The 56,486-nt window shown below is 29.3% G+C and carries 68 protein-coding genes and 1 tRNA gene (2 of these 69 cut by a window edge); 64 read left to right on the forward strand and 5 right to left on the reverse strand.

Annotation, left to right across the window (positions count from 1 at the left end):
- The 21 genes from ACKTTQ_RS18515 to ACKTTQ_RS18615 all read left to right on the forward strand — a co-directional run.
- On the forward strand, positions 1-172 hold the final stretch of the coding sequence (locus ACKTTQ_RS18515; protein WP_113785459.1) for a hypothetical protein. 227 nt of this gene lie to the left of the window's left edge; only the last 172 of its 399 coding nucleotides appear in the window; its start codon lies beyond the left edge, outside the window; it ends in the stop codon at positions 170-172.
- A 143-nt stretch (positions 173-315) separates the two neighbouring features.
- The gene (locus ACKTTQ_RS18520) at positions 316-846 is read left to right on the forward strand and encodes a hypothetical protein (protein ID WP_408050054.1); all 531 of its coding nucleotides are present in this window, start codon (positions 316-318) and stop codon (positions 844-846) included.
- Between the two features lie 159 nt (positions 847-1,005).
- Entirely contained in the window at positions 1,006-1,449 is a 444-nt protein-coding gene (locus ACKTTQ_RS18525; protein WP_158530808.1) for a lipocalin family protein, read from the forward strand.
- A 32-nt stretch (positions 1,450-1,481) separates the two neighbouring features.
- On the forward strand, positions 1,482-1,874 hold the full coding sequence (locus ACKTTQ_RS18530; RefSeq protein WP_408050055.1) for a hypothetical protein: 393 nt from the start codon (positions 1,482-1,484) through the stop codon (positions 1,872-1,874).
- A 361-nt stretch (positions 1,875-2,235) separates the two neighbouring features.
- The gene (locus ACKTTQ_RS18535; RefSeq protein ID WP_408050056.1) at positions 2,236-2,913 is read left to right on the forward strand and encodes a helix-turn-helix domain-containing protein; all 678 of its coding nucleotides are present in this window, start codon (positions 2,236-2,238) and stop codon (positions 2,911-2,913) included.
- A gap of 21 nt (positions 2,914-2,934) precedes the next feature.
- The gene (locus tag ACKTTQ_RS18540) at positions 2,935-4,419 is read left to right on the forward strand and encodes an alpha/beta hydrolase family protein (RefSeq protein ID WP_408050057.1); all 1,485 of its coding nucleotides are present in this window, start codon (positions 2,935-2,937) and stop codon (positions 4,417-4,419) included.
- Between the two features lie 261 nt (positions 4,420-4,680).
- A complete protein-coding gene (locus ACKTTQ_RS18545) occupies positions 4,681-5,259 on the forward strand; it encodes a hypothetical protein (protein WP_408050058.1) in 579 nt (192 codons plus the stop codon).
- Between the two features lie 46 nt (positions 5,260-5,305).
- The gene (locus tag ACKTTQ_RS18550; RefSeq protein ID WP_408050059.1) at positions 5,306-6,160 is read left to right on the forward strand and encodes a helix-turn-helix domain-containing protein; all 855 of its coding nucleotides are present in this window, start codon (positions 5,306-5,308) and stop codon (positions 6,158-6,160) included.
- Positions 6,161-6,250: 90 nt separating this feature from the next.
- The gene (locus tag ACKTTQ_RS18555; RefSeq protein ID WP_408050060.1) at positions 6,251-6,643 is read left to right on the forward strand and encodes a DUF5367 family protein; all 393 of its coding nucleotides are present in this window, start codon (positions 6,251-6,253) and stop codon (positions 6,641-6,643) included.
- A complete protein-coding gene (locus tag ACKTTQ_RS18560; RefSeq protein ID WP_408050061.1) occupies positions 6,640-7,125 on the forward strand; it encodes an anthrone oxygenase family protein in 486 nt (161 codons plus the stop codon). The genes ACKTTQ_RS18555 and ACKTTQ_RS18560 overlap by 4 nt, the downstream gene beginning before the upstream one ends.
- 11 nt (positions 7,126-7,136) lie before the next feature.
- The gene (locus ACKTTQ_RS18565) at positions 7,137-7,973 is read left to right on the forward strand and encodes an NmrA family NAD(P)-binding protein (protein WP_408050062.1); all 837 of its coding nucleotides are present in this window, start codon (positions 7,137-7,139) and stop codon (positions 7,971-7,973) included.
- A gap of 463 nt (positions 7,974-8,436) precedes the next feature.
- The gene (locus tag ACKTTQ_RS18570) at positions 8,437-9,645 is read left to right on the forward strand and encodes a hypothetical protein (RefSeq protein ID WP_408050063.1); all 1,209 of its coding nucleotides are present in this window, start codon (positions 8,437-8,439) and stop codon (positions 9,643-9,645) included.
- Positions 9,646-10,317: 672 nt separating this feature from the next.
- The gene (locus tag ACKTTQ_RS18575) at positions 10,318-10,965 is read left to right on the forward strand and encodes a response regulator (protein ID WP_408050064.1); all 648 of its coding nucleotides are present in this window, start codon (positions 10,318-10,320) and stop codon (positions 10,963-10,965) included.
- A 51-nt stretch (positions 10,966-11,016) separates the two neighbouring features.
- Positions 11,017-11,199 carry a hypothetical protein gene (locus ACKTTQ_RS18580; RefSeq protein WP_408050065.1) on the forward strand — a complete coding sequence of 61 codons (183 nt, stop codon included), beginning with the start codon at positions 11,017-11,019 and terminating at the stop codon, positions 11,197-11,199.
- 218 nt (positions 11,200-11,417) lie between these two features.
- Positions 11,418-11,600 carry a hypothetical protein gene (locus ACKTTQ_RS18585; RefSeq protein WP_408050066.1) on the forward strand — a complete coding sequence of 61 codons (183 nt, stop codon included), beginning with the start codon at positions 11,418-11,420 and terminating at the stop codon, positions 11,598-11,600.
- Positions 11,563-12,258, forward strand: a complete 696-nt coding sequence (locus ACKTTQ_RS18590; RefSeq protein ID WP_408050067.1) for a hypothetical protein — start codon at positions 11,563-11,565, stop codon at positions 12,256-12,258. Before ACKTTQ_RS18585 ends, ACKTTQ_RS18590 begins: the two co-directional genes overlap by 38 nt.
- A gap of 88 nt (positions 12,259-12,346) precedes the next feature.
- Positions 12,347-12,550, forward strand: coding sequence for a hypothetical protein (locus ACKTTQ_RS18595; RefSeq protein WP_408050068.1), 204 nt, complete (start codon positions 12,347-12,349; stop codon positions 12,548-12,550).
- 65 nt (positions 12,551-12,615) lie between these two features.
- Complete coding sequence (locus ACKTTQ_RS18600; protein WP_408050069.1) at positions 12,616-12,939, forward strand: hypothetical protein; 324 nt, start codon at positions 12,616-12,618, stop codon at positions 12,937-12,939.
- A 61-nt stretch (positions 12,940-13,000) separates the two neighbouring features.
- On the forward strand, positions 13,001-13,903 hold the full coding sequence (locus ACKTTQ_RS18605) for a hypothetical protein (protein ID WP_408050070.1): 903 nt from the start codon (positions 13,001-13,003) through the stop codon (positions 13,901-13,903).
- 159 nt (positions 13,904-14,062) lie between these two features.
- The gene (locus tag ACKTTQ_RS18610; RefSeq protein ID WP_408050071.1) at positions 14,063-14,800 is read left to right on the forward strand and encodes a hypothetical protein; all 738 of its coding nucleotides are present in this window, start codon (positions 14,063-14,065) and stop codon (positions 14,798-14,800) included.
- Between the two features lie 186 nt (positions 14,801-14,986).
- The gene (locus ACKTTQ_RS18615; RefSeq protein ID WP_408050072.1) at positions 14,987-15,946 is read left to right on the forward strand and encodes a CpXC domain-containing protein; all 960 of its coding nucleotides are present in this window, start codon (positions 14,987-14,989) and stop codon (positions 15,944-15,946) included.
- Positions 15,947-16,058: 112 nt separating this feature from the next.
- On the opposite strand, the gene ACKTTQ_RS18620 is transcribed toward ACKTTQ_RS18615, so the two are convergent.
- On the reverse strand, positions 16,059-16,487 hold the full coding sequence (locus ACKTTQ_RS18620; RefSeq protein WP_408050073.1) for a hypothetical protein: 429 nt from the start codon (positions 16,485-16,487) through the stop codon (positions 16,059-16,061).
- A gap of 106 nt (positions 16,488-16,593) precedes the next feature.
- On the opposite strand from ACKTTQ_RS18620, the gene ACKTTQ_RS18625 reads away from it, so the two are divergent.
- The 11 genes from ACKTTQ_RS18625 to ACKTTQ_RS18675 all read left to right on the forward strand — a co-directional run bounded on the left by ACKTTQ_RS18625 (position 16,594) and on the right by ACKTTQ_RS18675 (position 24,593).
- Positions 16,594-16,848 (forward strand): hypothetical protein, encoded by a 255-nt coding sequence (locus tag ACKTTQ_RS18625; RefSeq protein ID WP_408050074.1) that lies wholly within the window; start codon positions 16,594-16,596, stop codon positions 16,846-16,848.
- A 118-nt stretch (positions 16,849-16,966) separates the two neighbouring features.
- Positions 16,967-17,329: a hypothetical protein gene (locus ACKTTQ_RS18630; RefSeq protein WP_408050075.1), complete on the forward strand. Its 363-nt coding sequence runs from the start codon at positions 16,967-16,969 to the stop codon at positions 17,327-17,329.
- The gene (locus tag ACKTTQ_RS18635) at positions 17,307-17,483 is read left to right on the forward strand and encodes a hypothetical protein (protein ID WP_408050076.1); all 177 of its coding nucleotides are present in this window, start codon (positions 17,307-17,309) and stop codon (positions 17,481-17,483) included. Before ACKTTQ_RS18630 ends, ACKTTQ_RS18635 begins: the two co-directional genes overlap by 23 nt.
- Positions 17,484-17,512: 29 nt before the next feature.
- Positions 17,513-18,103 (forward strand): helix-turn-helix transcriptional regulator, encoded by a 591-nt coding sequence (locus tag ACKTTQ_RS18640; RefSeq protein ID WP_408050077.1) that lies wholly within the window; start codon positions 17,513-17,515, stop codon positions 18,101-18,103.
- Positions 18,103-18,354: a hypothetical protein gene (locus ACKTTQ_RS18645; protein WP_408050078.1), complete on the forward strand. Its 252-nt coding sequence runs from the start codon at positions 18,103-18,105 to the stop codon at positions 18,352-18,354. Before ACKTTQ_RS18640 ends, ACKTTQ_RS18645 begins: the two co-directional genes overlap by 1 nt.
- A 361-nt stretch (positions 18,355-18,715) precedes the next feature.
- Positions 18,716-21,739, forward strand: a complete 3,024-nt coding sequence (locus ACKTTQ_RS18650) for a CHC2 zinc finger domain-containing protein (protein WP_408050079.1) — start codon at positions 18,716-18,718, stop codon at positions 21,737-21,739.
- A gap of 79 nt (positions 21,740-21,818) precedes the next feature.
- On the forward strand, positions 21,819-21,986 hold the full coding sequence (locus tag ACKTTQ_RS18655) for a hypothetical protein (RefSeq protein WP_408050080.1): 168 nt from the start codon (positions 21,819-21,821) through the stop codon (positions 21,984-21,986).
- Between the two features lie 416 nt (positions 21,987-22,402).
- Positions 22,403-23,488: a hypothetical protein gene (locus ACKTTQ_RS18660; protein ID WP_408050081.1), complete on the forward strand. Its 1,086-nt coding sequence runs from the start codon at positions 22,403-22,405 to the stop codon at positions 23,486-23,488.
- 104 nt (positions 23,489-23,592) lie between these two features.
- Positions 23,593-23,820, forward strand: a complete 228-nt coding sequence (locus ACKTTQ_RS18665; RefSeq protein WP_408050082.1) for a hypothetical protein — start codon at positions 23,593-23,595, stop codon at positions 23,818-23,820.
- Between the two features lie 3 nt (positions 23,821-23,823).
- Complete coding sequence (locus ACKTTQ_RS18670) at positions 23,824-24,048, forward strand: hypothetical protein (protein WP_299135236.1); 225 nt, start codon at positions 23,824-23,826, stop codon at positions 24,046-24,048.
- Between the two features lie 164 nt (positions 24,049-24,212).
- A complete protein-coding gene (locus ACKTTQ_RS18675) occupies positions 24,213-24,593 on the forward strand; it encodes a hypothetical protein (RefSeq protein ID WP_408050083.1) in 381 nt (126 codons plus the stop codon).
- A 60-nt stretch (positions 24,594-24,653) separates the two neighbouring features.
- On the opposite strand, the gene ACKTTQ_RS18680 is transcribed toward ACKTTQ_RS18675, so the two are convergent.
- Positions 24,654-24,788 carry a hypothetical protein gene (locus tag ACKTTQ_RS18680; protein ID WP_408050084.1) on the reverse strand — a complete coding sequence of 45 codons (135 nt, stop codon included), beginning with the start codon at positions 24,786-24,788 and terminating at the stop codon, positions 24,654-24,656.
- A gap of 665 nt (positions 24,789-25,453) precedes the next feature.
- Between ACKTTQ_RS18680 and ACKTTQ_RS18685 the strand changes: the two genes are divergently transcribed.
- The 30 genes from ACKTTQ_RS18685 to ACKTTQ_RS18830 all read left to right on the forward strand — a co-directional run bounded on the left by ACKTTQ_RS18685 (position 25,454) and on the right by ACKTTQ_RS18830 (position 53,659).
- A complete protein-coding gene (locus tag ACKTTQ_RS18685) occupies positions 25,454-26,296 on the forward strand; it encodes an Ig-like domain-containing protein (protein ID WP_408050085.1) in 843 nt (280 codons plus the stop codon).
- A 199-nt stretch (positions 26,297-26,495) separates the two neighbouring features.
- On the forward strand, positions 26,496-26,864 hold the full coding sequence (locus ACKTTQ_RS18690; RefSeq protein WP_408050086.1) for a hypothetical protein: 369 nt from the start codon (positions 26,496-26,498) through the stop codon (positions 26,862-26,864).
- Between the two features lie 4 nt (positions 26,865-26,868).
- Positions 26,869-27,435 (forward strand): hypothetical protein, encoded by a 567-nt coding sequence (locus ACKTTQ_RS18695; protein ID WP_408050087.1) that lies wholly within the window; start codon positions 26,869-26,871, stop codon positions 27,433-27,435.
- Positions 27,436-27,848: 413 nt separating this feature from the next.
- Positions 27,849-28,301 (forward strand): hypothetical protein, encoded by a 453-nt coding sequence (locus ACKTTQ_RS18700; RefSeq protein ID WP_408050088.1) that lies wholly within the window; start codon positions 27,849-27,851, stop codon positions 28,299-28,301.
- A complete protein-coding gene (locus ACKTTQ_RS18705) occupies positions 28,301-28,693 on the forward strand; it encodes a hypothetical protein (RefSeq protein WP_408050089.1) in 393 nt (130 codons plus the stop codon). Before ACKTTQ_RS18700 ends, ACKTTQ_RS18705 begins: the two co-directional genes overlap by 1 nt.
- Complete coding sequence (locus ACKTTQ_RS18710; RefSeq protein ID WP_408050090.1) at positions 28,693-28,956, forward strand: hypothetical protein; 264 nt, start codon at positions 28,693-28,695, stop codon at positions 28,954-28,956. Before ACKTTQ_RS18705 ends, ACKTTQ_RS18710 begins: the two co-directional genes overlap by 1 nt.
- Before the next feature lie 24 nt (positions 28,957-28,980).
- Positions 28,981-30,057, forward strand: a complete 1,077-nt coding sequence (locus tag ACKTTQ_RS18715; protein ID WP_408050091.1) for a hypothetical protein — start codon at positions 28,981-28,983, stop codon at positions 30,055-30,057.
- 18 nt (positions 30,058-30,075) lie between these two features.
- Positions 30,076-30,462, forward strand: coding sequence for a hypothetical protein (locus ACKTTQ_RS18720; protein ID WP_408050092.1), 387 nt, complete (start codon positions 30,076-30,078; stop codon positions 30,460-30,462).
- 17 nt (positions 30,463-30,479) lie between these two features.
- Positions 30,480-30,764: a hypothetical protein gene (locus ACKTTQ_RS18725; RefSeq protein WP_408050093.1), complete on the forward strand. Its 285-nt coding sequence runs from the start codon at positions 30,480-30,482 to the stop codon at positions 30,762-30,764.
- Complete coding sequence (locus ACKTTQ_RS18730; RefSeq protein ID WP_408050094.1) at positions 30,764-31,189, forward strand: M23 family metallopeptidase; 426 nt, start codon at positions 30,764-30,766, stop codon at positions 31,187-31,189. The genes ACKTTQ_RS18725 and ACKTTQ_RS18730 overlap by 1 nt, the downstream gene beginning before the upstream one ends.
- Before the next feature lies 1 nt (position 31,190).
- A complete protein-coding gene (locus ACKTTQ_RS18735; protein ID WP_408050095.1) occupies positions 31,191-31,811 on the forward strand; it encodes a hypothetical protein in 621 nt (206 codons plus the stop codon).
- A gap of 94 nt (positions 31,812-31,905) precedes the next feature.
- Positions 31,906-32,454, forward strand: coding sequence for a hypothetical protein (locus ACKTTQ_RS18740; RefSeq protein WP_408050096.1), 549 nt, complete (start codon positions 31,906-31,908; stop codon positions 32,452-32,454).
- A 174-nt stretch (positions 32,455-32,628) separates the two neighbouring features.
- Positions 32,629-33,507, forward strand: coding sequence for a S49 family peptidase (locus tag ACKTTQ_RS18745; RefSeq protein ID WP_408050097.1), 879 nt, complete (start codon positions 32,629-32,631; stop codon positions 33,505-33,507).
- Between the two features lie 12 nt (positions 33,508-33,519).
- Entirely contained in the window at positions 33,520-35,655 is a 2,136-nt protein-coding gene (locus ACKTTQ_RS18750; protein WP_408050098.1) for a hypothetical protein, read from the forward strand.
- A 59-nt stretch (positions 35,656-35,714) separates the two neighbouring features.
- Complete coding sequence (locus ACKTTQ_RS18755) at positions 35,715-36,527, forward strand: hypothetical protein (RefSeq protein ID WP_408050099.1); 813 nt, start codon at positions 35,715-35,717, stop codon at positions 36,525-36,527.
- 226 nt (positions 36,528-36,753) lie between these two features.
- Positions 36,754-37,782, forward strand: coding sequence for a hypothetical protein (locus ACKTTQ_RS18760; RefSeq protein WP_408050100.1), 1,029 nt, complete (start codon positions 36,754-36,756; stop codon positions 37,780-37,782).
- Between the two features lie 60 nt (positions 37,783-37,842).
- On the forward strand, positions 37,843-38,295 hold the full coding sequence (locus tag ACKTTQ_RS18765; protein ID WP_408050101.1) for an RDD family protein: 453 nt from the start codon (positions 37,843-37,845) through the stop codon (positions 38,293-38,295).
- A gap of 113 nt (positions 38,296-38,408) precedes the next feature.
- The gene (locus ACKTTQ_RS18770) at positions 38,409-39,446 is read left to right on the forward strand and encodes a hypothetical protein (RefSeq protein WP_408050102.1); all 1,038 of its coding nucleotides are present in this window, start codon (positions 38,409-38,411) and stop codon (positions 39,444-39,446) included.
- Positions 39,447-39,451: 5 nt separating this feature from the next.
- Complete coding sequence (locus tag ACKTTQ_RS18775) at positions 39,452-39,760, forward strand: hypothetical protein (RefSeq protein WP_408050103.1); 309 nt, start codon at positions 39,452-39,454, stop codon at positions 39,758-39,760.
- Positions 39,753-40,379, forward strand: coding sequence for a hypothetical protein (locus ACKTTQ_RS18780; RefSeq protein WP_408050104.1), 627 nt, complete (start codon positions 39,753-39,755; stop codon positions 40,377-40,379). The genes ACKTTQ_RS18775 and ACKTTQ_RS18780 overlap by 8 nt, the downstream gene beginning before the upstream one ends.
- Positions 40,357-42,066: a hypothetical protein gene (locus tag ACKTTQ_RS18785; RefSeq protein ID WP_408050105.1), complete on the forward strand. Its 1,710-nt coding sequence runs from the start codon at positions 40,357-40,359 to the stop codon at positions 42,064-42,066. Before ACKTTQ_RS18780 ends, ACKTTQ_RS18785 begins: the two co-directional genes overlap by 23 nt.
- Positions 42,067-42,605: 539 nt before the next feature.
- On the forward strand, positions 42,606-42,878 hold the full coding sequence (locus ACKTTQ_RS18790; protein ID WP_408050106.1) for a hypothetical protein: 273 nt from the start codon (positions 42,606-42,608) through the stop codon (positions 42,876-42,878).
- Positions 42,875-44,242 (forward strand): hypothetical protein, encoded by a 1,368-nt coding sequence (locus ACKTTQ_RS18795; protein WP_408050107.1) that lies wholly within the window; start codon positions 42,875-42,877, stop codon positions 44,240-44,242. Before ACKTTQ_RS18790 ends, ACKTTQ_RS18795 begins: the two co-directional genes overlap by 4 nt.
- A gap of 1 nt (position 44,243) precedes the next feature.
- Entirely contained in the window at positions 44,244-45,212 is a 969-nt protein-coding gene (locus ACKTTQ_RS18800) for a DUF6712 family protein (RefSeq protein WP_408050108.1), read from the forward strand.
- 10 nt (positions 45,213-45,222) lie between these two features.
- A complete protein-coding gene (locus ACKTTQ_RS18805) occupies positions 45,223-46,104 on the forward strand; it encodes a hypothetical protein (RefSeq protein WP_408050109.1) in 882 nt (293 codons plus the stop codon).
- A complete protein-coding gene (locus tag ACKTTQ_RS18810) occupies positions 46,091-46,549 on the forward strand; it encodes a hypothetical protein (RefSeq protein ID WP_408050110.1) in 459 nt (152 codons plus the stop codon). Before ACKTTQ_RS18805 ends, ACKTTQ_RS18810 begins: the two co-directional genes overlap by 14 nt.
- Before the next feature lie 97 nt (positions 46,550-46,646).
- Positions 46,647-47,021 (forward strand): hypothetical protein, encoded by a 375-nt coding sequence (locus tag ACKTTQ_RS18815; protein WP_408050111.1) that lies wholly within the window; start codon positions 46,647-46,649, stop codon positions 47,019-47,021.
- Positions 47,021-50,791 carry a phage tail tape measure protein gene (locus ACKTTQ_RS18820; RefSeq protein ID WP_408050112.1) on the forward strand — a complete coding sequence of 1,257 codons (3,771 nt, stop codon included), beginning with the start codon at positions 47,021-47,023 and terminating at the stop codon, positions 50,789-50,791. The genes ACKTTQ_RS18815 and ACKTTQ_RS18820 overlap by 1 nt, the downstream gene beginning before the upstream one ends.
- Positions 50,788-51,840: a hypothetical protein gene (locus ACKTTQ_RS18825; protein WP_408050113.1), complete on the forward strand. Its 1,053-nt coding sequence runs from the start codon at positions 50,788-50,790 to the stop codon at positions 51,838-51,840. The genes ACKTTQ_RS18820 and ACKTTQ_RS18825 overlap by 4 nt, the downstream gene beginning before the upstream one ends.
- Positions 51,833-53,659: a hypothetical protein gene (locus ACKTTQ_RS18830; protein WP_408050114.1), complete on the forward strand. Its 1,827-nt coding sequence runs from the start codon at positions 51,833-51,835 to the stop codon at positions 53,657-53,659. The genes ACKTTQ_RS18825 and ACKTTQ_RS18830 overlap by 8 nt, the downstream gene beginning before the upstream one ends.
- Here ACKTTQ_RS18830 and ACKTTQ_RS18835 read toward each other — a convergent pair.
- Positions 53,656-54,834 carry a tyrosine-type recombinase/integrase gene (locus tag ACKTTQ_RS18835; protein WP_408050115.1) on the reverse strand — a complete coding sequence of 393 codons (1,179 nt, stop codon included), beginning with the start codon at positions 54,832-54,834 and terminating at the stop codon, positions 53,656-53,658. The genes ACKTTQ_RS18830 and ACKTTQ_RS18835 overlap by 4 nt on opposite strands.
- 120 nt (positions 54,835-54,954) lie before the next feature.
- Positions 54,955-55,028, reverse strand: a tRNA-Met gene (locus ACKTTQ_RS18840).
- 106 nt (positions 55,029-55,134) lie between these two features.
- Between ACKTTQ_RS18840 and ACKTTQ_RS18845 the strand changes: the two genes are divergently transcribed.
- Together ACKTTQ_RS18845 and ACKTTQ_RS18850 are read left to right on the forward strand one after the other, a co-directional pair.
- On the forward strand, positions 55,135-55,518 hold the full coding sequence (locus tag ACKTTQ_RS18845) for an START-like domain-containing protein (protein WP_093871886.1): 384 nt from the start codon (positions 55,135-55,137) through the stop codon (positions 55,516-55,518).
- Between the two features lie 98 nt (positions 55,519-55,616).
- Complete coding sequence (locus ACKTTQ_RS18850; RefSeq protein WP_093871885.1) at positions 55,617-56,453, forward strand: aminotransferase class IV; 837 nt, start codon at positions 55,617-55,619, stop codon at positions 56,451-56,453.
- Here the strand turns inward: ACKTTQ_RS18850 and ACKTTQ_RS18855 are convergent.
- Positions 56,450-56,486, reverse strand: the end of a protein-coding gene (locus ACKTTQ_RS18855; RefSeq protein WP_093871884.1) for a YqgE/AlgH family protein. Its footprint extends 521 nt past the window's final position; only the last 37 of its 558 coding nucleotides appear in the window; its start codon lies beyond the right edge, outside the window; the stop codon is at positions 56,450-56,452. The two genes, ACKTTQ_RS18850 and ACKTTQ_RS18855, sit on opposite strands and share 4 nt — an antisense overlap.

The raw sequence follows: 56,486 nt of genomic DNA on the forward strand, positions 1-56,486 counted from the left end.
TAATTATGGAGCTTTTTTAGTAGTATCTGGAGTTTTAGTATTATTCTTATTGTCTATTTTATTTGGTGGAATTATATTAACTACTGGAATTTCATTTTTAATTAGAGGATATTCGCAAAATAAAATTTTAAAAGAAAATAAGTCTTTTAATGAAAAATTAAGAAAACAATAAGTATTGTTCGAACTTATGAAGTTACTTTTAAATAAACTTAAGTTGTAAGAAGTATTTTTTTAATTAAAAAGAAATAGAATTGTGTTTTTAAAAAATATAAAGCGATCACTTTTAAACTTTATTAAATTGTTAATGGTAATAGAATGAAGATATTTAGAAATATAGTAGCATTTTTACAAGCATTACTTCTTTTTCTTGGATTTATTTTTTTAAGCGCTGTAATATATTCAGAGTTGAATTCCCCTTACAATATAATTATTGCAAAAGCAGTTTTTAGTGTAGGTGTTTTTTTAAGTAGATCACTTTTTAATTTGATAATAAAAAGAGGAGTTCTTTCTGTAATATCTGGTGATAACGCAACCTATGATTTAGATGAATTAGAGCCAACACTAGGTAGTGACGTATTGAAATTAACTCCTGAAGAATTAACAAATCTATTTTCTAAAAATAAACCGAGTTTTAATAAAGGTGTAACAGTATCAATTTGGGGAGATTGGCAAGGTAGGCAGTTAGATACAAGACATCAATTAGATTCTTTGAATTTTAATTCGGATAATGATATCCTGACTATTAATTTTAGTGATAAATGCATTTTGAAAGTTAAAAGTCCAAGGATAATATTTTATACAAGTAGCTATTTAAAAGTAGTGAAAGCTAAAGAAATACTTTGGTAAGTTCCTGTTGATACTAACTCAAAGAATCAATATAGTTATTTGAATACAGCAGAAAAAATTTACATAAAATCTAATACCAAATGGAAGCCTCATGCTTATGATATTGGTATAGGAATGAATGCTCTTTATTTACAAGGATAACAATTAAGAATGAAAAAAATGAAATTATTTTATAGGCTATTAATCATCTTTATAATTTTCTCATCATGTACAAGTGATGAGAATTCTAATTCAGGTTCAGTGTCAATTATTGGAGATTGGAAAATTACAAAAAAGGCATATTCTTGTTCTTCTAAGACAATACAAGATTTAGGATTAAATCAGTGTGAGAAAAAAATAACAATATCTATTTTAGAGAACGGTAATATTATTTTAAATGATTTCAGATTTTACAATAATGACTGTGTTTTAAAGTCAACAAAAGGGAATTGGAAATTAAATAATAATGAATTAGTGATAACTCTTGAAAATGCAGATGATTTTACATTTACTGAGTTTAAAAATAATATATTAAAAATAGGCTATTACAGTACCGACCCTACAAAAATATGTGATGATACTAGTCAAGTATCTTATTCTTACGTTGAGTTTGTGAAATTATAAATTTTTATAATGGGTTGTAAGTAATTTTAAAAATGAAAAGAGTAGAGTTTGGGTATGTATCTGACTGGAAAAGTAGCTCTATGGCTTATTGGGTTCATATAGAGGAAGGAAAAAGTATTTGGTCTAAATCAGAGAAATTTAATCCTCCTGCACCAATTAAAGATGGAGTTCAAGGTTATCGAAAATTGACTATTGAATTTGATGGTTTTATATTTGAGTTTACTAGCGAAGCTCAATTTGAAGAGTTTATAACTGTTATGAGTAAGAAACTTCTTCCTACTTCTTTTGAACTAGCAAATAAACGTCCAGGTAGTAAAGGTCGAAATAGTCATTGGTTAAGTCGTTTACCAGGGAAAACAAAACCTTGGCGTTATAGAGAAAAGCTAATTCAGTATTGTAAAAAGATAAGTTTTACATCAAAATAGAATTGGACACACCATTTCTTAAGCTATATTAAATAGATTTCTTCGATTTACTACATAAACGATTTAGTCAATTACACTTAGGTTGAGTTTTAGTAATATTTAATAAACTTATGTAGTTTAGGGTATTTTCTCTGTAAAAGTAAATGTTATCAAATCAATGTGCTTATATATCAAAAACAGAATAAGAATTTGTCTTTTTTTCATAGTTTTATTAAACATTGAGGTAATGTGTTCCTAGCCCTAAAAGTCACATGAAAACTAAGCTTACTACGTAAATGTCATATTAATGACGTATTAAATACATTGTTTAAATTTGATAGGAATTAAAGATTGATTTAATCTTGCATTGAATTTAGACATAATGGAGCAACCACAATTAGGAAAAAAAATAATAGAGTTAAGATTAGCAAAAGGTTTAACTCAAACAAAACTAGCAGAAAAGTGTAATTTAAGTTTAAGAACTATTCAAAGAATAGAATCTACAGAAGTTACACCTAGAAGCTATACTCTTAAAATGATATTTAAGATTCTAGATTTTGATGGTTTTATTCCGTTGAATAAAAAGTCTTCGGTAAAAGAAAACTTAAATAAGCCTCAAAAAAATGTAATAATAACTATCCTTTTAATTTTAACAACCTCTATTGTATCTATTATTGGTTTTCAAGTTATCTCAAACTTTAAGAAACAGTCAGCTGAAGAAGTTTCTGAATTTATACAAAAAAATCAATCTAATATAAAAAAATGGATGAACAACAAGCAAGTTGATTCAGTACTTACTTTATACGATGATAATGCATGTATTTTAAACTCAATATGTGGAAAGATTCAAATTAGTGAAATGATGGATAATATTGTAAAAAATGATTATGAATTAATTGAATATAAATCTTTGTCTATTAGTGTAAGTAATATGATTGCTGTAGAAAAATATAAAAATACGTATAGTTATAAAGGAAAAACTAGTAATCAAATTGGGATTACAGAATGGCATTTTAAAAATGGAAAATGGTTAATCATAAATGATGTTTTTCGTAATTAACCAGCCACTAAAATTAAACTTATGAAAGTTAAATTAATCGTTATATTATTTATAATTCTTTTGCAAAGCTGTAAGAATGTAGATTTTGAAAAAAATAAAAAACACTATTTAGAAAAACAAACAGAATTTGCAATTCCTATGTGGAATTATATTAAAGGAAATAGTTATCAGCTAAATATTCTCAATCAGAATATTTTCACACAAAAGATAGATTCATTACAACTTATATTCACAAGCTATCTCAATAAGAATAAAGGTAAATTAGACCAAAAAACGTTTAATGAGGAAACGGTGTTAATTAAATTAGCTTTCGATAAATTAATCTTAGAATATCCTGAACTACATAAAAGATATACAGGAAAAAATATAGTTCTATCTAAAAAAAATCAATCAAAACTTAATAAAAATATTAAAGTATTTAATGATACAACGTTTTTTTTAACAAAAGATTTAAAAGATTATGTAGCATCTTATATAAGAATTGAAGCAAATAAAAAATTAGAAAATAGTGTTTTTGGAAAATCAGATAATCAACAGTTACAAGCAGATTTGAGCGTGATAGATGAGGTGTTTACTACTACTAAAATTAGTGATTTTTGGAAGCATAAGTATATAAAGCATCATATTAATAATTTAGGAATAAAAAATATAAATAAGATATATTCAAGCTTTATGATGACTTGTAAAACAGCAGAATATAAAGAAAACATAAGTAAACTGTATACCTCTCATAAAAAGGAGAGAGAAAATCATAGTATAGAAACGTATAAAGAAGTTGATGGCTTTAAATTAGAGCTACATCTTTTTTTACCTAATAAAGAAAAATTTAAAGGAAACCGACCAACTATAGTTCAATTTCATGGAGGTAGTTGGTCTGAAGGTAAACCAGATTGGTTTTTTAGTACAGCAGAGGAGTATGCGAAACAGGGTTGGGTAGTTGCTGTAGTTGAGTATAGAATTAAAGGGAAACAGAATACTTATCCTTTTGAAGCTGTTAAAGATGCAAAATCTTCAATACGTTGGATAAGAGAGAACTCTGAAGTATACAATATTGATGTAAATAAAATTATAGCTACTGGTAATTCAGCAGGTGGGCATTTGTCTTTAGCAATTTCATTGGCTAATAATTGGAATGAAAAATCCGATAACCTTAAAACAAGTGCAATGCCAAACGTTATTGTTGTAAATTCTGGAGTTTATGATTTAACAACAAACTCTAATAGATGGATAGTTGAAAAAAAACTAAATAAAGATGTAGTAAAAGAAATTTCACCAAATCATTTGTTAAAAAAGAGCAAGGTAAAAATGCTTTTAATTCATGGAGATAAAGATAAAAACTGTCATTATGAAACTGCTCAATATTTTTACAAACAAATGAGCGTATTAGGTAATGATATCCAGTTTTATACAGTTAAAGATGCAGATCATTGGATATGGTTTGGAAAACATTCAAAAGAAGTATCGAAAGTAACAAGAGAGTATTTAAGAAAATTAAACTTTAACTAAAACTAGTTGCGATCGTCTGTAATCTTATTTTTTATATAACATATTGTTATACTGATGTAAGAATATAAATGTTCATTATGAAAAAAGGATGAATAACCAATAAAATTATAAATAGCTTCAACAATTAATTTCAAGTATTTTTACGTTAAAATTATAGCAATATTTATATTTGATGGAATTAATACTAAATAAATGATTAAAAAATCATTGAAATATTTAATAATCATCCTTTTAAATTTACTATTTCTAACAATCTTACTTTTGTTTTGGACAGATAAATTTGAGTTAGAATTTAATAAGTTAGTTCGTCCAATTGAGTTTTTGAAATTAATTGGAATATCACTAGTAGGGCTAGTTCTTATAGGAGTTTTGACTATAGTTTTCCGAAAATTAAATGTTGAATCATTAAAAACAAGAATAGGAATAGTTGTAGTTTTTATTTTAATAATCAACTCATATTTTTATATTGATTATGGAATGAGAATATATAGCAACAAAATAACAAATAGTGAATTTCGTGAGGGAGCATTAAAAAAAATCAGTAATGTAGGAATAGAGCTTGCTTACGGAACCCAAGCTGAGAATTTGACAGGAAAAGAATATTTAGAAATAACAAAAATTAAATGGTTTCCCAAGTTACCGATAAAAGCCAAGAACATAAGTTTTAGGTATGATTATGATGGTTTTTTACCAGATTATTCATTTTCGTTAAGCTATGATTTACCAAAGGAGATGAAAGTTGATACTATGAATTATAAAGATGGAACTTTTTCAAAAAGTCAGAACTTTAAAGTTATTGGTGATAGAAAAAGAGTTATTTATCATGAAGGACAATGGTAAAATTGAAAACTGCAATAACTAAAATCCAATAAAGGCAAATAAAGGAATGAATCGTGAAATTATAGACATAAATGATTGTACAATATTATTAGAAGAAGCTTCTACTGATAAAAATAGTTTGATCGATTCTTGTTTCTTTGACGAGCCAGTTATTGCTATTGCTTTTTATGGAGCAGGAGATGTTAGTCTGAAAGTTAAATACGATGGAAAAACCAAAGAGTTTCATCATACTAAGGGAATGATTTTGTCATTTTATGCTGATAAAAAAGTAGAGTTTGAGCATCATGTATCTGCTCAAAAACCTTTGCAATGTTTGGTAATTACAACAACAATTAAAAATTTAGATAAATTACCCAATGGAGAAGGTCAGTTTTTAGAACAGTTTTTGTACCAGCTTGTTCATCCCAAAGATCATTATGTTGAAGGCCCCGTGTTTAATATGACTCCAGAAATGTTTTTGTTAGTTGAACAATTCTTTAATAATAAATATGAAGGAAATCTTAAAATGATGTTCTATAAAAGTCATATGAGCGCTCTACTTTCTCATTATTTTGGAGAGTTGGCTTTTCAAAAGGCTACTGAAATAAATACTTCACTGCTTAAAAAAATAAACCATGCTCAAGAAATATTGTTGTCTGATTTAGAAAATCCACCATCTTTAACCGAATTAGCACATAAAATAGGAACCAATATTAATAAGCTTAAAATAGAGTTCAAAGCTCAGTTTGGTGTTCCAGTTTTTAAATACTTACAAAACGAACGATTAAAGAAAGCTTACAGCTTAATTAAAAATGAACAAAAAACTATTCAAGAAGCTGCTTGGGCAGTTGGCTATGATAGTTTAGGTTCTTTTTCGAATGCTTTTGAAAAAAAGTTTGGATACAGGCCAAGTCAAGTATAAGATTCTTTTCGAATAAATCATAATTCTTTCTGAATAAGTCGCTGTTTTGCAATGGCTATAGATTTGCATCATAATTAAATATCAAAAATTATGAGCAGCAATAAAATACTTAGCATTGTATGTGCCAGTATCGTTTGGGTTTTTGGCGTTAGCTTTTACCTTCTTTCATTTTATATTCCCATTCTAGAAAATCCTGAACAACAAGCTACTATTGTATTAGTATTTGCCATTATTCCTAGTGCCTGTTTTGGAACTTATTTATTCTATAAAAAAGGGAGTATGAAACCATCTACATTGGCACTAACATTTGTATTTGTAGCAACAATATTAGATGCATTAATAACAGTGCCAATATTTGTAATTCCCAACGGTGGCAGTTACTCAGAATTCTTTGGAGACCCTATGTTTTTTACCATTTTGGTTGAGTTTTACTTCATTGTATTGTATTTCGGAACTTATTTAATCAAACAAGAAAAAGCATGAAAACCGTAACTCTTTTTATGACAGTTTTATTAAATGCACTTTCTGCAGGTCTTTTCTTTGCTTGGTCGGTCTCGGTAATATTAGGAACAAAAAAAGTAGGAGATTTTACTTACTTGGAAACCATGCAGAATATTAATAGAGAAATCTTAAATCCAGCGTTTTTTATACTGTTTTTTGGAAGCTTAATAGCATTGATTATAACAAGCTACTTACAGTTTAATACTAAAACAGTGTTTTGGTTGGTGTTGGCATCAACAATCATTTATTCTATTGGCACATTTGGCATTACTGCTCTTGGAAATGTTCCTTTAAATAAGGAGTTAGACGCATTGAATATTAACAATTTAAACCTATTAGAATTAAAAAGCTTTAGAAGCTATTACGAAAGTACTTGGAATCATTACCATAGCATTAGAACAATTTCAGGAATGATTTCATTCGTCCTAGTATTAATAGCAACATTTATTCACAAAACAAATTAAAACAATTCATTATGAAATCAAATATTTTAGTTATTGGAGGAACCGGAAAAACGGGTCGCCGTGTAGTACAACATTTAAAAAACAAAGGAATAGAACCTAGAGTAGGGGCAAGAAAAGCATCACCAAGTTTTGATTGGGATAATAAAGATACTTGGGTAGCGGCTTTAACAGGTGTCGAAAAAATGTATGTTAGTTATTATCCTGATTTAGCTGTTCCTGGAGCTAAAGAAGCTATACAAAGTGTAACCTATTTAGCTAAAGAATTAGGAGTTAAAAAAATGGTATTGCTTTCTGGAAAAGGAGAAACTGAAGCAGAAGCTTGCGAAAAAATTGTAATTAATTCTGGGATAGATTATACCATAGTTAGAGCCTCTTGGTTTAATCAAAATTGGAGTGAAAGTTTCTTTTTAGAGCCTATTTTGTCTGGAGAGGTGGCATTACCAATGTCAGATGTTTTAATACCATTTGTAGATGTAAATGATATTGCTGAGGTTGCTGCTACAGTTTTACTTAACGATTCTTATAATGGTGAAATTATTGAGGTAACAGGACCTGAATTAATTACATTTAAGAATGTTGTTGACATCATATCAAAGGTTAGCGATAGAAGCTTACATTTTTACGACATCACATTAGAACAGTATGTTGAAGGTATGAAACAACAAGAAGTACCAGATGATGTTGTTTGGTTAATAGAGTATTTATTTAAGCATGTTTTAACTAACCCACAAAATCAGTTAGTGGTTCATGACATTGAACGAGTTTTAGGCAGAAAAGCAACAACATTTAATGAGTATGCCCAAGAAACCGCTAAAACTGGAATTTGGAATCAAGTTATAACGAAATAACTGTTACTAGTAGATAAAATACCTTTAGGTTCGTTGCGGGAATACATGAGGGGATGTACAACTACCCAATTATTAGTTGTTCGCATTGGTGTAATCATGATCTTATATTAGTTTAATAGCAGTTGCTAAAATTGAACTAGTCCATAGATTATCAGAAGGTTTGAAAGTATATGATCCTGTGTTTGAAATACAGGTATTAAGAGTTGACCTGATTTTTTGGTTGAAATCATCTATCACTCGAAAGATTGAAGAAACACCAAGAAAACTAACTAAAAATAATCACTTGAATGTAAAATGATTAGGGTAGCTAAATACTCTTTTGATTAAAATAAAAAATAAATCAGGGTTATTTTAATGTGTTAATAGTTAGGTTTTTTGTTGCTGAAAAATACCTATTATTAGGTACTTTATTCAAAAGTTAAATGAATTATTTTCGAAAATAATCAAATTTAAAACTATTATTATGAGAAAATTAAATATTTATATTCTATTAATTTTATTTGGAACATTAAACATTTTTGGGCAAAACAAAGAGTGTGATTGCTCTGTGGCTTTAGATAAATCTTTAAAAAATAAATATACAGAGAAAAAACTTTTAGATTTAAGAATTGAACTTTATGAGTATTATAAGTTTTTACAAAACAATTCAGAAGCTAGTGTAAAGACATATAGGAAATCGACTTCTCTTGAAGCTTTTACTTCCTATGGTCTTTTTGGTGGTTCATCTGGTAAAAGTGGCGGTAATCAGAGTAGAAAAATAAGAAACCTGAAAAAAATTATAGATAGAGATCAAAGTATTTCAGAAAAAGTATTTAAACAAATAGCTGTTGATGTCTTTTCCAATAATCAATTAGAAGCATATAAGGCTTGTTTAAGATCATGTCCAAAAAAAAATGGTGTTTTTTATGAAGTAACTGGAGATATTGAAGATGTATTTGCTATTAACTTAAGCTTTACAAATACTGTAGGAAAATATAAAGTAACTCTAAAGAATAATGCAACGTTGGTTAACTGTGAACCTATTGGCGGGTTTGTATTAAAAAAGGGTTTTGAATTAAAAAATAATCATAGCATTATTCAATATTTAAAAATAATTAATAGAAAGAAAGCAGCTCATATCGGAGTTAACTTTAATGAAGTTTCTTTTGGAGATATTCATTTAGGAAATGAATATTTTGGTAGTAGTAATTCTTTACCAATTGGAACTATAATTAGTTCTTTATTTAGGTACCAAACTTACCTTGAGGTAAATAAATTTAAAGCTACTGATAATATGTCTAAAGCTATTTGGGTGCCTTGTGATGGTAGAAATGTATCTTCTTCTAGATATGGAGAATTCTCAGGTAGTGTACCCGATTTAAGAGGTCTCTTTTTAAGAAATGTAAACGATTATAACGTCCCTTTTGATGGTGTTAGAGAAGTTAAGCCTTTACAAGCTAATCCTGATAATACTCCAGCAGGTGTTTTTCAAAATGAGAGCATACAATCTCATACTCATGGTTTGCAATGGTATGCCAGTGGGGGTATGGAACTACCAAATATATATCCAGGTATTAATAATTCATATAACCCTAAACCAAATCAAGCATCTTCTAAAGGAGTATCTCCAACTGGAGGAAACGAAACAAGACCTAAAAATATGAGTGTTTATTATTATATTAAAATAAATTAGATCTTAATATTTTATGAGATTTCTATTTTTTTAAAGAGTCCTTTGAATAGTTGGTTTATGTTTTTTTCTTTGAAACTTATTAAACAAAATTATAAGTATGTATTTAATATGTCAATTGCGTAGTAAATTATCTCCCATCTTCTGCTTTTACACAGTTATGTAGGCATATAATCGACGAATAGAATGGTTTTGGGTGATTTTTGTGTAGTGGTTTTTTTATAGTCGATTTAATCGATTGTAAGTTACAAGATCTAATGGTGTACTTTTGACTCGCTATCTTTATAAAAAACGAAAAACCCCTTATAAAATAAGGGGTTTTTAACTGTAGCGAAGAGCAGATTCTCTGTGGCTATATTTTATTTTTGACGTTTCTGATAATCAGTAACTTACAATCCTTATTTTAGTTAAAATTGATATGAAATGACGCGTTTATGACGCGCTCCAATCATTGATTTCTGTAGTGATAACAAGGCATTTAGCAAATTCAGAACATAACGAATGGCTAGATTTTACTTAAAAAAACAGTAAAAAACACTAAGTTATCTGATTTTCAAAAAGTTACTATCACTTAACTATCACAAAGGTATCACTTTTTTAAGGTTTGCGACAAACGTCCACAAATAAATAAGAAACAATCATTTACATTTGTCTAACAATTTTGAAAAGAAAAAAATGAAAGTATTTTTAGTAGACGACCACCCTGTTGTTTTAGAAGGCTATAAAGCACTTCTAAAATGTGAAGGTATAAATGTAGTTGGTTCTTCAACTGATGGTTACGGATTAATTGATTGGTTAGATAATAACTATTGTGATGTTTTAATATTAGACATTTCTATGCCATTTTATAACGGACTCGATGTTTTAAAATACTTAAAAGAAAAAAACAGCCGTGTAAAAACCATTATGGTAACCAGTTACTGTGAAGCAATGATTGTAAAAAACGTAATTGATTTAGGAGCCATGGGCTATGTACTTAAAGAAGAATCTGCCGAGTATATAGTAGATGCTATAAAATCAGTATATAACGGAAAACCTTTCTTCTCTGAAATAGTAAGAGATACTGTAATTGATAAACATTTAGAATCTGATGGAGAAATTTTAATTACCGATGTTTTAAGTAAAAAAGAAACTGAGGTAATGAAGTTTTTGGTAGAAGATTTTACGCAAGAAGAAATTTGTGAGCAAATGGAAATAACAGGAAGTTCATTACGCTCATATACCGAGCGTATGCGTAAAAAACTAGGTGTAAAAAGTAACATACAATTAGCCCTATTGGCAGTAAAACATAAAACTCAATTGTTTATAAAAAACAGAAATTAAATCCTTTTTTAAAAGTTGTACTTTTAATGTTTAATTTTTTAAACTAAAAAAATGAAAACAACTTTTAAAATACTAGCAATAGTAATGGTTTTAGGATTTATTTCTTGTACTGATAACGATGAGATATTAGAACAGCAACAGCATGAAGAACAAGAAGTACTTGCAATCGACAAAGACGATGTTGAAAACCCTGGAGGGGGAGGAGAAACAGATCCCGACGATACAGAAGGTTAACAGTTATTTTCCATACATAATTGCTATAATTTGTATTACATCATTGCATTCATTAGAGTTTTTCAGTAAGTATAGAAATGAATTTGTTATGTCTAAAAAGTAACATACAATTAGCCCTATTGGTAGTAAAACATAAAACTCAATTGTTTATAAAAAACAGAAATTAAATCCTTTTTTAAAAGTTGTACTTTTAATGTTTAATTTTTTAAACAAAAAAAATGAAAACAACTTTTAAAATACTAGCAATAGTAATGGTTTTAGGATTTATTTCTTGTACTGATAACGATGAAATATTAGAACAACAACAACATGAAGAACAAGAAATACTTGCAATCGACAAAGACGACGCCACCAATCCAAACAATGGAGGAGGAGAAGAGCCAGACGATACAGAAGGTTAAAAGTTTTTTTCCTTACATATTAGCCATAGTTTGTGTTGCATCATTGTATTCTTTTGAATTTTTTCAAAATTTCAGTGATGAATTTGTTGCGTCTGAAAATAAGTATAAAGCAAGTATAAAAAATGTTACCACAGCTTTAAATAAAGTTAAAAATGAAGCAACGGAAACTGAGGCTTATGCTGAATATTTAAAAGCAAGAGAGATAAAAGATAAATTTAAATCTGAGTACTATAAAATTAGGAAAGAAGAAAAAGTTTTTGGTTTTAAATCATTACAACTTTTTATGGCTGAATTTGGGCCCATGCTTTGCTTTTTCATGTATTCATTATACATGCTGTTTAGATCTTTCTATTTTGAAAAGAAAAATAATGGTATGAAGTTTTTACACGGACTCATTTTAACAGGACCTATCTTTTATTTTTATTGGATGTTTCAACCATTTCAAGATGTTAGTAAAATGTTTTATTATTTTATGACGGTATTTTCTGTAATAATGATGGTATTTACCATTTACTTAATAACCAAGTACCGAAACCACCGAATAAATAAATTAAAAGAAAACCAGTTAGAATTAGCCAAATTTGCTTTTAAAAACACCAAACCAGAAAAACGTGAAGAAATGTTAAGCACCATTAAAAAAGTAGCTAGAAACGTTTAAATAAAAGAATTCCCACACCCTTAAATATCCATACATATTAATTAGGTGCTTTTTTGGCACCCTGAACAAGAACTCCCCAAAAACAACTATGGATTTAGATAAATTACTACAAATTAGAAAAGAAATTAAAACTATTGAAAATAACCCTGAACTTGATAGTTTTGAAAAATACTACGAGCTTGTTAAACTAGAAGCTGAGTTAAATGAACTTATTGCAAAACAACAACAACAACAACAACAAACACCTGAATTAGATAGCCTTTATAAAAAAATACTTTTATTATTTAGTTAGTAGATTAAAATTTATATTTGAGAGTGAAATAGGCAGAATTGTTCTAGACAATAAATTGATAAGAAATGCTAAGTGATAATTATTATATTGAATTGGCTGAAGTTGTACATAAAGCAGTACTTAATTGGGATCCAATTAACTTAATTAAAAACGGGGCTCCCAAAGATGAATATTATTTACTTGAGAAGAGATTTTTAAGAGGAATAATCAATTCAGATTCTGAAATTGAGATATTAAAAAAGGTAAAAGGAAATTTAAAACAATTTGACTTAGAAGAGGATGAATTAGGTACTGAACAAATAGATCAATTAGATTCTGAAATTAGAAACATTATTGAAGAATTAAGGGAGAAAGAATTAGAGTTAAGAAGAGAGTTTAAAAATAATTAAGGAAACCCGTAAATAAAATTTAATATTTATCTAGAATTTAGTCGCTTAAAATTTAAGTGAAATGAAATTAAAATTATTTGTGTTAATTTTTGGGGTAGTAGCTATCCTAGGATGCTCAGACGGAGAAACAAAAAAGCAATTAGTTGAATTAAAAATAGAACTTGAGGAAACTAAAACGGAATTGAATGTATGTTCTGCTGAATTGGCTGAAATTAAGAATACAGCACAGAATAGATTTATTAGAGCAAAAAAGTATTTATTTGATAATAATCTGACTGACGCAAAATCTGAATTTGTAGGAATAATTGAAAACTTCAAAGGAACAAATGACGCAAAAACGGCATCAAAGGAAATTACCAAGATTAACAATACTATAAAGCGAAGAAAACTTGTAGCTGAAAGAAAAAAAGCGCTTGGGTATAAAATATTAAAACCAACAACAAGAGTTAAATATGGCGATTTATCATTAAGATTTGATAAAATTTGGAAAGGAAAACGTTGGTCTTTTGATTTTTATGGCGACCGATATTTTTTAAGAGATGCACAAAGAGGATATAAACATATTTTAGCAAGAGTTTCAATTACTTCAAAAAGCAACGATCCTTCTCTTCCGTCAATATCTGTTTATCAAATGAGCAATGGAGAATTAATATTATTAGGTACGCTAGATTATAAATTTAGAAGGTGGAAAGATTATGGTTCATACCTTGGGAACTACGCAGATTATGGAAATGATTTTGCACATTCTAAAACGGTTCCTTTTAATTGCGGGCTTGAATTATCTGAAGATAATTTGAAAAACGGAACTGTATATGTAGTTTTAAAAAAACAAGGTTGTTTCAATCGAGTAAAAAATGATTATGGAAACCCAGAAGTAGCTTATAAAAAAAGTTTATGTAGCCCCAAACATATTTTAAAAGTTGAAGATTTTGATACTGATTATTTACTTTTAAAGAAATTATAAAGCAAAACACTTTTATTATTTAATTAGGTTATAAAAATTATATTTGAAAGTGAAATAGATACAAATGTATCTATAAGAAATATAAAATTACCTAGGTAATTTTATACAGCTGTTGTGGCACATTGGAAAAATCCTGCTCATTAAAAAAAATTAAGTAAAATGGAATATATTATTGGTTTTATAATTCTTGTTGTTGTAATAGCTGCTTTTCAGATAAACAACACTAAAAAAATGGCTGAAGTAAGAAAAGCCAAACGCAAAAAATTAAATTCTGAACTGAATGAAATTAAGGGATTTACTTTTTCAAAACGTTTAGTAAGTAAATGGGGCCTAATGGCTCTTGATAAAGAGAATAAACAAATTGCAGTTAAATCTCAATTTGGCAAAATAAAGGTTCATCCTTTTTCTTCAATTCATTCTTGCGAAATTTTAATAAATGGTCAAACTACATATAAAAAATCTTCTGTTATTGAAAGAAGTATTGCTGGCGGAATTTTAGCTGGAAATGCTGGTGCAGTTATTGGTGGATTATCAGGTAAAGAAAAAAAGGTGCAAGAAGTTAGTAGTATTGATTTTAAAATCTTATTCAGAGAGACAGAAGAAACATCTTTTAAATATAGATTATTTGATGCTATTGAAACAACTGGAAATACGAAGAAATCTATAAAAGAAAGTGATAGTGTTTATGGTCCAGAATTGAAAAAAGTTAAATCAAGATTGCAATATTGGAAAGACCAACTTGAAGTGATTATTAGCTCACAGGAAAAAATAGATTCGTTAGAAAGTCCAAGTGTTTCAATGTCAGATGAATTGCTCAAAATAACCGAATTAAAAGAAAAAGGAACTTTGTCACAAACCGAATTTGAACTGATGAAATCAAAAATAATGGAAAAATAACGTGCCACAACACCGTGTAAAATTAATTGCAAGTAAAAGCTCACTTGGGAAATTCCTTCGGAATTTCGCCGTTAGTGATTAATCTAGGAAATTAGTTGTTTGAAACACGCAACTAATCTTACACAATTACTTTACCAACTATTATCATGAAATTCAAACTGAATAGATTCATAATTTTTATAGAAAATGAGTAAAACCATTACGATTGACTTTTCATGTCCCAAATGTAATAATGCTGAAAACATTACTTTATTAACATCTATTACTGCTTCTAAACATCAAAAATTAAAGGAAAAACTTTTAGACAATGAACTTAATTTTTTTAATTGTAAAACCTGTAAATCAAGCTTTAAAATTGAAGTACCAATATTATATCACGACATAAATAAACAGTTTGCAATTTGGTATTCTAAAGATAAAAAATTCATTCCTGAGCCACCAGTAATCAACAACTATTTATTTAACGCAAAAGTCGTAAATGATTTAGAATCATTAAAAACCGAAATCCTTCTTTTTGAAAATCAAATTATATCAACAAAATTTGAACAACAAAAATTACATGTGAAAATGGACTATAGCAAATATAAAAATATAGATGAGTGCTTAATTGATTTTAAACACATCTATGAATTAAATGACTCTAAATGTAAGTATTGTAATAAATCAGATATTACTTATGGTTTTTCTATCATTTGTGAACATTGTGGAAAAAACATTAATATAATAAGTAATAAAAAATTATATATCGCAATAAGTTTGTTGGGAATATTTAATCATTACTTAAATCATTTAACTTTTGAACACAAAAAAGAAATAGAAGAAAGAATAAATAATTTTTTGTCAAAAATAAAGTTCGAAAATAAAATAAACAATTTTGCATACCTAAATAAATACCTAAAAAAAATTAAAGTAATAGGTAACCAAAATTCTTTATTTATATATTTTAACAATAAGTGGGAATTACAAATAAATGAAGAAAAAATAGATGAACTATTTAAATCATCAAATAATCCTGCTGAAATAATAATTATTACGACAGCATTGACAGGTTATATAAATCAAAATGTACTAAACAGTGAAAACGGAAACGGATTTATTTCTTTTATGAAGAGAATATTTAATATAACTAAATGGTTTCCTAATTAATTACTTGGTTCAGGTTAGCGAGGAAAATCCTTCGGATTTTCCTCTGATTCGTGGATGTTTACTTAACTAGGAGCTTAAACAAGTCACTAATCATACACAAAACCGCTCCCCTCTACTCAACCTCTTTCTTATGCTTATCAATCACATTCCTTTTAGAAGTTTGTAGTTGATGTTGCACTTCGGCAGTAATTAATGAGCCAAGCGTTTGTTTAAGCGTATCAAACTCGGCAAGCTTTTCATTAATAACATTTATTTGATACTGTAAAGACTCAGTTGAATATTCACTACCTGGTTTACTAACTAAGTTAGGCTTCTTATCAGACGAAAGTATCATTTCTCCTTCATCAAAAAGTAACCAATCAAGATTTAGATCAGGGCATTTTTGTCTTATTTTGGGTAAAAAATCAACATTAAATCCTCCATTACTCTTTAAAAAGCTATCTGAAGCATCAATTAATATATTGAATTTACGTTGAGAAAACCCTTTAAAATTAGTGTATTCACGTAGACGAGACTTTATTTCTGAAACTTTATTAGACATTTTTGCCTTTAATTAGATAATTTTATCTTATGTTTGTGTCACTAAGTTATCACTTAGCTATCACTAAGGTATCACAAAAAAACAAATAATAAAATAAGGAGTTTCTATGATTTCTAAAACCCAAAAAAGAAAAATCAAAAAAATATTAGGTAGCTGTTATGTAGCTGCGGTTAAAGATGAATTAAAAGAAAAAGGGGCTTTAAATAGAAATGGAGTAGCGTATTCATCAACACAAATAACCAATGTTATGAATGGGAGTTCTCATAAAATTATTGAAGCAGCAATATTTTCTGCTACTCAAAAACAAGTTGCTATTACTCAGCAATTAGAAGCACAACGTAAAGTATTACTTAAAGTATAGTTTGATTAGTGTCCACTGGCGGGTGGTTAAAAGCGCCTTCTTTTCATAGTTAGTTTTCTACTCCGTTGCGAGGCGGAGTAGTTTTTTAAACAGTAAAAAATTTAAAATACATAATAATATGGGTACAAAAGACAAAGAATTTAATAGTGTTTGGAGTGAGCTTGTTAAGGCAGATGCCTCTAAACAAGAAGTTATGGTAACAAAATTCCAAGCAGGTATTTTGTTTGAAAGAGGTTTTAAGGCATCACAAGAATTAAAACAAAATGCCTTAGAAAATTTACCACTGGCAGAGCTTAAAATTTTAATTGATGATTGCCATAAATCTATGGAAGGTTGTAAAGATAAAGCTGGTGAGTTAGATGCAGTAGGAGAGGAGTTCAATAATAAACTTGGTAAACTTTGGGACATCTATGATGCTAAAGTAGAAGGATATTTAAATTCAATAAAACTAATAAATAATGAAAATACAAGCACTAATTAATAGCCATAACGAGCTACTTGCTATAGTAGAATCTTACAGTGTAGTAAGCAAAAGTGATTTAGAAAGATCTTCTTTTTTAAAAACCAACATCACCAAAGCAATTGCCAAAGGTGTACGCATAAAAAAAGCCGTAGCGGTAACTACAGGCTCTTAAAATTTTATTAATCAAACAATTTTACAACGATGATTAACAAGAACGAAACTACAAATTTTAATTTCACTCCGCAAATAGCAGGAGTAATGCCAAACGATAATAACATTGAGTTTGTTGGTGTTAGAAAAACAAAACAAGTACTCTGGATTCAAAACGGAAGTACTCGATATTTTAATGATTTACCTATAAAAGTATTTACACTTTTAAAAACTGCTTTTTTTAATGATATCATAGCTGTTAATTTTTTAAAAAGTATCACAGCCAATTTAAAAAGGCAGGTAGAACTATATACCTATTACATGTATGGTGAGTTAGATAGCACACCTGATGTTAAAGATGGGGTACTTGCACCTTCAGAAAATTTTAGAGACTCTAAAAACTGCCCTAGTTTATTATGGAACTCTAAAAACATAAACATTGGCAATCATGTATTAACGCCTCGTCAACTAATAATTATCGATTTAATTGGCGAAAACCTACCCGATAAAGCCATTGCAGCTGCTTTAAGTATATCACAAAAAACCTTCGATTTTCATAAAAAGAATCTCTTTACAGCTCTTGGGGTTGATAGTAAAATGGCACTGTTAAAACTGTCTATCAAATATAAAATTGTTGCCTAATGAATACTTTACAACTACTAGCGTATTTACAAAAGGTGTACGATCAAAAAACAGCCTTGCTAGCCAAAGAGAATACTCCTGAATATAACAAAGAACAATACACACACTTAATGAATTTTTACAATGGAAAAATTAAAGAACTCCGTGCAAGATTGCAAAAACAAGACGCCGATGCCTTGCTTCACTTTGATACAGATAGAGCAAATGAAATTACAGTTACAGAAGGAATTGAGTTGGTCACTAAAGGGTAAGGTATACGATATTGTTCCGCTTGAAATTAAAAGGCGAGCTAATAAATTTTTAGTTCAAATACTGGATAGCGAGCCCATTGCACAACCCACAAATAAAATAACTACAGTACAAGATTATTATGAGCAACATATTAAAACACCTATCAGTTATTCAAAAGTGTCCTAACTGTAAAAAGCCCATTTATTTTGGTAAGCAAATTGTAACCGTTCCGCTTGAGTTTTCAATTACCGAAATATCTGCCCAGGTAAAACAACAACTACCAAAAGTTAGGTGTAAAAAGCACCCTTCAATTACACCAATTACTAGCTATACATTTTATCACGAAGTACTATTCAATTAAACTAATTTATTAAACTACCAATGGCTTTTATACCCAATACAACTAAACAAGAAATTGAAGAAAAGGCAACGCTTTATAACGTGTTAAAAGAGTATCATAATTTTTCAAAGAAGAAAGGTGCTCAGCATGTTATGGAGTGCCCAAAATGTGGTACTAAAGATAAATTAGAGTTTAGTGAAGCTAAAAATATTGCTTCGTGTTTTAAGTGTGATATAAAAGTAAGTACGCCAGTATCATATTTAATGAAGTTTCATGATAAAACCTACCCAGAAGCATTAGAAGAATTGGCAAAAATTGAAGCTATTGATATTCCTAAAGCCATAGTAAAGGGTAAAAAGAAAGTAGTACGAAACAAAAAAACAGCAAAGCAATCTTTTAGAGATAAAATGCTTGAAGAAAGTGGCCTTACTGTTGAAGATATTACGGATGAAGTTTTTGTAGATCCGCAAACTAAAAAAGAAGTTGAGTTATTTACGCCTGGTACTTTTGATGCTAAGTATGAAGTAACCCATGGTGATGATGTAATTATTCATTATTACGATTTAGAGGGCAAACCAATGACCTATTATCGTAGAACAAAATCAGGAAACCCAACAGGATCACCAAAAGAGTTTAAGCGAGTACGGTATCAAAATCCAGAGCTTCATAAAGATAAAAATGGTAATGCAGCTAAGTATAAAAGTCCGTATGGTTCTGGTACCAAGGTGTATATTAATAAATTCATTCGTAGAAAATATAAAGCGAGCTCTAAAATAAAAACGCTTTACATTCAAGAGGGTGAAAAAAAAGCAGATAAAGCAACTAAACACGGGCTAATTTCAGTAGGTGTTATGGGTATTCATAACATTGCTTATAACCAAACCTTGCCTAAAGAGTTTGAATTAATTATTAAGCGTTGCCAGGTTGAAAATGTAGTGTTTGTATTAGATGAAGATTGGCAAAATTTATCATCTAAAATAGATAGTAACCATCCTGCCGATAACAGGCCAAAATCATTTTTTAGAGCTGTATTAAATTACCGAAATCATTTTTACGCTTTTACCAATAATGATATTTTTTTAGATATTTATTTTGCGCATGTAAAGCCTAACGACAATCAAGATAAAGGGATTGATGATTTATTAACCAATACCTTAAAAAAAGACCCAGATGCTTTAAAAGGTATGTGTGATGCTGCACTTACAAAGCCTGATGGGAATGCTATTCATTTACAGTTTCATAATATAACTACCATATCAGAATATAAACTCCTTGAGTTTTGGGGTTTACAAAGTAAAGATGCTTTTATACATAAATACAAAGAGGTATTACTTAACTATCCAATTTTCAAATTTGGAAAAGTAAAATACCGTTTTAATGATAAAAAACAGGTTGAGTTAGCACAGCCAATATTAGAGCATGAAAAGTATTGGAAAGAGAATATTAAAAAAAATAATGATGGTGAAGTAGTTTCAAAAACCTATCATTTTAATCATAAAAGATGTTATACATTTTTGCAAAATAGAGGGTTTTTTAGATACCGTCAGCCAAAAAATAAACACATATTTATTCAGTTAGAAAGTAACCTAGTTCAAGAAATAGAAACACAACAGGTTAAAGATTTTATTAAAAGTTTTACGGCTACTTTAAATAATGAAGAAATAGAAAATTTACTGTTTAGAAATGGAGCAAAGTATTTTGGTCCAGATAGTTTATCAAATTTAGATTATAAAGAGTTGACTATTAATAAAGCTGAAAAAGGAATTCAGTACATGTATTTTAATAACTCGTGTTGGAAAATTACCAAAAACGGAATTGAAATTGAAGATTTAAAACATATTAATGGCCATATCTGGCGAACTCAAATAAAAGATTTTGAACCTTCAAAAGTTTCATTGCTTTCTGAAGTGCATCAAATTACTGATCAAGATATTAAAACCAATAAAAAATTAGAGAAGTTTAAAGGAGAGTGGACGGTTGATTTTACCAAAGAAGGAAACGATTCTCACTTTCTTCAGTTCCTGGTGAATACTTCTGACATGCATCATAAAAATAGAACCAGAAGTTGGGATAAGTATTCACTTGCTGAAAGGTTTGAAACAAGTAGAAACATACTGTCTAAACTTACTGCATTTGGGTATTTATTACATAATTATAAAGACAATAGTGTAATGAAAGCTGTTATTGGTATGGATTCGTTAATGTCAGAAGTAGGCTTATCAAATGGGCGTTCAGGAAAGTCAATAATTGGTATTGCATTAGAGCAATTGAATAATGTGGTGTTTGTATCAGGAAAGAGAAAGGATTTATTAGAAGATAAATATTTGTTTGATGAAGTAAATGATAGAGTTGATAATGTTTGGATTGATGATGTTCGTTTAAATTTTGACTTAGAATTATTGTTTCCGCATATTACAGGAAAGTTTATTGTTGAGCAAAAAGGATTAGGAAAACATTCATTGTCAAATTCAATTAAGCTTTATATCACAACAAACCATGCATTAAAAGGAGAAACCTCTTCATATAAAGACCGTCAAATACTAATTGGTTTTTCTGATTGGTATAGCGATACTCATAAACCAATAAATGATTTTGGTATGAATTTTTGGGATGAAGATTGGCCAATTAAACAATGGAATTATTTCTACAATTTAGCTGCAACTTCATTAAATCTTTATTTCAAACACGGAATTATTGAAGCACCTACCGAAAGATTAGAGCAAAGGCGTATGCGCCAAGATTTAGGAGAAAACTTTTTAGCCTGGGCAGAATTGTACTTCAACAAATCAGCCAATTTAAACACTAAAATGCGAAAAGAAGAAATGTATAACGAATCTAGTTTTGAAAGAGGTGAGGGGTTTGGTATTAAATATCCAGCTGATAAAAAATATGTAACTCCAACTTTATTTAAACGAAAATTAAGAACACTTTGTAAATATAAAAACTGGGAGTTTAATCCCAGTAAACAAGGAGGTGATTGGAAAACTGGTGGAGTTGAATATATTGAAATAGGAGTATCTGATGCATATTTTAAACAAGTTGAATTAGAGTCTAAATCATCATAATTAAGTTGCTTAAAAACAAATTATAGGGAACCGTTACAAATAACAAAAAACTTTGATAGAGTTTAAATGAAAGAAAATTATGAAGTACGATATCAATAATGAGTTAAAAGAAAAATCAGATTCAGGGGAAATCTTTTTAGAAGATTCTGTTCTGTGGTATATTTTACCTTTTGAGGAGGTTTACTACTTAGGGTTATCTATACATCAAAAAATAAATCATAAGCAATCATTATTTATAAAACAGTAGTTAAAAGAGAAAAGAAGTCCCCCCACGGAACTTCTTAACTTTTACTAATAACTATATACTGTTAATGAATGACTTATTGTTCAAGTCGGATCGAAATAACAAATATTTTTTAAAATGAAGAATACTCAAAAACCCTGAAAATCAACTAAGTAAAAAACATTAGTTTTTTACGTGAAAAGCGTAGAAAAAAGAAAAGAAGCAGTCCCCCACGGAATACTTCTTGTTCTTTTTTACTTATTAAATTTTTACTAAAAGTGAATAAATTTTATTTACTAATTAAGACTCAAATAAAAATAATAAGTCACATAAATTTTAAAATAAAACTGTAGGTTCTCCGATACCTAAAAAACGGAAAAGTTCTTTGACATAATTGTGGTAAGTAATTTTTTAATTAATTTTACCAAAAATAAATTATTATGAAAACAAAAAGTATAGTTGTTGTCATTATTATGATGATTATGAGTTTGGTGGGAAATGCCCAGAACAAAATTGAAGCTACAGGTAATGTTGGTGTTGGAACAACGATTCCAGGACAAAAATTACATATTGAAGGAGGTCATGGAGATAGTAGAATACTTTTACACTCTAGAGGTGGAGGAACTGAAAGTAAGTTTGCAGATTTAATGCTATGGGCAAGTGAGCCAGGGTTAACATACACCGGTGTGGGTATAGGTAATAATATTACTAATGCTACTACTACTCCATTTTTACGAAGAATAAGCAATCAAAGAGGTGGGTCATATATAAGATTTCTTGATGCACAGATAATGATGAATGTAATAAAAAATAATGGAGAAACTATTAATGCTTTTAATATTAGTAATTTAGGAAATGTAGGTTTAGGGACAACAAGTCCCAAAAGTAGATTAGATTTGGGAAAGAATTACTCTAATCCTTCTATTTATCCTAACAAAATAACTCTTTGGTCGGGAGGTGAAAATAACTATTTTGGGTTTGGTATAAGTACTGGTGATTTGGATTATTTTAGTCAGAGTAATCATAGATTTTATACAGGTTACAATGGGACTCCTGGCACTGAAAAAATGGTTATTCAATCAAATGGAAATGTAGGTATAGGAACTACAAACCCAGGTTCTTGGAGATTAGCTGTAAATGGACAAATAAGAGCTAAGGAAATTAAAGTTGAAACAGGCTGGTCAGATTTTGTTTTTTATGATAACTATAAATTGCCAACACTTCAAGAAGTAGAGAATCATATCAAAGAAAAAGGTCATTTAAAAGATATTCCAAGTGCAAAGGAAGTTGAAGAAAATGGAATTTTTCTTGGGGAAATGGATTCTAAGTTGCTTCAAAAAATTGAAGAATTAACTTTGTATACTATTGAGCAGGAGAAGAAATTGAAAAGTCAGGAAGATAAAATCAATGTTCTAGAAAAGCAAAATTCAAAGATTGACAAACAACAAAAAGAGATTGAAGAACAAGAAAAGAAAATTAAAAGATTGGATTCTTTAGTTCAAAAACTATTGAAAAACAAAAATTAAAGACAATTTAAAAATACACTTACCACAAAACACCTTGCTTAAGGTGTTTTTTTATGCCCAAGATCTTAGTAAACGAATTATAAATAAAGTGTAATAAAACGAATATGAAAGATTTAGTAAAAGCAATGGAAGTTAAAGTTGTTTTTGGTTTAGAGGCACAAGGACATCTACCAACAATTAAAAAGATACTTGATAAATGGAATGAACCTAGAATCGAAAATCAAGTTGATATGACATACTGTAAACATGTCTGGGAGGAAATTGGAAAAGAAATTGGATGGTGTCCGTTTACTGCAGCACTATCATATTTTCAAATTAAAAACAAACAGTAGTATATGAAAGTAGATCAATACATAACTTTTTATTTGGATCAGTGGGAAAATGATAAACACTTTCTAAAAAAGGTAAAATCTAAAATAATAGATATCTGTACTGATCCTTTAAAAATACATGAATCAAAATGTGGTGTTGAAGTTAACGGAGAGTTATACGGAATACCATTTAGTGAAATAATTGAAGTAGCTCCAGCAAATGGAGAACAATTAATATTTAATCTGTAGTTAATCCTTATCAAATTTTCTTTTAAAGTAGTTTGATTTGGTTTTAGTCTTTGTTCTCGAAAAATGTTGAGCAATAAAATAAAAGCATACAAGGAATAAAAATATAAGCATAGTAATTTTTATTACAAAAATAGAGATTTAAAAATAACAGTAATTAAACAAATATGGAAAGTAAAGAAGTAAGTTTTTCATACCCTCGACAAGTACAATGTTCTGGATCGATTGGGATTTTTAATAATACTTGGGGTCATTATGCACCGAAGAAGAATGTTTCCTACAAAGGAAAGGTGCGATTTGTAATGACAGACCATTCAACTTATGGTTGTCAACCTATAATTCTTCAATATGAATTTCCAAATCTTGAAGGACCATACATTCACGATGTATTGTTTAATGATGTTTGTGAATGGGAAAGTTATAAAAAGGAAGAATTTATTACAGGGGTAATTTATGAGAGAACATTAACATTTAGAAACTATCGATTCTACTACGGAAAAGTTTACCCTGTATTTTTTCCAATGGAGTTAAAAACAGTTTCTAACTAAACGGTAGAATGAAGAATGTAAGCAAAAAAAAAACGGGACACGCCCGTTTAAAAAAAGAGATTAGTCTTCACATCGAGGATCTCCAATGCAATATCTGCTATCAATACATAGGTCACAAAGAGGACGTCCTCCATTAATAGATTGTTGTTCAGTTTTGTTTAGGGTTGATCCTAAGTTTGAAATGTTTTTTAACATAATATAAAAATTTTAAGTTTCTCAAAACTAGTTTTTAAAAAAGATAAAATTGAAAAATATACCTTACAAAAAGTAAGGATAAACCGTAAATCAAATATTAAAATAAGTGTAGTTAAAAGAGAAAAGAAGTCCCCCCACGGAACTTCTTAACTTTTACTAATAACTATATACTGTTAATGAATGACTTATTGTTCAAGTCGGATCGAAATAACAAATATTTTTTAAAATGAAGAATACTCAAAAACCCTGAAAATCAACTAAGTAAAAAACATTAGTTTTTTACGTGAAAAGCGTAGAAAAAAGAAAAGAAGCAGTCCCCCACGGAATACTTCTTGTTCTTTTTTACTTATTAAATTTTTACTAAAAGTGAATAAATTTTATTTACTAATTAAGACTCAAATAAAAATAATAAGTCACATAAATTTTAAAATAAAACTGTTGTTTTTTAGAGCTATTGATAGTTAGGTTTTTGTTACTGAAAATACCTATTATTAGGTATTTCCTGAGTAAATTGTATATGCTAATTTTGGTTACTTAGGATAACTCTTTTACAGTTTAAAATAACATTTAAATACGCTTATTCTTTTTTTAATAACGTTAAAGGTTTTTTTTTAATTCTTTTTAAAGATTTTAACCAAATTAGTAATCTAAAAAAATATATATATATGAAATCATTAAGTTTTATTTTGTTCACGTTATTGAGTTACTCCATTTTGGGACAAGTTAATCCAAAAGTAAACTTTGCTTCACCCAGTTTAGTTAAAGGTACGGGCGAAGTTGGAGCTACTATTAACATTAGTAAAGATTCAGATTTAAATACTATTGATTATACTGTTATAGTAGATGATAAAGGTAAGTTTTCATATACGTTTAATCCAGCTTTAACTGCTGGAGATTTTATTGTAATTTGGTCTGTAGACTCTAATAATATTGAGTCTCAAAAAATACATGTTGAAATTGAAAAGGAAAACTTAATTATTCAAAGATTTAATGATGGAGAAATTTCTACTAGAGGATTAACTAATCTTTCACTAGCGGGAACAACAATGACATATAAAGCAACAATTTTAAATACTAATTTTTCAATACCTTTAGCTAGGTTTAATTTTACTAAAAACACTAAAAATAAGACTGGTGACTTGCTATTATTTAATTCAATTGGAGCAGGTTTTGGTTTTAGTGCAGGAGAATTAAGTGAAACACGAGATTCAAAAGGGGAATTAATTAATCAAGAATTTGTTAATACGTTTGGAATGCATTTAGGTTTTTTATTTTCAGCTGGAACAGGTGATGATGCTAAAAATGTTTTCGCACCAACTTTAAATGTTAGTGTTTTAGATTTTCAAATAGGTTTAGGTTATGAGCTTGGAACTTTAACAGATAATCAAAAACCTATATTTTTGACTTTATCTTATGCTATTCCTCTTTATAAACTTAAAAAAGGGGGCTTTTGGATTTGGAAGGGGCCTAAACCTATAGGACCTATGGACTCAAGGCATGGTAAATAAAAATTAAGTTTGGGAAGCTTTGGTGTTTTTGAATACAAAAAGAGTCTAAATAACACAATTATATTGTTAACCAAACAAAGTACTAAAAAATTAAAAATGTGATATAATTGTTTAATTAAAATACTGTAAAGTATAGACAATAAGGTATTTGGAATAATTTTTGTAAATTAGTATTTAATAATTATTTTTATTCATATTTATGTCCAAAAGAAAACGAACCCCTAAGCAAAAAGGTAAATCTATACAAATTAAGCTTGAATCTATTGATTATATCGCAGCAAAACAAATAGGGGATGAAATTGTATTTCCTAAATATACTTTAGAGGAAACTCCTTTATCTACAGATTTAAGTAAAACAATGATAATAGGTAAACCAGGCGGAGTAATTGAGCCAACTGCTATAGCTTCAGAGGTAATTAAAAATGCTTTAGAAAGAAGAGTTCTTATAGGTAAAAGTATTGATGGGAAAGTTATTGTCCCTAGGATTAATTTCTCAAAAAATAAATATAATATTGCTTGGAAAAACGCTGTTTTAAGTCATAATCATGACTTAACTGAAAAAGAATAAATAAATGTCAAAGGATAATTACAACCAAATTTTCGAGAACTTAGTAGAAGAAGATAGTAATTTAATAGGGTTAATAGCTTATGGTTTATATAAAAGTGAAAAAAGAAAAGAAATTGTAAAGATTAAAAAGAGTGGTAAAAGACTTACAAAATCTCAAATTAATGGAATTGAAAGTGTATTATCTAATCAGCTTGAAACCTTTAAAGAAAAGGCTAACGATCTTCTTGATAGAACTTTTGAAATTTTAATAGAAGAAAATAAAGATAGGATTTATAGTGAATATTTTTTAGTCACTCATTTGGAGGGTATAAATTCAGAAATTCAAAAACTAAATAAAAAACAGACATTTTTAGATGGTTTAAGTCTTAGTATCGCTTATCGATTTATTTGGGTTTTATTAATAAGTCTCGTTGGTTCTCTAGCCTATTATAATTCTGAATCTCTTAAAGAAATTGGTGAAAAGATTAATAAAACTATTTTTACAGACAAAAATACAATTGATAATACACAGTTACAGAATATAGATAAAAAAGACGATCTTAAAAAATCTTCAAAGGCAGTATTAAAGTAGTTTAGTATTTTTTGCAGAAGTAATCCTCTCTCTTCAATTGAACTTCTATGACTAATTTACCTTGAGTTACTATACTAAGGCTATTTATTTTAATAGGTTTACTTCCCTTACTTAAATATCAAGCACGTTATTGTGTATAGCATACTCTCCAATTTTCTTGTTTTCCCCCGTACCCCCATTCATTAACAAAAAAGAAATAGTGCAATAATGCGATACACATATACTCACTCTATTCTTTTTCTTAAATAAAGTTATATAAAATATATACTAAGAAGCTGTGCAAAAAAACGAAATTTGATTAATGTGTTTATTTGTAGTTGTTTAGGTGTGTTCTGTTTTGCGCACGATTTTGCACGATTGCACAAAAAGTAGCTGTCCTTTTGTTATTTATACATTCATAGTACTATTGAAATATGGTACTAGAACGTAATCCTTTTGTTAATGTAAATGTTAAAGAGGTTCAATTAAAACAAGTTGGATTAGAAAATGAGTTATTACCTTACTTTACAAAGGTGTATAGTACACCGTCTAAAATAAAATTTGCTAGATCTAGTAAGCATAGACCTGGAGGAGTTGAATACATCAACAAAATAACATTACAGTACCCAGGGGTATCAGATACTAGTTTTTCTTTATTTCACAAACTTCTTTACATCAGGTTCGTTGCGCAAATAAAATATACTTCAAATGCTTTGTTTCAAATTGGAAGCAATGATATTCCATTGAAGTTATCAATTAATTACAAGAATCCAGTAGGAACAATATTAACGTTCTCTAATAAAAGTATAGAACCTCTTAAAGAACTAGGAGTTGTTAAAAATGAAGAAGTAGTTGGGTTTCCTTATCGTTTAAAAGCTAGTTTATAATGATAAAGAAAATACTATTTAATGATAAGGTTAATGTGAAACCCAAGGCAATTCATGAAGAAGAATTATGGGCAGAGGATATTAATCATATAAAAGAAGTGGTGAATTCTAATTCAGAAGAACTAGAAAAAGGATTTCAAACTACAGCACCAATTCAGCTTATTGCTGGAGAAACGTATGAATTTATAGTGCCATTGAAAGCAATGCTGTTTGCTTTAGATATAAATGGGCCAGCAAAGATAAAAACAGGTAAAACACCAGGGGGGGATGAGATCACAGATATTGATACAACTGAACCAGCAGTTTTACAATTTGGTTTTTTAAAAGTAACTAATGTCTTTTTTCAGTCTGATAAAACAGTAACCGTAGAACCAATAATTTATAAGAAATAATGAATAAAAAAAATCTACTTCAAGAAATGCAAGAGAAGCATTCAGCGGATGACGGAATTGTGTATTTCCCTTTTGTAGAAGGTGAAATAGTCACAAATGTTTTGTTTTCTGAATCAACAAATTATAAGATCAAAACAGTTGAAGGTAATAGCAATATTTCAACAGGAGAGGCTAAATCGATTGATATAGGAACTACAGAGACTGCATGTTTAGTAATTGAAACTGAAAAGGCAGTTACAGTAAAAGTTATAACAATAAAATAATCAGTTAAAAAAAATAAAAGAAATATGAAAACACGAATTTTAATAATAATAGTATTGTTTTTATCGCTTAGAGTGAGTGCACAGCGTAAAATATCAACTGATAAATTACAAGTGAAACAAACAAAGTTAGGAGCTGTAACTGATAGTTTGTTAGTTAGAGATTCAAAAGGAAATGTAAAGCACATTCCCAAAAGTCAGTTAATTCCAAAAATTGAAATCCCTGGCTTAGATAAGGTATTAAATGAAGATAATACTTCTAGTGAAAATATAGTTTTGTCTGGTTTTGGTGATAAGTTATCATTAATAAATGGAGGAAATGGTACAAAGAGTATAAGGTTTAGCTCTCCTACTACAGATTATTTTATAGATGCCGTTCAGTCTGGAAGTGGTTTGACTACGAGAACAAGTTTAGAATTTAGAAGTCTCACAGGTATAGCTACAGTTATACCTCTTAGAATAAATAAAGACAATGTTAATGCGCTTAGTAATTTTAATACTCATAATAATTTTACAATGTTAGGTGAAAATATAATAAATAATATTGAGCCAACATTAAAATTTAGAGATGCAGACAATGCTGCAAGAACTGGTAGTTTAGGGATGGTTAATATAATAGATGATAGAAAATGGTTGTTTCCAGATAAAGATATTATAGTAGCAGGTTTAAGTGATATCCCTAGTACTAATACTTTTGTACCATATAGTAATGCAACATCAAATTTAAATCTAGGTATTAGAAATTTAACAGCGAATTCAATATTTTCTAGAGCATCAGGAAGCCCTTCAGTGAATTGGGTTAATTTATCTACAGGAAGAAACTTCATATTAAAAGCTACAACTGGACAGGCTTTAAATAATGTCACTGTTGAAGCACCTACTGAAAATGGAAAGTTGGCTTTAAAAAAGGATGTAAAAGCAAATGTTATAACATCATCAACTCAACAAACCAATATAACTTTAAATGCAGAATACCCAATAGTAAATTATCCGATAGGAACAATTGCTGTTCATAGAAGACAAAATGGTTTAACTACTGAAGTCAGATTATTTATAAGGGTAGCATCATCATTTTGGGTTCGGTTTTCTGGAAGTGATTTATAATCTATTAATAAGAGAATAATGAATTTTCAAATAAATAAACAACTAACATTTACAGAGTTGTTTTTAGGGGAGTTAAGTATTTCTGAATGGAAGTATCAGGTTTTTTTGATTCTTTTAGGAATTACTTTAAGAATATTATTGAAGGTTTCTCAAAGAGATAATCAAGCTATGCATCCAAGTATAATTTTTTGGATACACCAGTTTAAAAATTGGGTAAGGTTTATAATAGCACTCATTTTAAGTTATTTACTTATTCGATTTTTTGGAGATTATAAAGAGCAATTGATGGAATTTATTCCGCCTAAAATAAATGCATCAGTTTATTTATTAATGGTAGTTCTTGGTTTTAACTTACATAGAATAGCTGAATGGATACATAATCTTGGAAACAAGAAAATGGCATAACTATTAAAACTTGAAGTGTGAAAATTTTTATAGAAAATATAGGTACAATATTAGCAGTTTTATTTGGAGCTGGTGGTTTTTATGATTCGTATTCACAGCGAAAAAAAAGAAAAACTGATGCTTTATCTGGTATGCAAGAATTGTATGATAGGTTTGTTGAAGATACCAATAAAAAAATTGTAGAGTTTCAAGGAGAAATTACTTCATTAAAAACAGAAATTGAAAGGGTTGAAACTTCATGGCAACAAAAATATGCAGCACTTAAGGCTGAATTTAATAATTACAAACGAACACATCCGTAATGAAATCACCATTAAAACCAATAATATTAAGAGGTAAAGATACTACTGGAAATGGTTGGTATGGAGCTTCACGTGGATATCGTAAACATGAAGGTGTTGATTTTGTTGGAGTACCTGGCCAAGAAGTATATGCTTGCGAAAGTGGTCGTGTACGTATTGGTAATGTGTATCAAAATTCTACTAAAATGAAATTAGTAGAAATAAAAAACTCAAAACATAAGGTAAAGCAAATGTATGTGAAGCCTATTGTTAATTCTGGAGATATTGTAAAACAAGGAGATGTGATAGGAATTTTACAAGATGTAGCTAAATATCATGGTACCACTAACATGAAACCACATTGTCATGTTTCTGTTTGGAAATATGGTTTGTTAACTGATCCAGAACCTTTAATTATTCCTTGTAGTTGTTTAAATCCTTTTTAATATGTGGTTACTAAATTTCCTTAATTTGAAAGACTTACGCTACTTAATTTTAATAGGTTTATTTGGGGTTGGATCCTATATGTTTTATCAAAATAAGATATTAAAACAAGAGAACAAACGTACTAAGCATAATTATCAAACAGCTTTAAAAATTGATAGTTTAGAAGTGGCAGTATTTAAAGTTAGGAAGCAGCATGAAATAAAAGAATTACTTGATCAACAACATGTTCTAAATTCTTTAGTTAAACAATCAAAAGTAAAAACTAATAGAATAGAAGCTCTTTATTATCAACAACAAAAATATGTTGATAGTCTTAAAAATAGAATAGATGTAACTTCAATAGTAAAAAATATAAGAAGTAATATTCCCAAAAAGGTTACTTGGAAAGATTCAACAGAGTGTTTAAAAATTGGAGGTTATTTATTGTATCGAAATGATAGTTTAAATGTTAATGTAACTAAAAGAGAGTTTACTAATAATACAGTATTAATTAAGTATAAAGGAAGAAGAAAACGTATAAAATGGTTATTTGGATTACGCTTAGGGCCTAGAGAAATAACCTTTAAACCTCAAAGTAAATGTGGTTCTAGTAAAGTTGTAATAATTGATAAGGAGAATTAATGTTTATAACCATTGATTTTCTGTTGAAAAACACATTTTTTTAGTGCTCTTATATGCTTGTATTAGAGTGTTGTAAAGTTTTATTTTTGATATTATGGTAGTAAATTCTCAATTACAAATAGTACCTTTTCCTTTGCCTCATTACCTAGCTACATACTTTGCTAGTAAAATTACAACGGAACCAATTATTTCTGCTGATGGCTCTTATGTAAAACCTTTTAGCATTAAAAGAGATTCTGCTTTTGGAGCATTTATATTTAGATGTTTTTCAAAATCAGAAAAACCAGTAGTGCTTGATAGAGGCTTTACTTTTTTTATTCAATTTAAAGAACATCAAACTGCTCAAGAAGCCAATATTGTAAATGCTAGGTATTCATTTGTTGATTTAAAACCTGAAACAGTAAAAGAAATTAATAAAGTATTTAAAGCTGTGTTTGATGAATCTTTAAAAAGTTATGTAGCAGGTGCAGAGGAGGTAACTAGAAAATTTGTAGATAGAAAAAGAGGGATTCAGAAAGAGGCGATCATCAATTTTTGCAAAAAAAATAAGGTAACTTATACGAATCAGAATTTACAAGCATGGGTTAAAATGATTTATAGAGATAAAAAAAGAGTAAACGTCAATAAAACCAACGTATTGTGAAAAATGTCCGCTTTTTGTCCTCTTAATTTTAGGTTTAGAAATTACACATTTTAAAAAAATATAGAAACTTAATATTTATCCTTTGCACTCTTTAAATACCACTTGTAAGGTGTAGTTTTTCCTGTCCTTTTATTAACCATTGTATAAAACTATCATTGTTTCAAATTGTAAATAATGTCAGTTACCGATACTATTCGTCAAATAAAATCTGGTTTATGGGCTTTTGAACCTCACTACGCATTAGGTCTTAAAGGTACCGTTGAAAAAATTTTAAGTCAACAACCAAACGAAGCGTTAGCTAAAGAGAATTTAGAGGCTCGCCATTACTTAATAGATGAAAATGGGCATAAATACAATTCTAAGTCAATAAATGAGGTTCCTTCTGGAAGTATCGGGATTATTCATATTACGGGCCCTATGATTAAATACGGTAATTATTATTGTTGGGGAGCTGATGAGTTGGTTGCTCAAGCTGAAGCATTTGATAATAATCCGAGTATAATAGGTCAAATATGGGTTTTTGATACTGGTGGTGGCGCAGTTAATTCTGTTGCCGTTTATCGAAACTTTTTAGCTAAAAAGAAAAAACCAATCCTCTCTTGGTGTGATATGTGTGCATCTGCAGGAATTTGGGTTGCTACTGGTACCAATTATATCATGGCACAAAATAATATTAGCTCTTCCTTTGGTAGTATAGGTGTAATGGCATCTTTACGATCTGCTAAAAAATACTGGGAAGATATGGGAGTGATTGATCACACTATATATGCAGATCAATCAGATCATAAAAACAAATCATTCGATCTAGCTCTAGAAGGGAAGTATGAACTTATTAAAAAAGAACACCTCAATCCGCTTGCTATAAAATTTCAAGAAACTGTTAAATCAGATTTGCCAAAACTTAACCTTGAAGTAGAAGGAATTATTTCAGGTAAAATGTTTTATGCCGAAGAAGCAGTACAATTTGGTTTAATAAATAGTATTGGAAGTTTTGAAAAGGCAATTGAGAAGTTAAATGAACTGGCTGCAGTTCAAACAATAATGTATAATTAAAAATTAAGTACAATGGATTTTAAAAAAATCAAGGCAATGGTGTATACCATATTAGGTATTTCTGCCGAAAACAAAGATCCCTTAACCTTATCAGCAGAGCAAAAAGAAAAATTAGATGCTGCGGTTAAGACAGATGGGTTTGCAGAAAAGTTTGAAGCTCGACATAATCAAACTGTTAAAGCAGAGGAAGATAATATAGAGGCTCTAGAAGCTATTGAAGAGTTTATGGCTGAAAATACTTCTGAAACTGCTGAAAATGAAGGTGCAGAAGAAGATGAGCCAAATGCTGAAGATCAAAATAATAAAACAGTAGCAAGTCAAGTTAAGGTGCTAACAGCAAAACTAGCAAGTGAAACAAAAGCGCGAAAAACTGCAGAAGCTAATTATAGTAAGTTAAAATCATCACCTGAACCAGATAATCCAGAAATTATTAAAGGAAATATGACTCTAACAGTTCAACATTCAAAAACTCATTTATTTGGTTCCAATAATTCTTGGGATGCTTTCGAAGGGCGTTCATGGAATAGTCAGGCTGCAGGATTAGAAGGCGCTACTGCTACCGCTTGGAATACGGCAGATATTTCACAGTTAAATGAAGATATACAAGATTATTTTAGAAAAGATCCTAAAAAGTTACATTCAACTTTTATGGACGGCTTACAGTTACCTCCACACTGGAAATTAATTTCTGGAGTTTCTGATGAATATATTTTTACAACCATTTCTACGGGTGAAATTACTCAGGGATTAAAAATTAAATGGTTGCCTAAAAACAATGCGAAGTTTGCTGCTCAAAAAGGAAAAGTTCGTGATATCCAAATAGATATAGAGTTTAAAGGTAATGAGCTAAAGAAATTAGAGAAATCGTATTTAAATAATTTCTTTAATGAAGGATCTACTCCTTTTAAAGATAGTTTCATTTTGTTTGTTGTTAAAGAGTTAATGAAGCAAGCTCGTAAAGAAGATAAAATCTGTTTTGGGAAAGGTGTGTATTTTCCTAACGAAAATGCAGATGTACCAGGTTCTTTTTTAAATAACTTTTCAGGGGTAATTAAGTTGATTTTAGATGCAAGAGGTAAGTTGTTTAAATCTTTCAAGTTAGGAACTCCAACTGAAGAAAATATCTTTGATTACGTAAAAAAGTTTGTTGAAGGTTTACCTCACGAAATTAAAATTTTACCAGATTTATATTTTTATGCGTCACCTTCTTGGGTGAGATCTTATAATGAAGCTCGTAGGAGAGTGAAGGGTAGAGATCAGGATTTTAATGGAAATATAATGTACGTAGATGGGTTTTCGAATGTAAGGTTATATCCTTATGATTTATTGGAAGGGTATGATTTTATGTTTCTAACAACCGAAGATAATATTAAAGGGTTGACAGATAAACCAGGTGAAGATGGTGTGTTGCAGTTTGAAAAAGATACCCGTAATACAAGAGCGTATGGTGATTATAAGTTAGCTGCTTTTATTGCTATGTTTGGCCGTAAATTAATTGGTATAGATGCTAATTCATACGATAATCAATTATTCTTTTCTAATGATGTTGAAGCGTTAACTGATGTATATGTTCCGGTGCCTGCAAACCAAGATATCCCTTCTCTAAAATATCATAACTCTTTAATGGTTGGAGTAAATAATACGCAAGTAACAAATATTACAGATTTCTCAGATGCTATTCCTGGAACAAAAGTGTATGTATTAGGTAATGCAGAGGCTAATTATTCAACAGTTAAAGATGGTGGAAAAATTAGTTTGATTGACGGTGATTGTGTGCTAACTAAAAACACATTATTAGTGTTGTATGTAAAAGCAGATGGTACTTTTCAAGAGTTAGAACGTAAAAAAACAGGAGTGCAAATAACTGAAGAAGCTGCTGTAGTTCTTCCTGCAGATACTACGGTTATAGATGTATCAGTTGGTACTCGTTTTGTAACTTCTGCAAACACACAACCAACAGCTATAGTTAGTATTAGTAATGGTGTTACTGGAGAAACTTATAGAGTTGAAGGAGGCTCAGATACTCAGGCAACTACAATTGCTAATTCAGGAGTATTTGTATTGAGTACTGCAATGACTTTAGGAAGTGGAAAGTTCATTGAATTATACTTTAACGGAAATAAGTTTATTGAAACTGCACGTGGATAAATATAAAACCAAGGTTATTTTTAATAGCCTTGATTTTTACTAATTTAAAAATTTAAAAAATGTTTGTTAATCCAAAAATAGGAAATATTAAATCGGGAGCTCCTCAAGGCAAGAGCACTGATATTATAATATTTAATTTTGGTCATATTAAAAATTGGCCAGGTAGAGATAAAAATAAAATTAAAATGGTTGGTGGTATTTCTTTTTTAAAAGGAACATATATTCAAGAAATTTATGGTACTTCATCTACCATAAGTACACCAAAAGCATCAGAAGGAGATGAAGATATGGTTGGTTTTACAGGAACTCCAGAATTTTCTCATCCAGGTAGCCCGCTAGAAATAGAAGAGTTTATAGCTTTAAATACCAATAAACAATTGGGGGTGGCTTTTAAAATGGGTGGCTGTTCAGGTGAAGATGTATATTATAAAGTATACGGAACACCATGTAACCCATTACGATTAATTGTTGAAGGGCAAGATAATAATGAAGGAGTTAAAGATTTAATGAAGTTTGAGCAATCTCGTAAAGCTGATGTATTACCAGGGCGTTATTATGGTACCTGGACCAAAGCAACAGCTAATGTAGTTCCTGCTGATGCAACAGAGGTAGATGTAACTGATGGAGTAGGAGAATACCAGTTAACTGATAATACCGTTGCTACTGTGATTACAGGATTTATAGATCCAGTGGAAGGAGGTGTATATACTTTAAAGGGCTCAGGAGGTGTGAATCCTTCAACCATTCAAGCTTCAAATACAAAATTTGTACTCCGTTTAGATTGGCAAGCCTTGGCAAATACTAGCCTTTCTGTTATAGCTTATAAAAAAGATGATGGAAACTTTGTGTTTATTGAGCAAAGTAGAAGTTAGTTTTTCATTTATTATGTTTTAATTGTCTTTAAGCCCATTCAATATTGAATGGGGTTTTTTATAAATTAGCTAGTCGAGTGTTATTCGAATAGTTAATAAATTCAAACAAAGCAATAAGTAATGTGTTTTTTAATGTCAAAAAAAATATAAATTACATTTTTTCTACTCGATTTTTATTTCCTAAATTTCCAACTTAACCATTCACCAAATCATAAAAAAAAAATTGATGAAAATTGTAAAAAAAATAATGAAAAACCTCTTTTTAATATTTACATTTCTTAGCTTGAGTCAATGTCTTAAAAAGGCCTCTAAATTAAGTATTAATGTAAAAGAAGAAAAATCAAAGTTTATAGATCTGTCTGATTATGATATATCTAAACAAAAAGTTGATTCTATCTCTAATTTTGATTTTAAACATGCAAAAATAGATGATAATTTGAATTTTATTGCTAACAAAAATAATAATTTGGACTTTAATCAAAGTGATTATAAAAGTAATGTCAAAAAAGTTGTTGCATATAATAAAGGTTCAAATGATTCTTTCAAAGAGTTTGATAGTATGGATAGATTTAATAAGAGAGGATATAAAATAGAAACTGAATATAAATATGCAGGAACAGTAAAATATTATTATGATTCTAACTATAATTTGATTAAAGAGATAAACATAAGAAATGGTGATACTATAACAATAAAAAAAATTAGCTACGACAAAAAAAATAGAATAACAAATGTTAGAGAAAACAACTTACAAAAAGATAAAGATTATGAGTATAACTTAGATGTACTTATTGAATATAAAAAAGATGGTAGGCCAGCAAAAATAATAAATAGAAATCCTAACAGAAGTTACACTAAAAAAATATCATATATAGGAAATAAGGTTGTAATTACTAGAACTTCAGCTTCAAACGAAATAAAAAAAGAAGTTTTCATATATTCTAAAACATATAAAATATTAAAACATAAATACGGTTTTCATACTGATTTCAATACTTATGACGAAAAGGATAGAGTAATAAGTAACAGAACATACATGGATGATGAATATTGCTGCACAAATTTTTATAAATATGACGAAAAAGGTATTCAAACAGTTTCAATATTTACTAACCATTTGAGAGATCACAAAGAAATAAAATCTATTAGTTATAAATTAGATCATTTAGATAATATAATTTATGAACGATATACAAATAGTGTAACAAATAGAGAAATTGAAACGTTTTATGAATTTGAATATTTTGATAATTAAATAAATCGCTAAAAATCGCAATTAATATAAATACGACGTTATCACACAACTAAAAAAAATATGAAAGAAATAATAACATCAAGTAAATTTGAAGATAAGCAGAAACTTGCAAGCGTTGGTTCTCGGATTTTAGCCTTCTTGATTGACTTCTTTATCTTTTGGATACTAACATTAATACTTGGAATGTTCTTCGGTGAACCTCTCGAAAATGAAATTGGACTTAGTTTTAATGGGCTACCAGTATTAGGAGTAATTTTATTTGCCTTTTTGCTTTGGCCAATAAGTGAAGGAATTACTGGGCAAACAATTGGGAAAAGAATTTTAAGTATTAAAGTTATTAATAAAGAGTATAGACCAATTGGAATTGGACCAGCTTTCGGTAGATTTTTTTTTGGAATTTTTGACTTAATGTCTCTAATAGGAATTATAATAGCATTAATAAATAAAAAGAATCAACGTATTGGTGATATAGTAGCATGCACAATAGTTGTAAACACAAAAAATCCATCATAGCTAAACCATACAAAACACCTTTAAAAGAGGTGTTTTTTTATGTCCTTTTATACAGGTTTTGTTAGTGGTACATTGCTTTTAATTATAATAAATCATAGTAAAAAAGCAGTAGTATGGAAACAAAAGGAGCAGTGTTATCGTATTTAAAACACGATAGAACTATAATGCAAGGGCGTAATTTATACAATCAATTTCCAACTAAAAGTTTAGCAACACAATCATATATTTCACGTTTAGCAAATACAGCTAGTAATGTAAAAAAAGTAGCTTATGAGTTGTGTAAACTAGTAGCAATTCCAGAACGTCAAATGAATGCGCTTTTAAATCAACCTTTAAGTGTTAAGCCAGTTGAGAAAGTAATTGAAAATAAACCTTCCGTTGATTTGGAAAAGATGGTATTGGAGTTTGTGCCTAATGATTCAGAAGAAATTATTAATGAGTTAGCCACTTATTTAAATATTGAGTTTCCAATTCCTGAATTTACTAAAGGATTACTTGGATTATCAGAACGTAAAAATTTTGCTAATGAGTTAGGGTTAGATGTGCAAGGAAATAGTAATGCTGATTACGATGCTGTTTTTGAGGTTTATAAGCATGAACTTTTAACTGCTAGAATAGTAGAAGCTAAAGAAGTGCTTATTGAGTCTAAGCTACAAGAATTGGATGTTAAAACTAAAGAGAGTATCAAGTTACGTGATCAGTTTCCTTTTTTAAAAGAATCAGATTGCCCAAGGGTACTTCATTTACTAGTTGCTGATTTAATTACTGCACATGAAACTTTTGTAACTCAGCAACCTTTATTACATCAGCAAGCTACTCAAGAACAATTAAAACAATTGGTAGAAGAGGTAAAAGCAAGTTATATTGATAAAAAAGAGGTGTTTGCTGAACTTGAATATTACAATGAACACAAAAAATTATTAGGTGAGCATCCATTATTTGAGCAGTTAAGACAAGAAGAAGAAATTAAAAATTTAAGTGCGGTTGATTTAGCTAAGAAAAATAGTAATCTTCAAAACAATATCAATCGTAATAAAAAGAAGTTGGAGTCTGCTGAAAATGATGCAGATAAAGAAAAATATGAAGAGTTAATTTTGTTACAAACGAAATTAAAAGAGTTTGGTGAAAAGGAGTTAGAAACTAGAAAGTAATTGATATGGATGTATCAGTTACTGACATAGAAACAATTGAAGAGTTAGCTTCTCAAAGTTTTACTATTCGTGAAATAGCAATGACCTTAGAATTAAAATACTCATTGTTTAGTACGTTCTGTGAAGATGAGTTTCATCCAGTAGGTAAGGCTTATTTAAAGGGGAGGTTAGAAATAGATAGAGTTAAAAATGAAAACTTATTGTTAAAAGTTGAATCAGGTTCAGAAACTGCTATACAAATACATGATAATAAAGCAAAAGAACAGGCTTTTTTAGATATAAAAAGCGATATGTTCTCAGGTTTCGATGAGTAAAGAATCAGAAATTTTAGAAGGTTTACATTATTCAATTCTAGAGAAGTGGATAGCTACTGGTAAAGTAGATACCCTTCCTGAAGGAATGGAACAATACATGCAGCACCTAACCGCTGTTCTAGGTTGGCATAATAGATCTTTTAATAAAACTCAAATAATTAAGAGGTTACGAGTAACCTTTCATCTTGATTATTACCAAGCCAAGAATAGATATGTTGACGGGCTAAATTACTTCTATTTAGATACTGATATCAAGTATGATGCTTACATGAGTATTTATGCTGATAAGTTAGATAAGATTACTGATTTAATTATTCAATCTGCTACTACTCCAGATGAAGCATTGCAGGCAGTAAAGTCTATAAAAGAAGCTGCTGCACTTCGTGAAAAGATAAAACCTAAAGAAACGGTACCAGAAGAACTTTTTAAACGCCCTAATAAAGTATATACTTTGCAATTAGAAGATTTAGGAGTACATGAATCTGTTGATAGAAATAAGTTAGCTAAACTTATTGATAGTATGGAAACTTTAGAAGAGTCAGAGAAAATTCGTGTAAAGCAGGAAGCGTCATTAGAACCTAGAATATTTAACTACCATGAGCAGAAAGCTGAAGATTGATAAATTATCTGATGATGTTGAGTTACGTTATTCTAATTGGTTTTCTACAATGTGTAACTTTATTTCTCCTCAAAATTTGTGGGTTGTTGCTGGTAGGGCTACTTCTAAAACAGAAGATATCTTAGCAGAAAGAGTTCAAGAACTTTCTTATGAAATGCCAGGGTGTTTTGTAGCGCTTACTTCTGATACATTTATGAATGCAACAAAGAATATTCTACCAGGTTTAATTGAAGGATTAAAACGTAAAGGCTGGAAAGAAGGGTTGCATTTTGTGGTGAATGAAAAGCCTCCTAAGTTTTTTAAGAATCCGTATAAAGTTGTGTTAAGTTGGAGGTATACAATGACAACCTGTACTGGTACCCATTTTAAAATTATTTCTCAAGATCGTCCATCAATCGGAGCAGGTGATTCTTACCAACATAAGATGGGTGATGAGTCTAAATATTTAGTTGAAAAAAAACTAAACAAGTTAACTCCTGCGGTTCGTGGTGGAGATGTAAAGTTTATGCAATCTCATTTATATGGTGGCTCTACCTTTACAACTGATATGCCTAATATTAATCATGGTGAACATGATTGGATTTTACGCATGGAAAAGAACATGGATAAAAAGCAGATCCTTAATATTATTAAAACAGCTTCTGTTGTAAATGAAATTAGAATTGAGTTAATGAATGCTCAAAAAAGTGAAGACAATTTAAAAATTAAACTCTTAGAAAAAAACTTAATTAGATGGCAAAAACGGTTACGATATATTCGTAAAAATAGTACATTCTTTGGAAGGGTTTCCTCATTTGTAAATGCCGATATTTTAAAGGTTTCATACTTTAAAACATTATTACAAGAAATGAATTTTAAAGAATTCATGATTGCAATTTTATCAATTCCAGCTAGGTTGGAAAAAGGTCAGATGTTCTACCCAACAATGACCAAACGAAATTTTTATTCAAAAGGGTTTACCTACAAAAACGGACTAGATAAAGCAGCCGATATTTTAAAATACGAGATTACTTCTCTTGATTTAAAATTTATTCAACATAACGAACCAATTGAAGGAGGGCTAGATACGGGTAATATGTGTTCACTGGTTTTAGGTCAACCAGATGGTGAAGATAAGTATAGGGTATTGAAATTTTTACATACTTTGGCGCCTGATTTTTTACCTGAGCTTGGAGCTAAGTTTAGAGAGTATTTTAAATACCATCAAAATAAGCATTTAGTATTGTATCATGATAGAGCAGCGAATCAATATAAAAGTGTAGGTGAGGACCATGCTTCAAAAATTAAAAAAGCGATTGAATTTGATGAGAATAATTACTCAACAGGTTGGACGGTTTCGTTAATGAGCAGGGAACAAAAAACAATTTACCATCAAGATGAATATGAATTGATGTTACAGTTCTTTGAAGGATCAAATCCAGAACTTCCACAATTATTAATTGACTCAGAAAACTGTAAAGAAATAAAATCAAGTTGTGAGTTGGCTGAAAAATTAGAAAAAGTAAATAAAGATGGAAAGAAAACAATTCACAAAAACAAAACTTCAGAAAAACTATCACTAGATTTATTACCGATGTTTTCAACGAATCCTAGTGATTCACTTAAATACTTATTATGTCGCCCTGAATTTTTAGAAAAAATTGAAGGGCAAGAATATCAAAGTGTTTCTGCTCCAGGAGTGTATTAATTTTTTTATTAAAAAAAAACTCTATTTAAACTAAAATTGTGCGTTTTGCATTTTTTTGCATACTAAATAGTGCGCTAAAAAAACGCTTTAAAGTACTGTGTTTACTGAGGTTTTATGTTTAAGCGCACAAATGCACGATTTTTTTCCTACTTTTTAAGTACGTGTATCTATGCAATGTTTTTTTCAAAAATTAAAAAACTGATTCGATTATGTTTTTGGGTAGACTTTTATTTTTTTAAGGTAGACTTTTGGGGGTTAATTTTAATTGGTTAAGATTAATTTGTTTAAATACAGTGTTTTATCTATTGTGTTTTTGTTTTATGAAGTGTGTTTCGCTTTCCGAATACCGCCACGCTCAGTCCTGTATGTGCATGTGCATCAATTTCGAAATTTTGAGAGATATGATTTCACAATAAAACCAAGGGATACAGAGGTTTTGTCTAATTTTTTAATAAAATCGGTAATAGCTAGAGTTTTTTGTCAAATGGGGAGTGTTTACTGTCCTTTTATATCGCTATCAACAGTGGTACTATTGTTATATGCAAGAACATTATAACAATTACGAAGCCCCAATCACTTCCATGCGTAAGCTGTCAGAGGTTGGAATTCCTTTTTCTTTTAGTCATAGAAAAGAAGATGGTACGGTGTCTCTTATACGTAAAGCTACGTTGAGACCTCAATCTTCATCGAAAATAGATCGTAATGCAAAATATAAGTTGCAATACACGAACCTTGAAACTAAAGAGCTAAGAAGTTGTTATATACCGTTAATGCTGTCATTTAATAATAAACCAATAATCATAGGTAAATGAGTTCGATAACAAGACTAGATGATGGTAACTTCGTTGGATCTGCTCCTGATAGTTCAGTACATTACTTTGAAATAGCAGGAAGAAACGCTAACAACGATACAGCTACTGTAAAAGATACGTTTCATAATTGGGGTGAAAAGGCTATAGATCTTGCTGACTGGAAAATTATTCCGAATGGAACTAATAATGATATTCCTAAACAAATTCAAGAAACTACATTACCTAATTCATTAGCTCCACGTATTCAAAATAGAAAAGTAGAGTTATTGTTAGACCAAGGGCCATATTTATATCAAACAGAGAAAGGGGTAGATACACCTGTGGATGATACTGTGATAATGGAATGGTTAGAGTCTATGGACTACCGAGAACAACTAACCTGTAATGCTGTTGATTATTACTATTCTAGTGCGGTATATACCAAGGTTTTTAGAGAGTTAGGTGCTAGGGTGTCTGCAAATTCAGGTTCGTTTGCTTTACTAGAGAATGTATCCAGTTTTGATGCTCGTAAGGCTTATCGTAAATCTAATTCAAAGAAAATACCAACACATGTAATTGTAGGTGATTGGTACTCTTCAAACACTTCAGATAAGAAAGATTTTTCTGTGTATCCAATATTTGATCCGTTAGATCCTTTAAAATATCCTGTATCGGTTCATATTGCTTCATTTAAGACCTACGGGATGAAAGATTATCCTTTACCAGAGATTTATGGAGCTCTACCCTGGATAAAACGAAACACAACAATTCCTGAAATTTTAAAGTCTTTAACGGATAATTCATTAAATATAAAATGGCACATAACAAGCCCTACAAGTTATTGGGATGCTCAAAGAAAAATACTTCAAGAAAAGGCGAAAAATAATAAGGAAGTTTATGATGAAAAAATGTTAACTGATTTACGCCAAGAAACCTTAAGGAAGTTAACAGATTTACTATCTGGAGTAGAAAATGTCGGAAAGTTTTGGCATAATGAAGAAACCATGAAAATTGTTGGAGCTAGTGCTCATAAAGAAGGATGGGATATTAAGCCAATAGAACAAAAAGTGAAAGATTATGTAAAGGCACAATTAGAAATTGCTTTAGCATCGTCAAAATTTGTAATTGCTAGTTTAGGATTACATTCTGCTCTTGCTAATGTTGGTGCAGATGGAAAGAGTGATCCAGGATCAGAACAAATCTATGCATATAAAATCCATCAATCTACTTCTACACCTTTAGCTGAATACTACGTAACCAAGGCGTTTAATGATGTTATTAAGTTAAAGTTTGGTAAAAGTATAAAAGTCGGTTTTAAACGTGCAAAAATTGATACTGAAGCAGAAACGACTCCAAGTAGGAGATTAAAAAACCAAGAAGCATAGGATGGAAGTATTATTTAACAAATCAAATAACGGGCAAGCAGAAATAACTGATTTATTAGGTTTCTTATCTGATGATTTTGATTATGACAGGTTAGAGACAGATATTGAACTAAATACTCCAGATCTTATTAATTTCATATCAAAAGAGGCATACGTTAAAATAGTTGAATATTATAAAAAGGACTCACCAGTGGATGCTGAGAAATCAAAATTTTCTCGAGTTTTAGAACTTTGCCAATTGTACATTTCGTTAATGGCGTATTATGATTATTCTGCAAACAACGATTTAATGCATACTTCTGCTGGTCGTAAAATGAATAAATCTACAGATGAAACTACTCCATGGGATTGGCAGATTGCTTCAGATAATGCAGCATTAAAAAAGAGAGCTTATAAAGCATTAGATCAATTGATTAATGCTTTGGATCAAAGTAAATTAGATGAATGGTTAGCTAGTGATGCTTATAAGTCTTCCAAAGCCTTATTTGTATATAATGTTACTGTTTTTCATAAACGTTACCCTATAAATAACTCAGCACAGTTATATTTTCGATTAGTTCCATTTATGGATGATTTTGAACTGGATGAAATATATCCACGTATTAATGATGAGTTATTTACACGATTAAAAAATTCTATTGTCCCTTCAAGTGGTTTTACGCCTTTAAGTATACCTGAAAAAAGATTACTAAAATGTATCGAATTGTCTGTGGTGTATTTAACACTAGCAAAGGGGTATAAAGTTTTTCCTATTGAAATGTTTCCAGATAAAATCAATTATCGAGAAAATACAAAAATGAAATCTTCAGCAAGAGCAGAAGTAATGCAATTCTTACAATCAGAAGCAGAAAAGAACTTATTAAAAATTGAATCAATTGTAAAGAAACTTAATGCAGTAAATGATACTTCAAGCTCTACAAAAGAACTATTACCAGGATTAAATGAAAATAATAAATATGTTGATTTATAATTATTAACAGATGCACAGTATACAAATAGGAAATATTACAAAGCAGTATCCTTCTAGCATAGCAGAGATGACTTCGTTACAATTTACTAGGTTTTCAGGTTTGGTTTATAAATATCAAACAAAACAAATTCATTACGATGAGTTTATGGTAAAGCTTGTTTATGTAATGTTGGATATGCAAAGAAGAGTTGATGTAAATAAGCATCCTGAAATAGATCAGATTACTGAGAATATAAATGCTATAGCAAAACTTAATGAAGATTTTTTTACCACTAAAATTGAAAAAGGAAAATCATTCAAGATTATAAAAACTGATTTTGTTAAAAATCTATTACCAAAAATTAAGCTGGGTAAAGAGTTGTATTACGGTCCTTCTGATGCATTAGTAAATACTGAATTTGGTGAGTATGTAACAGCACTGAATGCATATATTGATTTTTCACAATCTGGTGAAGTTTCAGATCTAGATACTCTGGTAGGAACATTATATAGGCCAGAACGAAAAAAAGGGAAGACTTTTAGGTTACAAAACAGGAGAATTGAATTCGATAAAAACTCAGTTTCATATTATGCTGAAAAAGTATCAGTAATTCCATTTGAAGAAAAATATGCTATTTATCTATTCTTTTCAGCATGTCAACACTTTATAGTTACAAGTAAAGAGCTACCAATTAGTGGAGGGATTACGATCAATCTATCTGTTTTATTTAATCAAAATTCGTCAACTACTGAAAAAGGAATAGGGATGGCAGGAGTAATATATTCATTGGCAGAATCAAATGTTTTTGGAGATGCTGAAAAAACTGCAAAGCAAAACACTTATGATGTATTGTTAAGGATGATTCAAACTTATTTACAAGCAAAAAAATTAAAGAGTAATGCTAAAAATTAACGATTTAGAACAGTTCTGTGAAATGTTTAAGGAGCAAACTCCCGAAATAAAAAAAGTATTGCTATTGGTTGATGATGATGATTATACAAAGTTCGTGAAAAGTGAAGTTCATGCAGATAATCAGGCTATATTAATAACGGTATTACCGTCTGTTAATTTAAAATATAATGACAAAGACAATTTTAAGTTCACTAATTTTTTACATTTTTTTATTATACAAAAAGAAGATAAAAAGAACTCGTATGAGAGTTATGTGAATACCTTTAAGTTTACACAAATGCTGATGCTTAAATTTTTTGATTTTGTTTTTGAAAAGAAAGATAATTTTCAAGAGTGTGTTTTTAAGGGCTTCGATTTATCAAAATTGGGAATTGATCCTGTAACAGATAAAGCACGAACCTATGGGTATTCAATGTCAATCCCATTAAATTCAGATTATAAATAAATGATACACATGTTAAAATACGTCAAGTAAAAACTGCCTACTAAGGTGGTTTTTTTATGTCCTTTTATTGCTAGAAAAAGTGCATTACTATTACAGTATGAGTGCATCACAAACATTATCAAGACGTAGTAATAAACGAGTTATTGAACAAAAATTTATTGAACAGGTTCTAAAAGAAGAAGCTCAAAATATAGAGTCTGTTCAGGATGATATTTTTAGTAACCGAAATATATCCAATGTAATTAGAAGTACAAGATCATTTTCTGTTAGTGGTAAGACACTTACTCTAAGGCATCATATTCGTCAACGCTTTGATGATATGAAGAAAGTTCGTTTTCTTAAACAAAAATCGACAGGAGCACATAATAAAGTAATTTGGGGACACTTTAATAACATCATTTTTAAACTAGCCTACGGATTTACTAAAGATGTGAAAAATCAAATAGCCAACCAATATAATATCGAAATCTAATGGCTGGCAAAATACATGACGAGCAGTTAAAAGTTGACATTATTATTAATGGAAACGATGCCCAAAAAAAGTTAGGAAAATTACAAACAGCTAAACGTAATCTAAAGCGTGAAAATGATGATTTGCGGAAAGCAAAAGCTAGGTTGGTTGCTCAAGGTAAAAAAGAAACTAAAGAATTTAAGCGATTAACAAAGCAACTATCACTTAATAATATTGAGATTAAAGAAAATGAGTCTAAACAAAAAGAATTACGAAAAGAATTAGGATTAACAGGTTTAACCACTAGACAATTAAGGTCAGAGCAAAAAAGGTTAAAAGCTGTAATGAGTGGTTTTATTCCAGGAACTGATAAATGGCGAGAATATAATGCAGAGTTACAGAAAGTAGATGCTCGTTTAGCGGAAGTTCGTGCTGAGATGAAAGGTGTTCAGGATGTTATGAATAAAAGCGGTGTTAAGACTGGTTTTTTCTCAAAAGTTAAAGATTCACTTAAATCGATAGGTCCATTAGTTTTATCGGCTTTTTCTATTGGGGCAGTAATAGCTTTTTTTAAAGCAATTACGTCTCAAATAGGTGTTTTAAAAGAATTGAAGAGTACTTTAAGCTGGTTTTCGAATACTCAGGGAGATGAACTTAATAGAGTTACAGCAAGAGTTGAAGCACTTTCTAAAGCTTTTAAGAAGGATACTTCTAAAATGTCAGAATCAGCGAATAATTTATCAAAACAAATGAATATTAGTTTTGATAAAGCTTTAGATGTAATAGAAAAAGGATTGTATGATGGGGCTGATGCTCACGGTGAACTTTTAGATAAAGTAAGAGAATATCCACCATTACTAAAAGAAGTTGGATTGTCTGCTGATGAGTCTATTGCTTTAATGACTCAAGAGATTAAACAAGGTATATATTCAGATAAAGGTGTTGATGCTATTAAAGAGGCAAATATTCGGTTACGTGAAATGCCTAAATCGACAGTAGGAGCTCTAAATGCCTTGGGACTTAGCTCAAAAAAAATACAGAAAGAAATTACTGATGGAAGTAAAACAACATTTGATGTAATTCAATTAGTGTCAAAACGTATGGCTTCATTACCTCCACAAAGTAAATTGGTAGGGCAGGCAATTGCTGATGTGTTTGGAGGACCAGGAGAAGATGCAGGATATAAGTATTTGGCAAATCTTCATAAAATTGATTTATCAATGAAATCAATGGTAAGTCATTCTGATGATTGGTCTAGAGCTAAAAGGGTGGAAGTACAGGCAAACGAAGCATTAAATAATGTACTGGTTAAACTTACAGGAACTGGAAGTACTTTGTCACTTATTTATAATTCTTTTAAACTTGGTATGTCTGAGTTATTGGGAACAATAACAGGGCTTAGAGATACTGCTCACGAAGCAAGTATTGCTTTTGATTCACAAGCTGATGCTGTAATAAAATTAGACAAAAATTTACTGCCTCTGATTGAAGAATATGATAATTTAAAAAAAGAAGCATCTTTAACAACGACTGAACAGGATAGGTTAAAACAGGTGATTTCAAAAATTGGAAGCATAGTTCCAACTGCAATTACAGCATTTGATGATTATGGGAATGCTTTAGATATCTCGTCAACTAAAGCAAAAGAATTTATTACTACACAAAAAACACTTTTACGTTATAAAAATGCTAAAGTAATCAAAGAACAAACTGAAGAACTTAGGAAGTTAAATAAAGAACATGAAAACAATAAATCAATTTTAAGTAATAGGAATTCAGAAGGTGACATCGTAAAAAAAACGCAGGCTTTTACTAGGGGAGGGAATATTATTTTAGGGGAAAAAGATGTTAGCCCCGAAATAATAGCAAAACTTCAAGCAAGGCAAGCTGAAATACAAGAGTTAAAAAAAGAGCATCAAATAATATTAGATGCACATAATGGTGATTATTTAGAAAAGGCAATTAAAAAGCAAAATGAAGAAACAAAACAGACTGATGATCAGATAGCAGCTAGAAAAATACTAGAAGAAACTGCTGCAAAATATAGAATTAAAAACATAAAGAACTTATCTGATAAGCAACTACAGTTAGAAATCCAATCAGCAATAGCAAGAGCTAATAAACTATCAGGGATTAATGTTAAAAAAAGAAAAGAGGAGCAAAAAGCAAATCAAAAACGATTAGAATTACTAAAAAAATTCCGTGAAGAGTTACTTTTTAGTGCAATGTCTCATGTAGAGAAGGAAAAACAACATCATAAAAATAGATTAAAGCAGGCGGGAGTTTTTGGCAAGTCTTTAGCTGATTTAACTAAAAAAGAAATTCAAGTAAAAGAGCTACTAGAAAAACAGCATCAAGCTAAGATTGCAAAAATTGAACTTAATGCTTTTAATGATTTTTTAGCTAAGAAAAAGAAAGGTTATGCTGATCAGAAGCTAAAACGTGAAATAGAATTCAATGAAAGGCTATTTAGTATTAATTCATTTGAAGAAGCTAAAAGTTTACTTAGAGATAAGTTAAGTGAAGAAGAATTTAATAAACTAAGTTCATTAGAAGATGCAAAAAAAGTATTAAAACGTAAACATGAAGCGGAAGAGCTAAATAAACAATCTGAATATTTAAACTCATTAGTAAAGTTATATAAAACAGCTTTATCTACTGGTGATGTTGAAGGTATTAATTTAGTTGATGGTATTTTAACTGAAGAGCAAAAAGAGGCTGTAAATGCTAAATTAGAAGAGGTTAGAAAAAAAATATCCGAATTAAATTTAGCTAAAAAGAAGTTAACTAATCCGAAGGAGGATTCCGAATTAAAATCTTTAGATGATGTTGATATTTTTGGATCTTCTCCAGAACAATGGGACACAGTTTTTGGAAACTTAGATACTACAGCTGAAAAAATTGAAGCGTTAAGTACTGTCTTAAAAGGATTACAGCAGGCTTGGGGTATGTATAATCAATTTGTTACTGCTTCAGAACAAAAACAACTTCAGAAATTAGAACGATCTAATAACGATAAAAAGAAATCATTACAAAAGCAGCTTGACGATGGCCTTATAAGTCAAGAGCAATACAATAATGAAATTGAAAAACTTGATAATAGTTTAGCTAAAAAGAAAGCGGAGATAGAATATAAACAAGCAAAACGTGAACAAACTGCTGCGTTGTTTAATATTGTAGCAAATACTGCTTTGGGAATAATGAAAGCTGTTTCTTCTTTTCCTCTTACTGGAGGTATGCCATGGACGGCAATAATAGCAAGTGTGGGTGCACTTCAGGCAGGCTTAGTTTTATCTTCTCCTTTACCTTCTCCAGGTTTTGAAGATGGATTATATCCGGTAACAAGAAATGATGGTAAAAAGTTTAATGCAAAACTAGGTAGAACTCATACAGGATTGGTTACACAACCAACATTAATGGATGGTTCATATTTAGCAGGAGAAAGGAGTACTGAAAGAAACCCTGAAATGATAATAGATGATGTTACTTTTTCTAAGTTAGACCCAAGAATACCTGAGTATATTATGGCGGTACATAATGGTACAGTTTCAGGTTTTGAAAAAGGAAAATATGAAACTTCATTTTCTAATGATGTTGTTGGTTTTGAAGCTGAAAATCAGGATGCTACTGAAGAATTACGTAGTAACTCCGTTGTAATTGATTTACTTTCACGAATTGCAATTGCTACAGAAAAAGGAAATGTATTAGTTATTGGCTATGAAGAAGCCCGTAAAATAAATGATCTTCAAAATGAATTAGTTGCAAGTAAGCAAAATGGTAATTTAGTATGATACAAATAGTAAAACAACCAAAAGAAGGAGCTTTTTTTTTATCAGAAAATCAATTAGAAGTAGAGTTAAAAAGTAATTTAGGATCAGGGTATTATTTTAAAGTATTTATTACTGTTAATAATAAGTTATTTGATATTCAAGGCTGGAGTAAATACAATGATACTGACTGTAAAATTGATTTGAAAGGAATGTTTAGTCATTTGTTTTTAAATAAGTTTCCAAAACTTACGGGTGATACTTTTACTGAATGTGATCATCTTAAAAAAGAAGTTTTTATAGTTATAAAAGAATATAAAAGGGAAGATGATGTTTTAGTAAACTCTGTAGATTTAAACTCTTTTTTTATTTTAAAATCTGAAACCCTTATTTTTTTTGATGATAGAATTAATCTTCAAAAAATGTCAATTCTTCCGAGAGTTCTTCGTTTGTCTAAAACAAAGGTAGTGAGATTACCTATTTGGATAAATTCAGGAAGTATTGTTATGAAAGTGGTAACAGGTACAAATGAAATTAGAAATAAAGTGATTCATAATCTAGCAAAAAATATACATGAGATTACCATTGACTTGACAAATGATATAATAATAAACAATGAAGTAAATGTTTTTATTGAAGATGTTAATGGGAATTCATTTTCACAACAATTTAATTTAAATGCTGAACATCTTTATAATTCAACTCTAGTGTTATTTAGAAATAATTTTGGAGCTTATGAATCCATAGAGCTATTTGGATCTTTGAAAGAGTCAAATTCATATAAGCGAAAAACTTACAGTTTAACAAATAACAAATTGTTTTTAGCAAAGACTAACGTAGACGAAATATTAAAGATAAATACAGGTTTTATGCTTCCTTCTGAATTATCTATTTTAAAGGCTATTAATGAATCAATTGAACTTTATGTGTATCACAAAAATGAGTTTTACCCTGCAGTTCCAGTAAGTAAGAAATCAAAAGGAATTAACTATGAAAAAGACTATCAAGACGATTATGTAGAGCTTAAACTAAATGGGGAATTATTAAAAGATACTAGTTTTAAATATGATTAAAATAGTTAGAAATAATATTGAATTACAAATAGTAACTGATACATTAACTATCACAACACAAAACACTGCTTTTTCTGATAGTTTTTCTTTAGATTATTCACAAAACCCATTTTTAATTGTTGAAAATGAAAAAACAATTAATGCATTAGGGAGTAGACATATTTTAAGTTTAACTAAACAAAAGGAGTATGAGGTTACTGTTTTTAAAGATGAAAAAGTATATTTTGGAAAATTGAAAGTTCGTAGCTATATAACTGGAGCCCGAAAATGTGATTTAGTGTTTGGATCTGAATTAATAAAGATTTTAGATAAACCAATTTCTGATTTTATGCCAACAATATATTTATCAGAAGAAATTCCATATACAAGTAAGACTGTTGTTAAAATAGATCAACAGCCTATAATAGATAAGCTTCTACTTCATCAAGTAAAGAAATACCCTGAAGTAGATTTCCAATTTCCAGAGATTAATGCTTCAGATTTATATGAAAAAAAATATGAATGGATAAACTATCAAGAGTATATAAATAAAAGAAATATTGATTTTAGGTTAGTTGAAAATGATTATAGTTATACAAATAATAAACTTGAAGTGTTTAATAAAAATGTAATTGTTACCTCGGTGTATCTTAGGTCAATTTTCGATTATTTCTTAAATGATGTTCAATATAAACTTATAGGAAATGTAGAAGAAAGTCTTTTTTTTAAAGAGTTAATGTTGCTCTCTAAAAATACTAATATGACTAAATACGAAGTTTATACTTTTAAATCAAGTATTAGAATAGATGAGTATAATCCAACTGATTTTGCAGTAGCACAATCAATTCAAAAGAGAATAAAGTTTTCAGAGATAGAAGCTGGGCAAATTAAAATTACTATAAATTTTAATAACTATCCAGAGCCTTCTAGTCTTAATGATTATTTAACAATTTATGCAGGGGCTAAGTATTTGGCTTTTTATTCGTACACAAATAATGGAGGCTCATTTAATTCAGTGTTTCTATATGATATTCAGCCTGAGGATATAGATAAAGATTTAATATTTACCTATTACCATGAAGATAGGTTATTACCTGAAAGTTATAATATCCTTGTTGATAAAGTGTCTGATAACCAGGTTTTAAATTTAATACACCCTACTATAGATTTATCTCGTCATGTTCCTGAACTTACAGTGTCAGGTATGTTGACAAATTGTAAAAATTTATTTAATTTAAAAATAGATATTGATGATAGTTTAAAAGTTGTGTCTTTAGATTTTATAGATGAGTACTTAAATTCAATTGATATAGTAGATTTATCTAGTTTTAATCTTGAAGTTAAAAGTTACGAGAATAACCAAAGTGATGTTTTTAAAATTTCATATGCTAATGAAGATTTTATAAGAATTGATAAGAATGGAATAACTAAAGACCCTGTATTAGAAAAAGATGCCGTTATAATAGAGAATGAATTTTTACCATTACCTTTTAATGAAACTCATCAAGTATTAAAAAAGAATGATTTAGAAAAAGGAATTGTTCTCCTTTTAAATAACTCAGGTAAATCAAATACAGTTAAAGAGATTGATAACCAAACGTTAGATTTAATTGGTGAAAAAGGAATAGGGAATAAACGATGGAAAGATTGGGTTCGTTTTCGTCAATTTGCTTCTTCAATAAAACTTGTAGGTGAATTACCAAAATATATAATTTCTCAAATTGAGAAAAAAAAGAAAATTTACTTTGATAATATTGTTTTCTTGGTAAAAGAAATTACTACTCAAGAAAAGAAAGGTTACATTGAGACTACAATAAAAATTGAAAGTAAGACATATTAAAAATCAAGTTTTGCAGATTGAATATTTCCAACTGCTTTCATTATTTTTTTTGGTATATATGCTTCCGTTTGTACAATACTATGATGTCTTGCTTGGTTTTTTACATCTATAGTAGGAAGACCTAGTTGTAGGTAATTAGTTATTCCAGTGTCTTTTAATGAATACCATTGGTATTTTGAATCAAACTTCATAAGCTTTCTAAATCTTACCCATGTATCAGATATTTTTTTTGGTTTTAATTGGATAGGACCAGGAGCAAAATTATTTTCTGAGAAAAAATAATCTTCGTTGTTAGCTTTACGTAAATGAATAACCAGGTATTTTAATAGTTCTGTAGGTATTGTTACAATTTGACTCTTACCATTTTTAGAAACCTCAGAGGGAATTGAAATAATACCATTTTTTAAAAACACATCTTTAACTTTCAATTTGGTGATTTCTGTTCGTCTAGTTAAGCAGTAAAAAGCTGTGTAGCATAATATAAAATAATTAAAATTTTCTTTTTTTAGTTCTTTAAAAATTGAATTCCTTATTTCAAGAGGAATGATAGTTCTTTTCTTTTCACCAGTTTTTAACTTTGTTATATTTTGGGATATATCTACAGCTAAATATTTTCTTTTAATTAGCCAACGAGTAAATGTTCTTAAAAAAGTAAGGTAATTATTATGTGTAGTTGCTGAATTGTCTCTTTCAAAAAAGATATCATCTAGAAAATCCCTATAAATTTCCTCTGTTAAATCATTTATGAATATTTCACTTTTGTCAATACTATTCAAGAATATTTTAAAATTATTAATATAGCTTCTATATGATCTTAAAGTATCTTTTCTAATGACCTCTTTTTTGTATTGTTGTTGAGTTTGATTAAGAAATATTTCAAAAACATCAAATATTCTACTAAAAGCTTTTACATTTTTTTCATTTAAAAACGGAGTCCATCCTTGAGTCAGTTTAGAATTAATATTGTTTATAATTCTTTTAGCTAGTTTTCTTCTCTCTGTTTTGTTATCCATAGGTTTTACTCTATGTCTTTTTCTCTTTAATTTTTTTTCTGGATTGGTTTCAAATGGGTCAATTGCGTAGTAAATTATCTCCCATCTTCTGTTTTCACGCAGTTCTGCAGGTATATAATCGACGAATAGGAGGGCTTTAGGTGATTTTTGTGTAGTGGACATTTTTTTTTTACAGTCGATTTAATCGGTTGTAAGTTAAACATCTAATGGCGCGCTTTTGACGCGCTATTTTTATAAAAAACGATAAACCCCCTTAAAATAAAGGGGGTTTATAATAAACTGTAGCGAAGAGCAGATTTGAACTGCCGACCTCAGGGTTATGAATCCTGCGCTCTAACCAACTGAGCTACCTCGCCTGATTGCGGGTGCAAAGATAGGAGTTTTTTTCTTTCACACAACAAAAAAAAACAATTTTTTTTAAAAGAAATATTTGTATATATTGGCGGACAAACAAAAAAATAAATGAGTAAAGTTAAATTTGAATTAGAGTTTCCAATTCATGCTTCACCAAGCATGTTATATCAATATTTAGCAACACCAGCAGGATTAGAAGAATGGTTTGCTGATAGAGTGAATTCTAGAGGTAAATTAATTACCTTCATTTGGGATGACTCTGAGGAAGAGGCTAAAATAATGGCCAGTAAAACTGACGAACGTATAAAATTTAAGTGGACAGAAAGTGAAGGTGATGAAAGTTATTTTGAGTTTAAAATACAAGTCGATCCTATTACTAAAGATGTAGCCGTGCTTGTTACTGATTTTGCCGACGATGAAGACGATGCGGAAGAGGCCAAAATGTTGTGGACAAACCAAATTGAAGAATTAAAACACACTATTGGAGCTTAATAGAAAAAAGCATTAAAAAAACTCGACAATTTGTCGAGTTTTTTTATGCATAAAACTTACTTAAATTAGTAAGTTTGCATTTGTAAAAAATAAGTATAATGGTAAACTTTAACGGAACAATTATATCACCTAAAGAATTGCAAATATCTCACGAAAACAGAGCGTTTAAATATGGAGATGGGGTTTTTGAAACGATAAAGGTTGAAAATAATAGAGTTATTTTTTTTGAAGATCACTATTTTAGGCTAATGGCTTCAATGAGAATGTTACGTATGAAAATTCCTATGGAGTTTACTCTTGAGTTTTTACAAGATGAAATATTAAAAACGGTAAAGGAAAATATAACTCAAAATACTAGTAGTAGAGTAAAGTTAACTGTTTTTAGAAAAGATGGAGGTTTGTATACTCCAAAAACTAATGAAATTGATTATTTAATAGATGTTAAGCCAATTAGTTTAGAAGAAAAGGATAGCTATACCATTGATTTATATAAAGATTTTTACAACTATTCGGGATTACTATCTACGGTAAAAACAACCAATAGAATGGTAAATACCTTGGCTTCAATTTTTGCAAAAGAAAATGATTTCGACAATTGTATTTTATTAAATGAGCGTAAAGGAGTTGTTGAGGTTACCAATGGAAATATATTTATAGTTAAAGGGAACACTATCAAAACACCCGCTTTAACTGAAGGTTGTATAAAAGGAGTAATTAGAAAAAAAATAATAGAGATCGTTACTAAACATCCTGATTTTACCATAGAAGAAACTACTATTTCTCCATTTGAAATTCAAAAAGCAGACGAAGTTTTTATAACAAATGCCATTGTTGGTATAACATCAGTTACGAACTACCGTAAAAAAACATTTGATAATTCAATTGCGCAAAAACTAAAAAATAGTTTAAAGGTTACTAGTTTAACAATGAGTTAATTTAACTGTACATCACTAGGTGCATTTGCCCAT

The organism is Tenacibaculum halocynthiae, from assembly GCF_964512825.1.
In the GTDB taxonomy this organism is placed as follows: domain Bacteria; phylum Bacteroidota; class Bacteroidia; order Flavobacteriales; family Flavobacteriaceae; genus Polaribacter; species Polaribacter halocynthiae.

Coding starts and splice junctions, on each gene's coding strand:
- ACKTTQ_RS18520 (WP_408050054.1), top strand. CDS start 316: ATGAAGATATTTAGAAATATAGTAGCATTTTTACAAGCATTACTTCTT.
- ACKTTQ_RS18525 (WP_158530808.1), top strand. CDS start 1,006: ATGAAATTATTTTATAGGCTATTAATCATCTTTATAATTTTCTCATCA.
- ACKTTQ_RS18530 (WP_408050055.1), top strand. CDS start 1,482: ATGAAAAGAGTAGAGTTTGGGTATGTATCTGACTGGAAAAGTAGCTCT.
- ACKTTQ_RS18535 (WP_408050056.1), top strand. CDS start 2,236: ATGGAGCAACCACAATTAGGAAAAAAAATAATAGAGTTAAGATTAGCA.
- ACKTTQ_RS18540 (WP_408050057.1), top strand. CDS start 2,935: ATGAAAGTTAAATTAATCGTTATATTATTTATAATTCTTTTGCAAAGC.
- ACKTTQ_RS18550 (WP_408050059.1), top strand. CDS start 5,306: ATGAATCGTGAAATTATAGACATAAATGATTGTACAATATTATTAGAA.
- ACKTTQ_RS18555 (WP_408050060.1), top strand. CDS start 6,251: ATGAGCAGCAATAAAATACTTAGCATTGTATGTGCCAGTATCGTTTGG.
- ACKTTQ_RS18560 (WP_408050061.1), top strand. CDS start 6,640: ATGAAAACCGTAACTCTTTTTATGACAGTTTTATTAAATGCACTTTCT.
- ACKTTQ_RS18565 (WP_408050062.1), top strand. CDS start 7,137: ATGAAATCAAATATTTTAGTTATTGGAGGAACCGGAAAAACGGGTCGC.
- ACKTTQ_RS18570 (WP_408050063.1), top strand. CDS start 8,437: ATGAGAAAATTAAATATTTATATTCTATTAATTTTATTTGGAACATTA.
- ACKTTQ_RS18575 (WP_408050064.1), top strand. CDS start 10,318: ATGAAAGTATTTTTAGTAGACGACCACCCTGTTGTTTTAGAAGGCTAT.
- ACKTTQ_RS18580 (WP_408050065.1), top strand. CDS start 11,017: ATGAAAACAACTTTTAAAATACTAGCAATAGTAATGGTTTTAGGATTT.
- ACKTTQ_RS18585 (WP_408050066.1), top strand. CDS start 11,418: ATGAAAACAACTTTTAAAATACTAGCAATAGTAATGGTTTTAGGATTT.
- ACKTTQ_RS18590 (WP_408050067.1), top strand. CDS start 11,563: ATGGAGGAGGAGAAGAGCCAGACGATACAGAAGGTTAAAAGTTTTTTT.
- ACKTTQ_RS18595 (WP_408050068.1), top strand. CDS start 12,347: ATGGATTTAGATAAATTACTACAAATTAGAAAAGAAATTAAAACTATT.
- ACKTTQ_RS18600 (WP_408050069.1), top strand. CDS start 12,616: ATGCTAAGTGATAATTATTATATTGAATTGGCTGAAGTTGTACATAAA.
- ACKTTQ_RS18605 (WP_408050070.1), top strand. CDS start 13,001: ATGAAATTAAAATTATTTGTGTTAATTTTTGGGGTAGTAGCTATCCTA.
- ACKTTQ_RS18610 (WP_408050071.1), top strand. CDS start 14,063: ATGGAATATATTATTGGTTTTATAATTCTTGTTGTTGTAATAGCTGCT.
- ACKTTQ_RS18615 (WP_408050072.1), top strand. CDS start 14,987: ATGAGTAAAACCATTACGATTGACTTTTCATGTCCCAAATGTAATAAT.
- ACKTTQ_RS18620 (WP_408050073.1), bottom strand. CDS start 16,487: ATGTCTAATAAAGTTTCAGAAATAAAGTCTCGTCTACGTGAATACACT.
- ACKTTQ_RS18625 (WP_408050074.1), top strand. CDS start 16,594: ATGATTTCTAAAACCCAAAAAAGAAAAATCAAAAAAATATTAGGTAGC.
- ACKTTQ_RS18630 (WP_408050075.1), top strand. CDS start 16,967: ATGGGTACAAAAGACAAAGAATTTAATAGTGTTTGGAGTGAGCTTGTT.
- ACKTTQ_RS18635 (WP_408050076.1), top strand. CDS start 17,307: ATGAAAATACAAGCACTAATTAATAGCCATAACGAGCTACTTGCTATA.
- ACKTTQ_RS18640 (WP_408050077.1), top strand. CDS start 17,513: ATGATTAACAAGAACGAAACTACAAATTTTAATTTCACTCCGCAAATA.
- ACKTTQ_RS18645 (WP_408050078.1), top strand. CDS start 18,103: ATGAATACTTTACAACTACTAGCGTATTTACAAAAGGTGTACGATCAA.
- ACKTTQ_RS18650 (WP_408050079.1), top strand. CDS start 18,716: ATGGCTTTTATACCCAATACAACTAAACAAGAAATTGAAGAAAAGGCA.
- ACKTTQ_RS18655 (WP_408050080.1), top strand. CDS start 21,819: ATGAAGTACGATATCAATAATGAGTTAAAAGAAAAATCAGATTCAGGG.
- ACKTTQ_RS18660 (WP_408050081.1), top strand. CDS start 22,403: ATGAAAACAAAAAGTATAGTTGTTGTCATTATTATGATGATTATGAGT.
- ACKTTQ_RS18665 (WP_408050082.1), top strand. CDS start 23,593: ATGAAAGATTTAGTAAAAGCAATGGAAGTTAAAGTTGTTTTTGGTTTA.
- ACKTTQ_RS18670 (WP_299135236.1), top strand. CDS start 23,824: ATGAAAGTAGATCAATACATAACTTTTTATTTGGATCAGTGGGAAAAT.
- ACKTTQ_RS18675 (WP_408050083.1), top strand. CDS start 24,213: ATGGAAAGTAAAGAAGTAAGTTTTTCATACCCTCGACAAGTACAATGT.
- ACKTTQ_RS18680 (WP_408050084.1), bottom strand. CDS start 24,788: ATGTTAAAAAACATTTCAAACTTAGGATCAACCCTAAACAAAACTGAA.
- ACKTTQ_RS18685 (WP_408050085.1), top strand. CDS start 25,454: ATGAAATCATTAAGTTTTATTTTGTTCACGTTATTGAGTTACTCCATT.
- ACKTTQ_RS18690 (WP_408050086.1), top strand. CDS start 26,496: ATGTCCAAAAGAAAACGAACCCCTAAGCAAAAAGGTAAATCTATACAA.
- ACKTTQ_RS18695 (WP_408050087.1), top strand. CDS start 26,869: ATGTCAAAGGATAATTACAACCAAATTTTCGAGAACTTAGTAGAAGAA.
- ACKTTQ_RS18700 (WP_408050088.1), top strand. CDS start 27,849: ATGGTACTAGAACGTAATCCTTTTGTTAATGTAAATGTTAAAGAGGTT.
- ACKTTQ_RS18705 (WP_408050089.1), top strand. CDS start 28,301: ATGATAAAGAAAATACTATTTAATGATAAGGTTAATGTGAAACCCAAG.
- ACKTTQ_RS18710 (WP_408050090.1), top strand. CDS start 28,693: ATGAATAAAAAAAATCTACTTCAAGAAATGCAAGAGAAGCATTCAGCG.
- ACKTTQ_RS18715 (WP_408050091.1), top strand. CDS start 28,981: ATGAAAACACGAATTTTAATAATAATAGTATTGTTTTTATCGCTTAGA.
- ACKTTQ_RS18720 (WP_408050092.1), top strand. CDS start 30,076: ATGAATTTTCAAATAAATAAACAACTAACATTTACAGAGTTGTTTTTA.
- ACKTTQ_RS18730 (WP_408050094.1), top strand. CDS start 30,764: ATGAAATCACCATTAAAACCAATAATATTAAGAGGTAAAGATACTACT.
- ACKTTQ_RS18735 (WP_408050095.1), top strand. CDS start 31,191: ATGTGGTTACTAAATTTCCTTAATTTGAAAGACTTACGCTACTTAATT.
- ACKTTQ_RS18740 (WP_408050096.1), top strand. CDS start 31,906: ATGGTAGTAAATTCTCAATTACAAATAGTACCTTTTCCTTTGCCTCAT.
- ACKTTQ_RS18745 (WP_408050097.1), top strand. CDS start 32,629: ATGTCAGTTACCGATACTATTCGTCAAATAAAATCTGGTTTATGGGCT.
- ACKTTQ_RS18750 (WP_408050098.1), top strand. CDS start 33,520: ATGGATTTTAAAAAAATCAAGGCAATGGTGTATACCATATTAGGTATT.
- ACKTTQ_RS18755 (WP_408050099.1), top strand. CDS start 35,715: ATGTTTGTTAATCCAAAAATAGGAAATATTAAATCGGGAGCTCCTCAA.
- ACKTTQ_RS18760 (WP_408050100.1), top strand. CDS start 36,754: ATGAAAATTGTAAAAAAAATAATGAAAAACCTCTTTTTAATATTTACA.
- ACKTTQ_RS18765 (WP_408050101.1), top strand. CDS start 37,843: ATGAAAGAAATAATAACATCAAGTAAATTTGAAGATAAGCAGAAACTT.
- ACKTTQ_RS18770 (WP_408050102.1), top strand. CDS start 38,409: ATGGAAACAAAAGGAGCAGTGTTATCGTATTTAAAACACGATAGAACT.
- ACKTTQ_RS18775 (WP_408050103.1), top strand. CDS start 39,452: ATGGATGTATCAGTTACTGACATAGAAACAATTGAAGAGTTAGCTTCT.
- ACKTTQ_RS18780 (WP_408050104.1), top strand. CDS start 39,753: ATGAGTAAAGAATCAGAAATTTTAGAAGGTTTACATTATTCAATTCTA.
- ACKTTQ_RS18785 (WP_408050105.1), top strand. CDS start 40,357: ATGAGCAGAAAGCTGAAGATTGATAAATTATCTGATGATGTTGAGTTA.
- ACKTTQ_RS18790 (WP_408050106.1), top strand. CDS start 42,606: ATGCAAGAACATTATAACAATTACGAAGCCCCAATCACTTCCATGCGT.
- ACKTTQ_RS18795 (WP_408050107.1), top strand. CDS start 42,875: ATGAGTTCGATAACAAGACTAGATGATGGTAACTTCGTTGGATCTGCT.
- ACKTTQ_RS18800 (WP_408050108.1), top strand. CDS start 44,244: ATGGAAGTATTATTTAACAAATCAAATAACGGGCAAGCAGAAATAACT.
- ACKTTQ_RS18805 (WP_408050109.1), top strand. CDS start 45,223: ATGCACAGTATACAAATAGGAAATATTACAAAGCAGTATCCTTCTAGC.
- ACKTTQ_RS18810 (WP_408050110.1), top strand. CDS start 46,091: ATGCTAAAAATTAACGATTTAGAACAGTTCTGTGAAATGTTTAAGGAG.
- ACKTTQ_RS18815 (WP_408050111.1), top strand. CDS start 46,647: ATGAGTGCATCACAAACATTATCAAGACGTAGTAATAAACGAGTTATT.
- ACKTTQ_RS18820 (WP_408050112.1), top strand. CDS start 47,021: ATGGCTGGCAAAATACATGACGAGCAGTTAAAAGTTGACATTATTATT.
- ACKTTQ_RS18825 (WP_408050113.1), top strand. CDS start 50,788: ATGATACAAATAGTAAAACAACCAAAAGAAGGAGCTTTTTTTTTATCA.
- ACKTTQ_RS18830 (WP_408050114.1), top strand. CDS start 51,833: ATGATTAAAATAGTTAGAAATAATATTGAATTACAAATAGTAACTGAT.
- ACKTTQ_RS18835 (WP_408050115.1), bottom strand. CDS start 54,834: ATGTCCACTACACAAAAATCACCTAAAGCCCTCCTATTCGTCGATTAT.
- ACKTTQ_RS18845 (WP_093871886.1), top strand. CDS start 55,135: ATGAGTAAAGTTAAATTTGAATTAGAGTTTCCAATTCATGCTTCACCA.
- ACKTTQ_RS18850 (WP_093871885.1), top strand. CDS start 55,617: ATGGTAAACTTTAACGGAACAATTATATCACCTAAAGAATTGCAAATA.